General features: G+C 41.4%; 60 protein-coding genes and 1 pseudogene (2 of these 61 running past the window's edge). 28 read left to right on the top strand and 33 right to left on the bottom strand.

Features of this window, described 5'->3' with window-relative positions; all coding sequences use genetic code 11:
- The 3 genes in view from rbtA to AC4MDD_RS10920 are tightly spaced (at most 16 nt apart) and all read left to right on the top strand, a layout consistent with a single transcriptional unit that may run on beyond the window.
- Window positions 1-1,258, top strand: the 3' portion of a protein-coding gene (gene rbtA / locus AC4MDD_RS10930; RefSeq protein WP_491881614.1) for a rhombotarget A. Its footprint begins 548 nt before the window's first position; the window shows 1,258 of its 1,806 coding nt (coding positions 549-1,806); the start codon falls outside the window, past its left edge; the stop codon is at window positions 1,256-1,258.
- 16 nt (window positions 1,259-1,274) lie between these two features.
- Window positions 1,275-1,673, top strand: coding sequence for a CSLREA domain-containing protein (locus tag AC4MDD_RS10925; protein ID WP_491881613.1), 399 nt, complete (start codon window positions 1,275-1,277; stop codon window positions 1,671-1,673).
- Window positions 1,645-3,696, top strand: coding sequence for a CSLREA domain-containing protein (locus AC4MDD_RS10920; RefSeq protein WP_491881612.1), 2,052 nt, complete (start codon window positions 1,645-1,647; stop codon window positions 3,694-3,696). The genes AC4MDD_RS10925 and AC4MDD_RS10920 overlap by 29 nt, the downstream gene beginning before the upstream one ends.
- Window positions 3,697-3,774: 78 nt before the next feature.
- Here AC4MDD_RS10920 and AC4MDD_RS10915 read toward each other — a convergent pair whose 3' ends face one another.
- The 5 genes from AC4MDD_RS10915 to AC4MDD_RS10895 form a co-directional block, all read right to left on the bottom strand.
- On the bottom strand, window positions 3,775-4,179 hold the full coding sequence (locus AC4MDD_RS10915) for a DUF3106 domain-containing protein (protein WP_491881611.1): 405 nt from the start codon (window positions 4,177-4,179) through the stop codon (window positions 3,775-3,777).
- On the bottom strand, window positions 4,169-4,486 hold the full coding sequence (locus tag AC4MDD_RS10910) for a hypothetical protein (RefSeq protein ID WP_004693889.1): 318 nt from the start codon (window positions 4,484-4,486) through the stop codon (window positions 4,169-4,171). Before AC4MDD_RS10910 ends, AC4MDD_RS10915 begins: the two co-directional genes overlap by 11 nt.
- Window positions 4,483-5,097, bottom strand: coding sequence for an RNA polymerase sigma factor (locus AC4MDD_RS10905; protein WP_004693886.1), 615 nt, complete (start codon window positions 5,095-5,097; stop codon window positions 4,483-4,485). The genes AC4MDD_RS10910 and AC4MDD_RS10905 overlap by 4 nt, the downstream gene beginning before the upstream one ends.
- Before the next feature lie 161 nt (window positions 5,098-5,258).
- A complete protein-coding gene (locus AC4MDD_RS10900; RefSeq protein ID WP_062034684.1) occupies window positions 5,259-6,035 on the bottom strand; it encodes a TrmH family RNA methyltransferase in 777 nt (258 codons plus the stop codon).
- Between the two features lie 52 nt (window positions 6,036-6,087).
- A complete protein-coding gene (locus AC4MDD_RS10895; protein WP_491881610.1) occupies window positions 6,088-7,062 on the bottom strand; it encodes a class 1 fructose-bisphosphatase in 975 nt (324 codons plus the stop codon).
- Between the two features lie 181 nt (window positions 7,063-7,243).
- Here AC4MDD_RS10895 and AC4MDD_RS10890 point away from each other — a divergent pair, with 181 nt between their 5' ends.
- Window positions 7,244-7,444, top strand: coding sequence for an NF038105 family protein (locus AC4MDD_RS10890; protein ID WP_004980614.1), 201 nt, complete (start codon window positions 7,244-7,246; stop codon window positions 7,442-7,444).
- A gap of 58 nt (window positions 7,445-7,502) precedes the next feature.
- On the opposite strand, the gene pal is transcribed toward AC4MDD_RS10890, so the two are convergent.
- From pal to AC4MDD_RS10845, 9 genes are all read right to left on the bottom strand, one after another.
- Window positions 7,503-8,072, bottom strand: a complete 570-nt coding sequence (gene pal, locus AC4MDD_RS10885; protein WP_004693879.1) for a peptidoglycan-associated lipoprotein Pal — start codon at window positions 8,070-8,072, stop codon at window positions 7,503-7,505.
- Between the two features lie 52 nt (window positions 8,073-8,124).
- Complete coding sequence (gene tolB / locus AC4MDD_RS10880; RefSeq protein ID WP_005399723.1) at window positions 8,125-9,408, bottom strand: Tol-Pal system beta propeller repeat protein TolB; 1,284 nt, start codon at window positions 9,406-9,408, stop codon at window positions 8,125-8,127.
- A 357-nt stretch (window positions 9,409-9,765) separates the two neighbouring features.
- Window positions 9,766-10,986: a cell envelope integrity protein TolA gene (gene tolA, locus AC4MDD_RS10875; RefSeq protein ID WP_491881609.1), complete on the bottom strand. Its 1,221-nt coding sequence runs from the start codon at window positions 10,984-10,986 to the stop codon at window positions 9,766-9,768.
- A 3-nt stretch (window positions 10,987-10,989) separates the two neighbouring features.
- Window positions 10,990-11,442 carry a protein TolR gene (tolR, locus tag AC4MDD_RS10870; protein WP_004693872.1) on the bottom strand — a complete coding sequence of 151 codons (453 nt, stop codon included), beginning with the start codon at window positions 11,440-11,442 and terminating at the stop codon, window positions 10,990-10,992.
- Complete coding sequence (tolQ, locus tag AC4MDD_RS10865; protein WP_004693871.1) at window positions 11,442-12,140, bottom strand: protein TolQ; 699 nt, start codon at window positions 12,138-12,140, stop codon at window positions 11,442-11,444. Before tolQ ends, tolR begins: the two co-directional genes overlap by 1 nt.
- 26 nt (window positions 12,141-12,166) lie before the next feature.
- Window positions 12,167-12,574: a tol-pal system-associated acyl-CoA thioesterase gene (gene ybgC, locus AC4MDD_RS10860; protein ID WP_004693869.1), complete on the bottom strand. Its 408-nt coding sequence runs from the start codon at window positions 12,572-12,574 to the stop codon at window positions 12,167-12,169.
- 316 nt (window positions 12,575-12,890) lie between these two features.
- Entirely contained in the window at window positions 12,891-13,898 is a 1,008-nt protein-coding gene (gene ruvB, locus AC4MDD_RS10855; RefSeq protein ID WP_114837111.1) for a Holliday junction branch migration DNA helicase RuvB, read from the bottom strand.
- 221 nt (window positions 13,899-14,119) lie between these two features.
- The gene (gene ruvA / locus AC4MDD_RS10850) at window positions 14,120-14,722 is read right to left on the bottom strand and encodes a Holliday junction branch migration protein RuvA (protein ID WP_004693861.1); all 603 of its coding nucleotides are present in this window, start codon (window positions 14,720-14,722) and stop codon (window positions 14,120-14,122) included.
- Between the two features lie 126 nt (window positions 14,723-14,848).
- Entirely contained in the window at window positions 14,849-16,189 is a 1,341-nt protein-coding gene (locus tag AC4MDD_RS10845) for a deoxyguanosinetriphosphate triphosphohydrolase (protein ID WP_491881608.1), read from the bottom strand.
- Between the two features lie 439 nt (window positions 16,190-16,628).
- On the opposite strand from AC4MDD_RS10845, the gene purL reads away from it, so the two are divergent.
- A complete protein-coding gene (gene purL / locus AC4MDD_RS10840) occupies window positions 16,629-20,465 on the top strand; it encodes a phosphoribosylformylglycinamidine synthase (protein ID WP_491881607.1) in 3,837 nt (1,278 codons plus the stop codon).
- Window positions 20,466-20,513: 48 nt separating this feature from the next.
- Here the strand turns inward: purL and AC4MDD_RS10835 are convergent, their stop codons facing one another.
- Both AC4MDD_RS10835 and AC4MDD_RS10830 read right to left on the bottom strand, forming a co-directional pair.
- Window positions 20,514-21,818, bottom strand: coding sequence for an IS4 family transposase (locus AC4MDD_RS10835; RefSeq protein WP_062032364.1), 1,305 nt, complete (start codon window positions 21,816-21,818; stop codon window positions 20,514-20,516).
- Between the two features lie 125 nt (window positions 21,819-21,943).
- A complete protein-coding gene (locus tag AC4MDD_RS10830) occupies window positions 21,944-22,906 on the bottom strand; it encodes an IS30 family transposase (RefSeq protein ID WP_491881606.1) in 963 nt (320 codons plus the stop codon).
- 251 nt (window positions 22,907-23,157) lie between these two features.
- Here AC4MDD_RS10830 and AC4MDD_RS10825 point away from each other — a divergent pair, with 251 nt between their 5' ends.
- From AC4MDD_RS10825 to AC4MDD_RS10815, 3 genes are all read left to right on the top strand, one after another.
- Window positions 23,158-23,286 (top strand): KGW motif small protein, encoded by a 129-nt coding sequence (locus AC4MDD_RS10825; RefSeq protein WP_004693854.1) that lies wholly within the window; start codon window positions 23,158-23,160, stop codon window positions 23,284-23,286.
- A 124-nt stretch (window positions 23,287-23,410) separates the two neighbouring features.
- Complete coding sequence (locus AC4MDD_RS10820) at window positions 23,411-24,181, top strand: abortive infection family protein (RefSeq protein ID WP_491881605.1); 771 nt, start codon at window positions 23,411-23,413, stop codon at window positions 24,179-24,181.
- Between the two features lie 4 nt (window positions 24,182-24,185).
- On the top strand, window positions 24,186-24,500 hold the full coding sequence (locus AC4MDD_RS10815) for an NGG1p interacting factor NIF3 (RefSeq protein WP_491881604.1): 315 nt from the start codon (window positions 24,186-24,188) through the stop codon (window positions 24,498-24,500).
- A 232-nt stretch (window positions 24,501-24,732) separates the two neighbouring features.
- On the opposite strand, the gene AC4MDD_RS10810 is transcribed toward AC4MDD_RS10815, so the two are convergent.
- Both AC4MDD_RS10810 and AC4MDD_RS10805 read right to left on the bottom strand, forming a co-directional pair.
- Window positions 24,733-25,488 (bottom strand): nitroreductase family protein, encoded by a 756-nt coding sequence (locus AC4MDD_RS10810; RefSeq protein WP_205666834.1) that lies wholly within the window; start codon window positions 25,486-25,488, stop codon window positions 24,733-24,735.
- A 104-nt stretch (window positions 25,489-25,592) separates the two neighbouring features.
- Window positions 25,593-26,393: an enoyl-CoA hydratase-related protein gene (locus AC4MDD_RS10805; protein ID WP_004693847.1), complete on the bottom strand. Its 801-nt coding sequence runs from the start codon at window positions 26,391-26,393 to the stop codon at window positions 25,593-25,595.
- A gap of 104 nt (window positions 26,394-26,497) precedes the next feature.
- On the opposite strand from AC4MDD_RS10805, the gene AC4MDD_RS10800 reads away from it, so the two are divergent.
- The gene (locus tag AC4MDD_RS10800) at window positions 26,498-27,067 is read left to right on the top strand and encodes a nicotinate-nicotinamide nucleotide adenylyltransferase (RefSeq protein ID WP_114837106.1); all 570 of its coding nucleotides are present in this window, start codon (window positions 26,498-26,500) and stop codon (window positions 27,065-27,067) included.
- A gap of 43 nt (window positions 27,068-27,110) precedes the next feature.
- Complete coding sequence (locus AC4MDD_RS10795; protein WP_491881603.1) at window positions 27,111-27,707, top strand: YceI family protein; 597 nt, start codon at window positions 27,111-27,113, stop codon at window positions 27,705-27,707.
- A 38-nt stretch (window positions 27,708-27,745) separates the two neighbouring features.
- On the opposite strand, the gene AC4MDD_RS10790 is transcribed toward AC4MDD_RS10795, so the two are convergent.
- Window positions 27,746-28,636, bottom strand: coding sequence for a LysR family transcriptional regulator ArgP (locus AC4MDD_RS10790; protein WP_491881602.1), 891 nt, complete (start codon window positions 28,634-28,636; stop codon window positions 27,746-27,748).
- Between the two features lie 120 nt (window positions 28,637-28,756).
- Between AC4MDD_RS10790 and AC4MDD_RS10785 the strand changes: the two genes are divergently transcribed.
- A complete protein-coding gene (locus AC4MDD_RS10785; protein WP_114837103.1) occupies window positions 28,757-29,356 on the top strand; it encodes a LysE/ArgO family amino acid transporter in 600 nt (199 codons plus the stop codon).
- 72 nt (window positions 29,357-29,428) lie between these two features.
- Here AC4MDD_RS10785 and AC4MDD_RS10780 read toward each other — a convergent pair whose 3' ends face one another.
- From AC4MDD_RS10780 to dapD, 6 genes are all read right to left on the bottom strand, one after another.
- Window positions 29,429-29,887, bottom strand: a complete 459-nt coding sequence (locus AC4MDD_RS10780; protein ID WP_004693838.1) for a peroxiredoxin — start codon at window positions 29,885-29,887, stop codon at window positions 29,429-29,431.
- Window positions 29,888-29,896: 9 nt separating this feature from the next.
- Window positions 29,897-30,589, bottom strand: a complete 693-nt coding sequence (locus tag AC4MDD_RS10775; protein ID WP_491881601.1) for a Dph6-related ATP pyrophosphatase — start codon at window positions 30,587-30,589, stop codon at window positions 29,897-29,899.
- Window positions 30,590-30,661: 72 nt separating this feature from the next.
- On the bottom strand, window positions 30,662-31,069 hold the full coding sequence (locus AC4MDD_RS10770) for a hypothetical protein (RefSeq protein WP_004693833.1): 408 nt from the start codon (window positions 31,067-31,069) through the stop codon (window positions 30,662-30,664).
- 16 nt (window positions 31,070-31,085) lie between these two features.
- Window positions 31,086-31,754 carry a 7-cyano-7-deazaguanine synthase QueC gene (queC, locus tag AC4MDD_RS10765; RefSeq protein ID WP_004693831.1) on the bottom strand — a complete coding sequence of 223 codons (669 nt, stop codon included), beginning with the start codon at window positions 31,752-31,754 and terminating at the stop codon, window positions 31,086-31,088.
- Window positions 31,755-31,797: 43 nt separating this feature from the next.
- Window positions 31,798-32,508, bottom strand: a complete 711-nt coding sequence (gene queE, locus AC4MDD_RS10760) for a 7-carboxy-7-deazaguanine synthase QueE (protein WP_005399705.1) — start codon at window positions 32,506-32,508, stop codon at window positions 31,798-31,800.
- Between the two features lie 95 nt (window positions 32,509-32,603).
- On the bottom strand, window positions 32,604-33,425 hold the full coding sequence (gene dapD / locus AC4MDD_RS10755) for a 2,3,4,5-tetrahydropyridine-2,6-dicarboxylate N-succinyltransferase (RefSeq protein WP_004693827.1): 822 nt from the start codon (window positions 33,423-33,425) through the stop codon (window positions 32,604-32,606).
- A gap of 301 nt (window positions 33,426-33,726) precedes the next feature.
- Between dapD and carO the strand changes: the two genes are divergently transcribed.
- Both carO and AC4MDD_RS10745 read left to right on the top strand, forming a co-directional pair.
- On the top strand, window positions 33,727-34,443 hold the full coding sequence (carO, locus tag AC4MDD_RS10750) for an ornithine uptake porin CarO (protein WP_333656106.1): 717 nt from the start codon (window positions 33,727-33,729) through the stop codon (window positions 34,441-34,443).
- Between the two features lie 128 nt (window positions 34,444-34,571).
- Window positions 34,572-35,337: pseudogene (locus AC4MDD_RS10745) on the top strand (IS5-like element ISAba31 family transposase).
- A gap of 26 nt (window positions 35,338-35,363) precedes the next feature.
- On the opposite strand, the gene AC4MDD_RS10740 reads toward AC4MDD_RS10745, so the two are convergent.
- The 7 genes from AC4MDD_RS10740 to AC4MDD_RS10710 all read right to left on the bottom strand — a co-directional run bounded on the left by AC4MDD_RS10740 (window position 35,364) and on the right by AC4MDD_RS10710 (window position 42,197).
- Entirely contained in the window at window positions 35,364-36,572 is a 1,209-nt protein-coding gene (locus tag AC4MDD_RS10740; RefSeq protein ID WP_491881600.1) for an OmpP1/FadL family transporter, read from the bottom strand.
- 119 nt (window positions 36,573-36,691) lie between these two features.
- Window positions 36,692-37,615, bottom strand: coding sequence for a CysB family HTH-type transcriptional regulator (locus AC4MDD_RS10735; protein ID WP_490737968.1), 924 nt, complete (start codon window positions 37,613-37,615; stop codon window positions 36,692-36,694).
- A gap of 57 nt (window positions 37,616-37,672) precedes the next feature.
- On the bottom strand, window positions 37,673-38,734 hold the full coding sequence (locus AC4MDD_RS10730; protein WP_004693820.1) for a sulfate/molybdate ABC transporter ATP-binding protein: 1,062 nt from the start codon (window positions 38,732-38,734) through the stop codon (window positions 37,673-37,675).
- Between the two features lie 12 nt (window positions 38,735-38,746).
- Entirely contained in the window at window positions 38,747-39,628 is an 882-nt protein-coding gene (gene cysW, locus AC4MDD_RS10725; RefSeq protein ID WP_491881599.1) for a sulfate ABC transporter permease subunit CysW, read from the bottom strand.
- Window positions 39,625-40,458, bottom strand: a complete 834-nt coding sequence (gene cysT / locus AC4MDD_RS10720; protein ID WP_004693816.1) for a sulfate ABC transporter permease subunit CysT — start codon at window positions 40,456-40,458, stop codon at window positions 39,625-39,627. The genes cysW and cysT overlap by 4 nt, the downstream gene beginning before the upstream one ends.
- A gap of 85 nt (window positions 40,459-40,543) precedes the next feature.
- Window positions 40,544-41,149 carry an alpha/beta hydrolase gene (locus AC4MDD_RS10715; protein WP_178927855.1) on the bottom strand — a complete coding sequence of 202 codons (606 nt, stop codon included), beginning with the start codon at window positions 41,147-41,149 and terminating at the stop codon, window positions 40,544-40,546.
- 37 nt (window positions 41,150-41,186) lie between these two features.
- Entirely contained in the window at window positions 41,187-42,197 is a 1,011-nt protein-coding gene (locus AC4MDD_RS10710) for a sulfate ABC transporter substrate-binding protein (protein ID WP_114837094.1), read from the bottom strand.
- 164 nt (window positions 42,198-42,361) lie between these two features.
- On the opposite strand from AC4MDD_RS10710, the gene pabC reads away from it, so the two are divergent.
- The 4 genes from pabC (at window position 42,362) to AC4MDD_RS10690 (ending at window position 45,335) form a co-directional block, all read left to right on the top strand.
- Window positions 42,362-43,174 (top strand): aminodeoxychorismate lyase, encoded by an 813-nt coding sequence (gene pabC / locus AC4MDD_RS10705; protein ID WP_491881598.1) that lies wholly within the window; start codon window positions 42,362-42,364, stop codon window positions 43,172-43,174.
- Between the two features lie 100 nt (window positions 43,175-43,274).
- Window positions 43,275-44,231: an endolytic transglycosylase MltG gene (gene mltG / locus AC4MDD_RS10700; RefSeq protein ID WP_491882612.1), complete on the top strand. Its 957-nt coding sequence runs from the start codon at window positions 43,275-43,277 to the stop codon at window positions 44,229-44,231.
- On the top strand, window positions 44,232-44,831 hold the full coding sequence (gene tmk, locus AC4MDD_RS10695) for a dTMP kinase (RefSeq protein WP_178927857.1): 600 nt from the start codon (window positions 44,232-44,234) through the stop codon (window positions 44,829-44,831).
- A gap of 87 nt (window positions 44,832-44,918) precedes the next feature.
- Window positions 44,919-45,335 (top strand): PaaI family thioesterase, encoded by a 417-nt coding sequence (locus AC4MDD_RS10690; protein WP_279043678.1) that lies wholly within the window; start codon window positions 44,919-44,921, stop codon window positions 45,333-45,335.
- Between the two features lie 45 nt (window positions 45,336-45,380).
- Here the strand turns inward: AC4MDD_RS10690 and nadB are convergent, their stop codons facing one another.
- Window positions 45,381-47,015 (bottom strand): L-aspartate oxidase, encoded by a 1,635-nt coding sequence (gene nadB, locus AC4MDD_RS10685; RefSeq protein ID WP_491881597.1) that lies wholly within the window; start codon window positions 47,013-47,015, stop codon window positions 45,381-45,383.
- A 229-nt stretch (window positions 47,016-47,244) separates the two neighbouring features.
- Between nadB and AC4MDD_RS10680 the strand changes: the two genes are divergently transcribed.
- The 11 genes from AC4MDD_RS10680 to AC4MDD_RS10630 form a co-directional block, all read left to right on the top strand.
- Complete coding sequence (locus tag AC4MDD_RS10680) at window positions 47,245-48,624, top strand: Do family serine endopeptidase (protein ID WP_491881596.1); 1,380 nt, start codon at window positions 47,245-47,247, stop codon at window positions 48,622-48,624.
- A 112-nt stretch (window positions 48,625-48,736) separates the two neighbouring features.
- On the top strand, window positions 48,737-49,213 hold the full coding sequence (locus tag AC4MDD_RS10675) for an acyl-CoA thioesterase (RefSeq protein ID WP_004693800.1): 477 nt from the start codon (window positions 48,737-48,739) through the stop codon (window positions 49,211-49,213).
- A 145-nt stretch (window positions 49,214-49,358) separates the two neighbouring features.
- The gene (gene lepA / locus AC4MDD_RS10670) at window positions 49,359-51,176 is read left to right on the top strand and encodes a translation elongation factor 4 (RefSeq protein ID WP_005399692.1); all 1,818 of its coding nucleotides are present in this window, start codon (window positions 49,359-49,361) and stop codon (window positions 51,174-51,176) included.
- Window positions 51,177-51,196: 20 nt separating this feature from the next.
- Window positions 51,197-52,024, top strand: coding sequence for a signal peptidase I (gene lepB, locus AC4MDD_RS10665; RefSeq protein ID WP_010326441.1), 828 nt, complete (start codon window positions 51,197-51,199; stop codon window positions 52,022-52,024).
- Between the two features lie 21 nt (window positions 52,025-52,045).
- A complete protein-coding gene (locus tag AC4MDD_RS10660) occupies window positions 52,046-52,420 on the top strand; it encodes a DUF4845 domain-containing protein (protein ID WP_004693667.1) in 375 nt (124 codons plus the stop codon).
- Window positions 52,392-53,084, top strand: coding sequence for a ribonuclease III (gene rnc, locus AC4MDD_RS10655; RefSeq protein WP_125280450.1), 693 nt, complete (start codon window positions 52,392-52,394; stop codon window positions 53,082-53,084). The genes AC4MDD_RS10660 and rnc overlap by 29 nt, the downstream gene beginning before the upstream one ends.
- Window positions 53,085-53,090: 6 nt before the next feature.
- Window positions 53,091-54,119, top strand: coding sequence for a GTPase Era (gene era / locus AC4MDD_RS10650; protein ID WP_004693663.1), 1,029 nt, complete (start codon window positions 53,091-53,093; stop codon window positions 54,117-54,119).
- A 35-nt stretch (window positions 54,120-54,154) separates the two neighbouring features.
- Window positions 54,155-54,352 carry an NF038104 family lipoprotein gene (locus tag AC4MDD_RS10645; RefSeq protein WP_004693662.1) on the top strand — a complete coding sequence of 66 codons (198 nt, stop codon included), beginning with the start codon at window positions 54,155-54,157 and terminating at the stop codon, window positions 54,350-54,352.
- A gap of 10 nt (window positions 54,353-54,362) precedes the next feature.
- On the top strand, window positions 54,363-55,073 hold the full coding sequence (recO, locus tag AC4MDD_RS10640) for a DNA repair protein RecO (protein WP_178927863.1): 711 nt from the start codon (window positions 54,363-54,365) through the stop codon (window positions 55,071-55,073).
- Between the two features lie 13 nt (window positions 55,074-55,086).
- Window positions 55,087-55,812, top strand: a complete 726-nt coding sequence (pdxJ, locus tag AC4MDD_RS10635) for a pyridoxine 5'-phosphate synthase (RefSeq protein ID WP_178927864.1) — start codon at window positions 55,087-55,089, stop codon at window positions 55,810-55,812.
- Between the two features lie 24 nt (window positions 55,813-55,836).
- Window positions 55,837-56,252, top strand: the 5' portion of a protein-coding gene (locus AC4MDD_RS10630) for a MiaE family protein (RefSeq protein ID WP_491881595.1). It continues 238 nt past the right edge of the window; 416 of the gene's 654 nt are visible here — the first part of the coding sequence; it begins with the start codon at window positions 55,837-55,839; its stop codon lies off the right edge, out of view.

Genomic DNA, 56,252 nt, shown 5'->3' with positions numbered 1-56,252 from the left:
GCTTGAAGATGGTACCAGTCGTAGTCTAGTCGAAATTCGCGCTACTCTGGTTGAACAAAACCAAGCGGTACAAGGTGCTATTTTGTATGGGGAGGCGCCTTCTTTTCGGATTTATAATTCAGTTTTCAAAGAAAATAAAACAACAGATGCAAGCAGTGCCAATATTTACTCTGTCAATAATGCAGCTGTTAAAGAAGATACAACCTTATCCAGTTTAGCATCACGTCTGGTCAGTAGTACCTTTGTGAAAAATACAGGTTATGTCGTCAATGTACGAGATGGCATGGCTTTGAATAACTTAACGGTGGTGGGAAACAGTAAAGGGATTTATTTCAATCCATCTACAAACTTAGCTTATCTGGCCAACAGTATCGTTTTAGGGAATGCTGAAAATACCATCACACAAAACTGTGCTGGAGATTTAAGTAAAGCAGTTCTTCAGAACAACTTAGTCACACAAAGTGACTGTGGCAGTGGTGCGAGCTATTATCCGAATGAGTTTTGGTCTGGCGCTTTGATTGCAGGCAGTGATGTGGTGGGTGAGTGTAAAACCATGTCTGCAGATGCTGACAGTTTATTGTGTCCTTATATTGTTCCCAACCAAAAATTTTTAGGCTATATCCGTCCACGCATTTTAATGAGTCAGACGCATTGGTTAGATTCCCCAATTGTGAACAAGGGTAAAGTGGTTGTAAACACAACGGATTCTTTAATTGGCTGTGAAAATTCAGATCAACGTGGTGTGAATCGAAATACGAATAATACCTTTTGTGACCGTGGAGCAATCGAAATTGAGGTCCCAACGACCATTAGCCTAATTGGTGAAGACCTGATTGCGGGGCAAGTAGCTAAACTTTCTGTTGCAGATCTGCTTGGAGATAGTGATCTACTGTCCAAAACCGAATGTGCAAGCTTGTTCAAATCGGCTAAAGCGCCAAATGGTGAAGAATGGCAACCCGGTTGTATGCGGGTGCAGCAGACGCAAACGGTATCGAAAGGTAAAGTGGTGATTAATGAGCTAGGAAATATTACTTACACGCCAAATGGAGCATGGCATGGTGCTGATATTTTCAGGTTACAGTTGGTCACAACCACAACACGCTTTGATGAGCATGTTCCGTTCATTGAAGTGAATGTACAAATTGTACAGGAACCGCAAAATCATATGGAAAGTGACAAAATTAAAACCTCTGGGGGAAGCACAGGTATTCTGAGCTTACTGGGGTTATTTGCTTTAATTTTGATGCGTCGAAAATAAAAAGAAAAGGGCGAACATGAAACACTTTAAAAAAGGACTATTGGGTGTCATGGTTGTAGCTGCTATGACATTAATGGCTGCAGAAGATAGAACAATTCTTGTCAACACATTTGATGATGAAGATAATGTGAACATGAATCAATGTTCACTCCGTGAGGCAATCAAAACAGCCAGCTTAAACAAGGCTTATGGGGGCTGTAGTGCTGGGAATACGGGTTCAGGTCAAACCGATTATATTCAGTTAGAAGCTGGGACGTATAAACTGAGTAAGGAAATTGTTCCCGAGTCTAAAGTGGTGGTTTTTGGGAAAAGCCCTTATTTAGATCGTGAGAAAAATCCCATCACTTTTAAGTATCCTGCCCTAGGTGAATTGACTTCACGGATTGATGGGGGGGGGAAAGTCACGTTTATTTAATACCATTACCAAGACCAGTTTGACGCTAGAGAATGTCATTTTAGAAAATGGTTATTCGGTAGATGAAGGCGGTGCTTTATTGGTCGGTGGAGCATTAACCTTAAATAATGCACAAATTCTAAACTCAAAGTCAGATAAAAAAGGTGGAGCACTCTATCTTGTTGGTCCTGGTGAGCATCAGGTGACTGTAAATAATAGTGTATTACAAGGCAACCAAGCGACTGTGGGTAGTGTTCTTGCAATGCAATGCTATGCAGGGCTGTTGGATGTAAAAACCAATATAGAGTTTGGAGCGAATAGTATTATTTCGAATGGTCAGATATCGAATCTAAATACATTCGATTTTTGTGGTAACCCAAAAGTTGCTATGGCGAATAATACGATCGCAAAAAATACAGTAAATTCGACAAATGGAAGCATTATTTATGCCGTCAATACTCGAGATCATAATCTGAGTCTTGAAAGTAATTTCTTATTGTCAAATAACACTATTGTAGAAAACAGTGCAGCGAGCGTTTTGGATTATGACGATTTCGGTACGAAGTCGTTGTATTACAATGTACTTGCATATAATGGAAACACATCATGCCGCTATGTCGGTTCTCAGACACTATCCGACAAATATGATGCAGGTGTGACAGCAGGTTACAATGCGTTTGATACGGTGAACAGTCAGTGTGAACTGGCAGCAAGTGCACGAATACTCGATGGTACGACAGATACTAATATTGATGTGAAAAATGTGGCTATAGGGAGTCTACTCAGTTCCTTAACTTCGCCATCGAAATATAATTTATTCCGCCCAATGTATTTCCCGAAAGTGAATAGTGGTGGAGTTGATTTACTCGATACCAACAGTAAATTGAGCTGTAATGATAGTGACCAGCGTGGTCTAGACCGTATCGTCGATGGAACATTGATGTTAGCACCTGCGGAAGCCAACAGTTGCGATATTGGGTCGGTTGAATTACGTCGTTTAGCGGCAGCGGATATTGCTGATTTGAAAAATACCTCGCAGGCAGAGCGTTTGCAAGTGTATGAAAATACTATTAAGGAATTAGAAGAATTAATCGCCAATAAAAACACCAATCCAGACTTTTTGATCGAGTTTAATGAAGAGTTAAAGCGTTATAAAGAGCTTTTAGCGGCAACTAAACTACATCAAAAATATCGGGCAATTTATGTCGATCCCTTCCAGTTTGTCTTGCAAGATGAGGCCGTGGTCAACACTGCTGATGGAACGTCGGCTTTAAAAGAAATGAACACTGAGAATTATACCATTACGGAAACTCAGGTCTTAGGTGTAGGTGTGCTCAGCGCCAAAGATGGTGTGCTGGATACCTCAAAACTCAGAGCGGATCCAACTTTACGCTGTGAGTGGAAGGATGATTTAAAACAAATCATGATTTATCGCACCGATGGTAAGCCTACAACCAGCACAGAATATGTCTATTGCCAATATAGTGTGAAGAGTAAGGCTACGCAGGCAACCTCTTCGGGGATTTTAAAAGCGGAGTTTAGCAATATACAACCGATTGCCAAAACGGATGAATACACCCTGAATTATGGTGGCACTTTAAAGCTCAATGTAAATCCACTGGCAAATGATAGTGATGATGGTGATGGGCCGATTAGTACAGTCGCGGCAGAACATCAGCGTCCAGCATTTCACCGTGATGCGAATGGAAAGGATCTTGCTATTCGTATCGTACGTCAGGATGCGGGCATTAATATTAAGCCAGATCGTACAGGTTCTTGTCCGGGGGAATATGAAAAATATGTATGTTATGGCGGAAATATTGAAGTTGAAGTCCGCAATAATTTCAGTCCATTCCCTTATGAAATTGAATATGTGATCTATGATGCAGAGGCTGAAGAGTCTAAATCTGCGATGATGTATTTTACGAACACCGCTAAAAATACCAATACGGAAGCGAGTGGCGGTGGCGGCGGCTCAATGGGTGGTCTTGGGGTGCTTGGATTATTGTCATTAGCGTGGTTTAGACAACGACGGAAAATATAAATATAGTCATAAAAAAATGCCTCACATGAGGCATTTTTTTATGGATGTTTCTAAAGTATTTATATTCAACTAGGCATCTTAATGTGTAGCAGTGTTGCTATGGATGTATTTATTGATATATTCATTTCGAATATTCACACGTTCATCTGCATCTGCTTTTTGCATACGTACACGTAAATCACGTCGTTCTTGGGTGCTCATCTGTTGCCAAGTTTCACGCATTTTTTGCTTTTCGTGCTCAGGTAGCTGAGTAAACCAGTCCATACGTTGTTGGAGGGCTGCACTTTGCGCATCAGGCAGTTCTTTCAGCGACTGGTAACGTTGAATCAACGCACGCTGTTCTTCTTCAGACAACGACTCCCATGTTTCAGACACTTGGGTATCTGCATCTTTGGAAAAAATCCAAAAACGATCAAAACCTGCAAAACTGGTTTGTAAAAAACCTAGCGTGCAAAGTGCGAAAGCGACACGTTTAGCTGCCATGTGGAACAGTGTCCTCACCTAAAACCAATAACATTTCTAAATCTTCAACCATTTGAGGTGAAAGTTTAGGAGTCGAAACCACTTGGTTATGTGGCTTTTCATCAAGGGTTACAGAGTTTGGAAGTACGACAAAGCCAGCAATAGCCGCAGCTAAAGCAAAACCAGACATTTTCCAAAGGCCATAACGTGAGGACTTTTGATCTTGAATGTCATCAAGAACATGTTGCATCACCACGGGTTTGTTTTTGTGGTGTTGCGCGAGCCCATCAAGTTTGGAGGTTACTTGCTTTAAGAAATCATCTTTCATTCGGATGATCCTCCTAGATGTGGATTCAAATGTGCGAGAGCATTGCGTAAGCCTTGAATCGCACGGTGGTAATGAGTTTTAACGCTGCCTTCAGAGCAATTCATGATTTGCGCAGTGGTTGCGGTATCAAAACCTTCCCATGCACGTAACATAAATGCTTGCTGTTGACGAACAGGAAGACCAGCAATGGCTTCTTGAATTTCATCCGCAGTGACAGCTTGACTTAAAAAGTCTGAAGGATTCAGCGCTCTTTCATCGACCACCTCATTGACTTCAAAATCGTCATCATCAAGACTAACTTTTTTAAAGAAAGAAAACGGTTGTGCTCGACGTGCTTCTTTACGACGCCAATCCTGTAATTTGTTGGTTAGAATGGTATAGAACAGGGGATACCATTCTTCCGTAGATCGATCGGAATAAGATTTGTGTAATGAAATAAAGGCTTCTTGCACCAAATCCATGGCGATACCCTGCTGGTTTTGGGTAGCACTTTCCATCATTACTAACGCACGACCAGTCACTTCTTGCATGAAGTTTTTTAGGCGAGACTCGGCGGTACTCTTAAGAGTACTAGAATCCTGCGTTTTAGACTGTTTGGGTGCTAAATCCATAGAGATGGAAAATCCTGTCATCGGATACCCACCATTATTTCCTCGATCATGTGCTTATAACGTTGGAAATAATGGTTTGGTTGACAACACAAGTAATTATTTTTTCTAGTGTAATCTATTTTTTCTGCTGAGCCGACTTTAGTTAATATAACTTAACGATTTTAAAGTCGTTGTCGTACCATTTCAAAAAAGCAGATTGAACCGGCAATGGCGACATTGAGAGATTCCTGGCCACCGGGCTGAGGGATGCTCAGTGCTTGAGCATGTGCTAAAGCAAAGTCAGAAACTCCTTGGCCTTCATTGCCTAAGATCCAGACACAAGCTTGTGTTAAATCTTTTTGATATAAACTTTCAGCCTGATGTGAGCTGGTCACATACACTGGAATTTCAAAGCGTTCGAGTACATCTTCGATGGCAACATTTTCATAGGTGTTGAGTGAGAAGTGTGCACCCATGCCTGCGCGTAATACACGTGGTGACCAGAGTGCAGCAGAACCTTTGGTACAAATAACTTGCTTAATACCCGCCGCAGCAGCAGAGCGGAGTAGTGTACCTACATTGCCTGGATCTTGAATGTTTTCCAAAATCAAGGTATCCAAGCTAAAGTCTACACTTAGGCTTGAACTTGGTAAGTCTACAACTGCCAAGAAGGGCAAAGTGGTTCCTAGTGTGCTTAGGTCACGATATAGGCTTTCAGCAATGACAAAAACAGCACCCTCATATTCATCTAGAATATCGCAAATATCAGGGTGTTCGAGTGCATTTTCAGTGGTGAAAATAGAATTGAGTTTCTTCTTTTTTTCAACCCAAGCTAAGCCTAAGTGTGTCCCTTCAAGCACAGTTTGACCTTGCTTTTTACGGTAGCTACTTTGCTCTATTAAACCGCGCAGATGTTTAATCTTTGGGTTGTCTTTTGATTCAAGAAAAACGATTGACATGGGAGAGACTCATGCGCATAACGCTTCAGATGGCTATGCGCATTTAAAAAAATTAGTTGTGGTAGCCGGTCACTAAATCGACTTCGTTTTTAGAGCCAATAATCACAGGGACACGTTGGTGTAGGTCAGTTGGTTCGATGTCTAAAATACGAACGCGCCCCGTTGTTGATGCACCGCCAGCTTGTTCAATTAGCATACTCATAGGGTTTGCTTCATACATTAAACGCAGGCGACCTGCTTTTTTCGGATCTTTGAGGTCGTATGGATACATGAAAATCCCGCTACGGCAAAGAATACGGTGAATGTCGCCCACCATACAAGCCACCCAACGCATATTGAAGTCTTTCTCACGTGGACCTGTTTTACCTGCGAGAAGTTCTTGAATATAACGTTTTACTGGGTTTTCCCAGTGGCGTTGGTTTGATGCGTTAATGGCATATTCTTTGGTATCTGCTGTCACTTGAATATTTTCAGAGGTGAGCAAGAATTGTTGAGTTTCTGGGTCAAAGGTAAAGAACACCGTACCTGCGCCGACTGTTAGTGCCAACATGGTTGATGGGCCATAAAGTACATAACCCGCAGCAACTTGCTGGTTGCCTGCTTGCATAAAGTCTTGAGCTTGTGTCACTGCATTTTTTGCAGGCAAGATTGAGAAAATAGTACCCACACACATATTGATGTCGATGTTGCTTGAACCATCAAGTGGGTCAAATAAAACTAAATATTTGCCATTTTCTTGAGCTGGCGTGAATTCATCCAATTCTTCAGACGCTAAGCCACCAACTTGTGGGTGGACTTTTAGAGCATCAATCAAATAATCATTTGAAATCACATCCAGTTTTTTCTGTTCTTCACCTTGCACGTTTTCATGCTGCGCGCTACCTAAGACACCAGCTAAAGCACCTTTTTGTAAAGCTTGATCGATGGTTTGGCAAGTAGCAGCAATGGTGCTAATCACTTGTGCCAATTCAGGCGTAAGATTTCCCGTTTGTTGTTCTAAAAATTGGGACAGATTGAGATATGACATAAGGGGGAGGACTCCACTAAAACTTGAATACGTAACAAAATCAACATTGCGCTATATTTTAGTCGAGAACGAGACAAAAGAACAATTAAACTCGACTATTTGCTGCGATTTTACCCTTGCAAGTCTTGTGGAAAGTGCTATGTTGATGGAAGGAATATCAGGTAAAAATAGGAGCACAACAATGACAACGCAAAAATTTGATGCGACTCCAACGCCGAGCGAAGGGATTAACTTAGATGATATTTCAGACGATAGCGTGAAAAAAGCGTGGCAAGATTACGAAGCAAAGGCTGAGTATAAAAAGTTCAATAAACATGACATGATTGAATCTATGCAACATGCTGAAGAATCTGATGAAAATCCCAAGCCTGAACAAGTTTAAGTCATAAAAAAGCGCTCATCGAAAGGAGCGCTTTTTTATTTCAGTTGTAATACCAGCATTATTTTAAAAGTGGTGGCACTGCTTCGTAGTTAATTTCTACGCGACGGTTTTCTTTCCATGCATTTTCGTCATGGCCTGCATTGATTGGCATTTCTTTACCGTAACTAACTGCTTCAAGCTGGTTCGGACTCACACCTGTGGTGATTAAGAAACTTTCAACCGCTTTGGCACGACGTTCACCCAATGCCATATTGTATTCACGTGTACCGCGCTCATCGGTATGACCTGTTAACGCCACACGCGAATTTGCATTTGCCATTAAGAACTGCGCATGAGCTTGTAGCGTTTGGTAATCATCATTGCTGAGGTCGCTACTGTCATAGTCAAAATGCACAACGCGTTTTGCTAAAAATGCTTTGTTGGCTTCAGTTACGCCTTTTGCCGATGCACCTGCAAGATTTTGTGCATTTAAAGCAGCATCTTCACTTAGACCTTGAGTATTGACTGTGGTTGAACCATTTGGGTTTTGACCCGCTTCAATTGTCGCAGCGGGTTTGCGGCTCGCACATCCTGTAACTACAAGAGCAGTCGCTAAGATTGGAAGGGCTAAAAGTTTGATCGATTTCATTCTTCATCTCCATGAAAATTGATGATTATTAAATGACTAGTCATTAAAAAAGTTATTTGGGTGCCCAAGCGGGTTCACGGACTTCACCTTGTTCACTTGGTAAATTCATACGGAAACGGCCATCCAGTGACATGATCGACAACAAACCACGTGAACCTTCACGCGTTGCATAGACCACCATCTGCCCATTTGGCGAGAAACTTGGTGATTCATCCAAACTGGTTGGCGTTAAAATATTGGTGACACTTGAGTTTAAATCTTGAATAGCGACTTTATAGTTACTACCACTTGGACGGTGAACCAGTGCCAGCTTTTTGCCATCGGCACTGAGCGTACCACGTGCATTGAATGCGCCACGGAAGGTCAGGCGGTTATAACTACTATTTGCCAAGTCATAACGGTAAATTTGTGCAGAACCACCACGGTCAGAAGTAAAGATAAATGACTTACCATCTGGTGCATAACGCGCTTCAGTATCAATGGCACTGTCGTTGGTCATACGTTGCAGCTGACGGGTTTCCAAGTTCATTTGGTAAATTTCTGGGTTGCCATGCATAGAAGCGGTGAACAGCATACTTTTCCCGTCTGGAGAGAAGCTTGGTGCGCCATTTAGACCCCGGAAGCTAGCAAGCTTTTCACGCGCACCTGTGGAAAGGTCTTGGACATAAATTGCAGGGCGTTTGGTTTCAAACGACACATAAGCGATTTTCTTGGCATCTGGAGTCCAAGCAGGCGATAGAATGGGGTCGCGTGACGTTAAAATTGTACGTGGTTGCTCACCATCAGTATCCGCGATTTGTAGTGTATAGCGTTGTTCCGGTGTAGCTGGATTACGTAGCACATAAGCAATACGACCGCTAAAGTCTCCTGGAATACCAGTTAATGCTTGATAAATGGCATCACTAATCATGTGTGCAGCAGAACGAACGCGTGATGCTGGAACAGTTAATAATTCATTTAAAAGATATTGTTGTTTTTGGACATCGTACAGTTGGTAATGAACCTCGTAGCTACCATTTTCAGTGGTTTTTACTGTTCCTGTAACGACATATGGAACACCTGCAGCCTGCCAGTTGGCTGCGTTCGGATTATTCATGCTGGCGGTTGCAGGCAAATTTTTTGAAGCGCTGGTAAATTTCCCTGAGCGGTTTAAATCCGTTTCAATAATAGGATAGAGACTGCTGTCATTGCTAAAAGGTACGATTGCAATTTTAGGCGCTTCTTCAGGTGCTTTTGCAATTTCTAAATGAAGCTGAGCATGCGCTTGAGTCACTAAGACTGGGCTGAAAGCAGTTAAAATGGCTAGGCTAAGAAGGTGTTTACGCGTCATTTCCATCATTCGTTATTTACTCAAACAAACGGCTTTTATTGTGGGTTTAATTGTTCTACATAATGGCATGATTTTCTAATATTAAAAGCATGAAATTATGACTGATCTGTTATAACACTGTGAAAAATGAGTAAGAATTAAGTCGTTTAAGCGTAAATGCAAAAACACATAGGTAGATATGTGTGATAAGGGAGAGTGGCGGTTTGCTTATATGGAGTGAAATATCGACTGAAATTAAAGACTTCACATCGATTACTATTGAACATGGATACAGATTAAACGTATTTAAAATAAGTTATTTGAGTATATAAAAGTACTGAGATTTAGGCTAAAAATCCCCCTGACTGTTCAGAGGGATTTGGATTATTTTGCAGTAAAGGATGAGGTAAAGCTTTGTGCTTGCCGGCGCGCTTCTGGATCTGAAGGCATTGGATAGGGTGCAGCAGAACGAACAGCTGCTTCGACGCTGGCTTTCATGTCCGGGTCACTGGAGCTCACGATCACAGAACGTACAGCGCCACTATCCGAAAGCGTGACACGTGCAGTCGCGGTTTTACCCGTTGAACCTACTGGGGTATCCCAAGCACGCTTAATTTTATTTTCAAAGTCGCGCTTAGCCGTTGAAGCAATTTGCTTTGCTTCAGCTTTCTTTTGTGCGGCTTCTTCGGCAGCTTGTTTTGCAGATGAAGCACGTGCTTCTTCAGCCGCACGCTCTTTGGCTTCGGCATCGGCTTTACGTTTGGCATCAGCGGCGACTTTGGCTCTTTCGGCATCAGCTTTGGCTTTTGCGTCAGCATTTGCCTTAGCTTTACGTTTCGCATCAGCGTCAGCTTTGATCTTCGCAGCATCTGCTCTAGCTTTAGCATCGGCATTTGCCTTGGCTTTATCGGCGTCTGCTTTGGCTTTTGCATCAGCGGCAGCCTTGGCTTTATCTGCATCTGCTTTGGCCTTTGTATCAGCGTCTTGCTTCTGCTTTTTAGCGAGATCCGCTTTCTTTTGTGCCTCTAGCTTCGCTTTTTGTACTGCCTCTGCTTTTTTCAATGCTTCTAAGTTTGCTCGGCGTTTGGCATCTGCTTCGGCTTTTGCCGCTGCATCTGTTTTGGCTTTCTCTGCATTTTTAGCTTGCTCCGCTGCACGGGCAGCAGCACGTTCTTGCTGAGCTTGTAGTTTTTCAGCTTCAGCCTTCGCTCGTGCCTCTAACTGCTTTTGCATTTCTGCTTTACGCGTTGCCGCTTCAGCAGCTTTGGCATCCGCTGCTGCTTTTTGAGTATCGACCTTTGGCACAACGGGTGTTATAGGTGGTGCAGTTGGGATCACAGGTGCAGGCTCTACAGCGGGCGGAGCAGTTTGTGTGACCTCTTTTGCTACATTTTCATGCGCTGTTTCAGTAAACTCTGTTTCTTCAAGCGTAACAGGCTTTAAGTCCTCAGGTTTGATGAGCACAGTTCTAATTTGCTTCGGTGGCTCTGGTGGTTTACTCATACCAAGATAAAGTAAGCCAACAACAGCAATCACATGGACACCAAAGGCAAATCCAAGCGCGATGGCTTTTTGTTTAAAAGGTGGCTTTTTAAAATCTTTCATAAATTACTTTAATGGCTCTGTGAGTAATCCAACTTGGCTGAGACCCGCTTCTTGTAGGCTGTTCATGAGCGACATGACTTCGCCATAAGAGCGTGACTGTTCACCTTCCACAACAACGGTTAAAGTTTTATTTTCAGCCTGAGCTTGTTGCTGTGCTTCACTTAAAATAGACGTCAATTCAGATAAAGCCAAAGGTTCAGCTGAACTATGCGTTTTATATTTAAGGAAATAGCGACCCTCTTTATCTAAGCTGACCATTGCAGGTGCATCTTTTGATTCAATGGGGTTGCCATTGGCTTGAGGAAGATCGACATTGATGCCGCTCGTAATCATGGGTGCGGTGACCATAAAAATCACTAATAATACGAGCATCACGTCAATATATGGGACGACGTTCATCTCACTTTTTAGTGGTTTTTTAATGCGCTCGAAGCGCCCTGAACGTTGAATTGCCATTAGTCATGTTCCTTAGTTTCACCCAAAGACTGACGTTGTAATAACGCAACCATTTCTTCTGCAAATAAAGCACGATCGGAGTAAACCGTTTCGCCTTTTCCGGTGTAATGGTTAAATGCCAGTACTGCAGGAATCGCTGCAAATAAACCAATCGCTGTAGCAATAAGGGCTTCAGCAATACCAGGTGCAACCGTTGCAAGGGTGACTTGATCTACGTCTGCTAAACCGATGAATGCATTCATGATGCCCCAAACGGTACCAAATAAACCAACATATGGGGCAACAGAACCAATGCTGGCCAAAGCACCTAAGCCTTGTTCAAGTTGGCTTTGGTCACGACTTAGACCGACGCGTAAAATACGTTCTGTGCCTTCAATGGTTTGTGCTGGAGCAGCATTGCGTTTTTTGAGTTTTAAAAACTCGCCTAAACCTTGATAAAAAATATCCTCAAGGCCGACACGTTTGGAGTTAAGTTGCGCATTGTTATACAGCGTGTTTAATTCAGCGCCTGACCAAAAGATTTTTTGGAAATGGTCATCGTCTGCCTGTGCTTTTTTATAACTCATGTGTAACTTGGCAATCAGATACCAGCTAAACAGCGAGGCCAAAAGTAAAGCCAGCATTACCAGTTGTACGACTGGGCTTGCTTGTAATATTAGATCTGAAACTTGAAGAGATGATTCGAGTTGAGTTGCCATAGTTACTACATGTGCCAATAATTTTTTTAGTCTTGTCCTAATTCTTTTAGAATCAGTTCGCGGATTTCATCGGGAAGTCGACGTGGTTTCATTTCTGAACTGATACATGCCAATTCGACCTCACCAGATGCAAGCATGATTTCACCACGATAAATATTTTGTTGCAACACAAATGACGTAGCCTTACACGAAACAACACTTGCTGTAACAGTAATTAAATCATCCATTAAAATTGGACGTGAATATTTCACATTAATTTTGTGTACAACGAAGTTATAGTCTTTTTGATGCCAGTAATGATCTACACCAGAAGCACGTAACCACTCAGTACGGGTACGCTCCATAAAGCGAATATGATTGGCGTGGTAAACAATGCCACCTGCATCAGTATCTTCAATATAGACACGAATGTTGAATTCAAATTTATTCGCCATGAGAGTATTCCGTTTTTCCAGTTGTACGAGTCGATTTAGATTGACTTGGCGCTTTTATATTTAAGGACAGGGTCTTAAAATTGATGCACGTCAAAGCACTAATGCGTCGCAGTTTAGCATTATGAGATTTCACTCCAATGGCACAAGATGTCAAATATTGTGATTCATGGCTGTTGCGGGAGTTAAGCGCTGTATGGCTATAAAAATATAAGGATAAGGGAATGAATGGTTGTTTTAAGCTGCTGCTTATTTTGGCTGTGGCATTTGTGTTTAGTCCGCAGAAAATAAGGGAGAGTAACTCTCCCTCTAAAATTATTTATTTGTCTTTCGGTTCCGGCGGTGTCATACCAAACTGCAAATACGCCATATTGGTGGCAATACGACCACGGGCTGTCCGCATGACATAACCTTGTTGAATTAAATACGGTTCAATCACGTCCTCTAATGTACCTGAGTCTTCAGCCATCGCTGCTGCCAAAGCTTCTACACCACCAGGGCCGCCATCAAAACGTTCAAGTAACATACTCAAATAACGGCGGTCTAAAGTGTCTAAACCATCTTTATCGACATTCAGCATATCGAGTGCACGCTGAGCCATATCTTGTGTCACTTCACCAGTACCTTTGACTTGCGCATAGTCACGGACTCGACGCAATAAACGGTTGGCAATACGTGGTGTGCCGCGCGAACGACGTGCAATTTCTGCTGAACCTTCACGCGTAATAGGCACATCCATCAAATTGGCTGAACGAGTCACAATATGCGTCAAGTCAGTGACTGAATAGAACTCAAGGCGTTGCACAATACCAAAACGGTCACGTAAAGGAGAGGTGAGGAGTCCAGCACGTGTGGTTGCGGCAACTAAAGTAAAAGGAGGTAAGTCGAGCTTAATTGAACGCGCCGCAGGACCTTCACCAATCATAATGTCGAGTTGGTAGTCTTCCATGGCAGGATAAAGAATTTCTTCAATCACTGGTGAAAGGCGGTGGATTTCATCGATGAACAGCACATCACCTTCTTCAAGGTTGGTCAGCATGGCTGCCAAGTCTCCAGCACGTTCTAGTACAGGGCCTGAAGTCGACTTTAAGTTTCCACCCATTTCACGCGCAATAATATTGGCAAGTGTGGTTTTACCTAGTCCCGGAGGACCAAAAATTAAGGTGTGATCGAGTGCTTCACCACGACCACGGGCTGCGCCAATAAAGATTTCCATTTGTTCACGAACCACGGGCTGACCGATGTAGTCATCGAGTGAGGTCGGGCGGATAGCGCGGTCGATATGATCTTCGGGTTTTTCGGAACCACCGATGAGACGGTCTTGCATATAGTTAAATCAATCTCTGGCTGAACTTTCGAGGCACAGCCTCAAATTATGATTTGTGTTTAGGTACCATTGTGTAGGCATTGCCTTACTTTTGAAAGATCAAAAGTAACAAAAATCTTGTGTTGGATTGAGGATATGTCCTTATATCCCAATCCAACATGGCGCGACATCCATGTCGCCTTCGTGTATCCAATTTAGGTGTATTGGTGTGTCTATTTGAATTATTTATTCATGGATTTGAGAGCAGCACGGATGATGTCACTTGCTTCAGTAAAATCACCTTTTGCAGCATTGACCAATTTCTGTGCTTCTAGAGGTTTGTAACCTAAAGACTGCAATGCAGCTTCGGCTTCTGCAACGGCAGAGTTGCCTGTGAACTGGATTTGTTCAACGGTTGAGTTGCTTGGCGCTGTGCCTGAAGACATCGCTTTAAAACGATCACGTAGCTCAATCATCAAACGTTCAGCGGTTTTTTTACCCACGCCCGGTACTTTAACCAGGGTATTGATATCTTCATGTTCAACCGTATGAATGAGCATATCGACACTGAGTGTGGAAAGAATACCTAAAGCCATTTTAGGGCCGACACCGTTGACCTTTAACAGCGTGCGGAAAATGATTTTTTCTTGCTGGTGCAGGAAGCCATAAAGCAGTTGAGCATCCTCACGTACTGCAAGGTGCGTCCATAAGGTAATTTTTTGGCCTTTTTGTAGTTGGCAGAAGGTTGTCAGTGGTGTATCAATTTCATAACCAACACCATTTACATTTAAAAGTACGGTGGGTGCTTCTAGTGCGAAGACTTCACCAATAAGACATCCGATCATGTTGTGTGATTCACTTTTTTATCAATGGTTGCATAGTAGTGAGCATTGCGCAGAAAGGCAAAAGACTCACGGAAAATTGAGTTCGGATTGATGGCTTTATCATTAAACTGGATGTTGATGACTTATTTAAATCAATCCTGCCTTATTGCCTTGTAACTCTTGAGACAAGTTATACGCTTGGTGGTCTGAAAACTTAGAAATAATATCTAAGACTTGCATGATATTTTCATAATGGTTACTGCCAAAGTGCGCACCAGAACGACATAAAATCGCCATTAAGCGTTGTTCTTTAAAGCTCAATGTTTTATGTGGTGTAGTGAGCGGAATAAAGGCATCTAAAATGTTTTGTAAGCTTTGATGGGCAATAATTTCCAAACCCGCTTTTAGTGGGTGTTCAAATATTTTATCGCGTGCTAGATCCTTCGCGCGGTTAATGCCTAACTCAATATCAGCAGCACAGTATTGCAGTAAGCTGCCAGCCAGTTGTCCGCTTAAAATTTCAAAATGGTGCTTAGCAAAAGCCGATGTGACTTCTTCAACCAGACGTTTCATTACTCGTCCACGCAGGGCCGCAATTTTTTGCTGCCATGTGGTATCTGGCATTGACAGTTCAGTTGGTGCGCTATATTCACCAAGCAAGCTTAAAAAAATCGGTTCGACTTCTTCATAAGACAACATATTTAAAATAATGCCATCTTCAAGATCAATCAGGGCGTAGCAAATATCATCTGCTGCTTCAAGCAAATAAGTCAGCGGATGACGACAATAATGGTATTCACCTAGTTGAATCAGTCCGAGTTGCTCTGCAATTTGTTGCAGGATTTCTTTTTCTGCCTGATAGCAACCAAATTTGGCACGTTTACTGGCAGGAGTATTACCTTGTGATTCGATGGTTTTAGACAGCCACGGATATTTTAAGTAAGCCCCAAGTGTCGCATAGGTCAGACGCATGCCACCATCATTAGGATGGTAGTCAATTTTAGTCAGTAAGCGTAGACCTTGGGCATTACCTTCAAATTGACGCACATCGGCTTGTTCTTCTGGGGAAAGTTTCTCTAAAAAGTTTCCATGTGATGCATCGTCAAACCATTCACGAATGGCATATTCACCCGCATGACCAAACGGTGGGTTCCCAATATCATGTGCTAAACAAGCCGCTTGAATAATGGCTCCAACATCGGCAGGAGAAATCCACATTGGTAGTTCGTCCTTGATCTTTTCCGCTGCGAGCATGCCAAGAGAGCGTCCAATGCAGGAGACTTCGAGCGAATGCGTTAAACGAGTATGAATGCCATCGTGTTGAGTCAGAGGATGGACTTGGGTTTTTCGGTTCAGTTGGCGAAAGCTTTGAGAAAAAATAATTCGGTCATAATCTTTGTGAAATGGACTACGTGCCAATTCGGTATTTTGTTTTTTACTTCCAATACGAACTGTTGAGAGCAGTTCCAACCAACGCATTTGCATCATTTATCGTTATTCAGTAAGTCATTGGCTTCATCATGCCAAAAAAGTGTGACGAGCTCTAGAGGGCTGCGACATAAGTTGTCTTTTAATTTATGCAGTATTAAATTTTCATCAATAGGGCATCTTAAAGCAGTCATGTTTGATCTCAAGGAGACTAGCGACTTCGTCATTTGCAGCTTAAATATCAATTGAAAATGGTTTTTAGAACTGAATCAAAGCCTACTAAAAGTCGGGCATCTTTGAAACTTATCCCTTAAAACATTTGTTACTAATCATGTTTGATTTTTAAAGTCAAAGTAAATTGATCTTTTAAAACAAAGAAATCTCACTTTTTTAAGTCGTAGACGACTAGCTGATTTTGGCAATACACAGTAGAATATGCGCTCTCTTCAAGTCACATTGAGGTAGGTTGTCTAGACCTGCCCGTGGAGCCAAAAACAGCATGTTTATCGTTGCCGGTGCACCTGCACACTCTTCTTTTAAGCAAACACAACTTTTAACACGTCTATCGTCTATCAGTTCTGTTCAATCAATAGAAAGCCAATGGGTTTACCTTTTCGACCAAGCGCTCGACGAGCAACAACAGCAATCTGCTTTGCAGCTATTAAATGATGGCGCAACCTTCCAAGTTCGCGAAGCGACAAGTGATGAAGTTCAAGTCCTTGTGACGCCACGTGTAGGTACAATCTCGCCGTGGTCATCAAAGGCAACGGATATTTTTGCCAACTGTAATACCCCGATACACCGCTTAGAACGCGGTGTTTTGTTTACTTTAAAAGGTATTTCTGAAGTATCGGATGCAGTAAAACAAGTTTTACATGACCGTATGACTGAAAGTGTGTTCAATCAAATTGAAGACGCGGCTGCATTGTTTTCTGAAACTGCACCAAAGCCTTTAAATGCAATCGACATTTTAGGTCAGGGTAAAGACGCTTTAGTAAAAGCAAACTCTGAGTTTGGTTTTGCACTCTCTGATGAAGAAATTGATTATTTAGTTGCTGCTTTTAACAAGCTCGGTCGTAATCCGCACGATATTGAACTAATGATGTTTGCTCAGGCAAACTCAGAGCACTGTCGTCATAAAATCTTTGGTTCTGAATGGACAATTGATGGTGAAAAACAACCATTGTCATTATTCCAAATGATTAAAAACACTTATAAAGAATCACCGACAGACGTATTGTCAGCATATAAAGACAATGCTTCGGTGATTGTTGGTTTTGATACTCAGCGTTTCTATCCGAAGAAAGATGAAGCGACTGGTCACCACGTTTATAAATACAAGAGCCAAGCCGCTCACATCCTGATGAAAGTGGAAACGCATAACCACCCAACAGCGATTGCGCCATTTGCGGGTGCTGCGACAGGTTCAGGCGGTGAAATTCGTGATGAAGGCGCAACAGGCCGCGGCGGTAAGCCAAAAGCAGGTTTAACAGGTTTTACTGTTTCTAACTTGAATATTCCGGGCTTTGAACAGCCTTGGGAAGAAAACTACGGCAAGCCGTCACGTATGGCATCTCCGCTGCAAATTATGATTGAAGGCCCATTGGGCGGTGCTGCGTTTAACAACGAATTCGGTCGTCCTGCTTTAAATGGTTACTTCCGTACATTTGAACAAAATGTAAATGGCGACGTAAAAGGCTTCCATAAGCCAATTATGATTGCCGGCGGTTACGGTAACATCCGTCCTGACCACGTTGAAAAAGATGCAATCCAACCAGGCGATCTTTTAATTGTACTTGGCGGTCCTGCAATGCTGATCGGTCTAGGCGGTGGTGCTGCGTCTTCTGTAGACAGCGGTAAGTTGGGTGAAAACCTAGACTTCGCTTCGGTACAGCGTGAAAACCCAGAAATGGAACGCCGTTGCCAAGAAGTCATCGATGCCTGCTGGCGCATGGAAGACCATAACCCAATTGTGTCTGTGCATGACGTAGGTGCGGGCGGTATCTCAAATGCAATGCCTGAGTTGGTGAATGACCACGAACTGGGTGCGATTCTTGATTTACGTAAGATTCCTTCGCTTGAGCCAGGCATGTCTCCAATGGAGATCTGGTCAAACGAAGCGCAAGAGCGTTATGTGTTGGCGATTCGTCCAAGTTCTTTAGAATTATTTGAATCATTATGTGCACGTGAACGTTGTCCGTTTGCCGTTTTAGGTGAAGCAACAGAAGCGCGTCAATTGACGGTGAACGATCCATTGTTTGATAACAAAGCCGTGGATATGCCAATGCAAGTCATGCTAGGTGGCACACCTCGTATGAGCCGTTCGTATGAAACGATTGAACGTCAAGGCGACGACTTTAATGCATCTAAAGTTACAGATTTGAAAGATGCGATTTACCGTGTACTTAAAAACCCAACGGTTGCATCGAAATCATTCCTGATCACCATTGGTGACCGTTCAATTACAGGTATGGTTGCACGTGATCAGTTTGTAGGTCGTTGGCAGGTTCCTGTTGCAGATGCAGCAGTAACCACAACAAGCTTACAAGGCTATACAGGTGAAGCCATGGCGATGGGTGAACGTCCACCTGTTGCCTTGTTAAATCCTGCGGCATCTGCACGTTTATCGGTTGCAGAGTCGATTTCAAATATTATGTCTGCAAAAATCGACCAGATCAGTGACATTAAATTGTCTGCAAACTGGATGGCGGCGGCAGGGCAAAAAGGTGAAGACCAAGCTTTATTCGAAGGTGTAAAAGCCATTGGTATGGAAATGTGTCCTGCACTCGGTATTGCAATTCCAGTGGGTAAAGACTCATTGTCAATGCGTACGACTTGGAATGATGAAGGCGAAGACAAATCGGTGACTTCACCGATGTCAGGAGTCATCACAGCCTTTGCACCAGTGACGGATGTGCGTAAAACCTTAACGCCTGAATTGAAAAATGAAGAATCAGTATTGGTGCGTATTGATCTTTCTAAAGGTCAGTTCCGTCTAGGTGGTTCGATCCTTGCTCAGGTTTATAAAGCGATTGGTTCAGTGACACCTGATGTGGATAGTTTTGACGACTTCAAAGCATTCTTTGCATTGGTTCAAGACTGGAACAACCGCGGTTTAATTAAGGCTTACCACGACATTGGTGATGGTGGTTTACTTGCAACTGTTGCAGAAATGATGTTTGCAGCACGTCTCGGTGTGGCTTTAGAAGATCAATCAACTGAAAGTCTATTTGCAGAAGAAATTGGTGCAGTGCTTCAAATCAGCGCGTCTGATTGGGCAACACTTGCAGAAGAAGTTGCGGCATCTACATTACGCGATGCAATTGCGGTCATTGGTACGGTAAACAACACCGATCAATTGACTGTAAATGGCTTAGTGCTTGAACGTGCAGACTTGCAAGTGGCGTGGACTGAAGTATCACATCAGATCCAACGTCTACGTGATAACGTGGAAACAGCGGATCAAGAATTTGCATTGATCACGGACAAATCACATGCAGGTATTATTGCAAAACCTACATTTGATTTGAATGAGCCAATCGAAGCGCCGTACATCAATGAACGCCGTCCAAACATGGTGATCTTACGTGAACAAGGCGTAAACGGTCATGTTGAAATGGCTGCGGCATTCGACAAAGTTGGTTTCAACACTGTAGACGTACACATGAGCGACTTGCTTGCAGGTCGTATCAGCCTAGATGACTTTGAAGGTCTTGTAGCATGTGGTGGTTTCTCTTACGGTGACGTAATGGGCGCTGGTGGTGGCTGGGCGAAATCAGTTTTATTCAACCCGAAACTTCGTGACCAATTTGAAAAATTCTTCAATCGTGACGAAACGTTCTCTCTTGGTATTTGTAACGGCTGTCAAATGTTGTCGCAATTGGCTCCACTGATTCCGGGTGCTGAAGCTTGGCCGCGTTTCCACCGCAACACTTCTGAGATGTTTGAAGCGCGTGCGGTAAACGTTCGTGTTGAAAAATCGAACTCTGTATTGCTAGAAGGTATGGAAGGTTCAATCTTGCCTATCGCAGTTGCACATGGTGAAGGTCGTGTGGTGACAAGCGCGGATAACTTGGCTGCATTAAATGCAGGTAATCAAGTGATCTTGCGTTATGTCGATAGCCAAGGGAACCCAACTCAACACTATCCAATGAACCCGAATGGTTCACCAGAAGCGATTTCAGGTGTCACATCGAAAGATGGTCGTGCAACAATTATGATGCCGCACCCTGAACGTAACTTCCGTGCTGTACAGCATTCTTGGAAGCCTGAAGAGTGGACGGAAGATGGTGCATGGTTACGTATGTTCCGTAATGCACGTAAGTTCATTGGTTAATCTGAAGTCTGGGTTTTGAAAAGCCACCTTCGGGTTAATGCCAGTCAGTTAAGAAATTGACTGGCATTTTCTTGGATATTTTTGTGCTTTAATTTTCACTACTCGCGGACATTGCCTTTGCCTTTTTTCAGGTAATACAAATATTTTAGATTGTTCAAATAATTGCGCTAAATGTTTGGGTAGGTTTCCTGCTGATTCTAAAGGTGTGTGCCTTAAGATATTGATAATACTCATAGATGCAACATGGAAACTGATCCTTAAAGGACTCACCTTTGCATGTTCAGCGATAAACCTCATCTGTCTTCTTAAGATATTATATGCAATAAATACCCCCCACAATTCTTGATAGACCAAATCAGGTTGTTTGCTTCTTAAAATCCTTGCATCCTGTAAATCACTTTTAATTTCCCGATAACACATTTCTATTTCCCAACGCTGGATATAAAGCATTGCAAGGTCTTTGAATGGATAAACTTTAGAATCTGTTAATGATGTAATGTAACGTCTTATTTTTCCTGCATATTCAACTTCAATTAAACGTGCTTCCCAATAGTCACCCAATGACGGATTTATCTTTTTTGCTCTTGCTGAAACAGGCATTTTGATCTGAAAGTCATGGGCCGCATTATGATGAATCACTTCATAACGCAGGTTGTCCTTTGCTCGCATCAACCAATGACTCTCTTCTGCCTGAGATTGCCAGCTCACTAAAAAATCAGCAGAGAAGTAAGCACGATCAAATAGGGTAATACTGCGAACTGGTGCTTTTAATTGACTGGCTAAGGTTAATTCACCTTGATCCATACTGCCCATTTGGGCATCAATCATTTCATGGGTATTGGTATTCACCAGGCAAGTCGCTCTAACTTGTGGGTAAGGTGCAGCTGCTGTTTTGCCTTTGGATGAACCAAAGTGCTTAAAGTTTTCTTCTGTATGAGGCATAGACCAAACCACACCATCTACAGCACAAACGCATAGACCGTGAAAGTTGCTATATTGTTGTTGTGAGTCTTTAAACCATGCCTGACTTAATGTCGAAAATAAAGCACTCATGGGTTCTAAGCCTAAGCGTTGTCTTGCTTGTACGGATGCACTCGGTACACAGTATTCTGCCGTACCGAAAACAAGTTGCAATTGTTGAACCACATACCAAATCGGTTGATTTCGAAATAGAGCAAGTCCGATTACCAGCCAAACAACATGTTCAGCAGGCAGTTTTCTTTTTCGAATTGATGCTTTACCTGTTTGGTCTAAGCAATCTTCAATCCAGTTTAAATCAATCAATTCACTGAATTGTGAAAGTGAAGGTAAGGTTTGTTTTAATGTTAAATCTAGATTCTGAGATAAATTCATAAAAAAAGAGCGTATTTACATACGCTCTTTTTACAGCATTTTAACTTTTTTTGCTTAACTGACTGGCATTACACCTTCGGGTGGCTTTTTTATTGAATCGTTTTTTATTTTTTTAATTGGCGGATTCAAGCGGCAAGTGCAACAGTATAAAAACCAGCCATAACTTCACTCGGTGTATGCCAACCTAGTGTTTTTCTAGGACGATGGTTGAGTGCAAATTCTATCTGCTCTATTTGTTCGTTTGACACGTCATCAAACGATGACGATTTTGGCAGATATTGCCGGATTAAACCATTCGTATTTTCATTTCTAGCTCGCTGAATAGACTTGTAAGGATCAGCAAAATACGTATCTATGCCAGCATCAGTAATTCTTTTGTGTTCGGAAAATTCCTTGCCATTATCAAATGTCACACTATAAGCATGGCTCATCTGTAAACGATCTAATGCACAAGTAATCGTTTGAGAGGATGCTCTCGTTGACCCTAAATGAACAATATGTACGTACAGGCTCTTTCGATCAACGAGAGTCAATAAAGCACCTTTATGATGTTTACCAATCACCGTGTCACCTTCGAAATCTCCTAAACGTTGTCGTTGATCAATGACCTGGTGTCGGCAGTGAATACTTGTTTTATCAATGATTTGACCCCTACGATCCGTGTTTTTGTAACCGCGTTTTCGATATTTCTTCTGATGCCTTAAATGTAGATGAAGTTTACCGCCTTTTGATTTATCTTGATAAATGTACTGGTAAATCCACTCATGTGAAGGTACATCCAGCCAACCGCGTTGTGTTAAAGCACCTGAAATTTGTTCGGGTGACCAGTCCAAACCAATCAAATAATCAATATAAGCGAAGGCAAATGCTGTCATTGATGATGAAGGACGGTACCGTCTTTGACTTGCAAATTTAGCTGCCTGTTGAGCTCTATATCCACGTTGCCCAGTATTTCTTTTTAATTCACGGTAGATGGTTGATCGTGAACGTCCTAATTCCCGAGCAAGGGTAGCGATTGAACTTTTACTTTTCAAAGTAGCATAAATTTCGTATCTTTCATCTTGAGAAAGTTGGGTGTATTTCTTCATTGTGTGCTTTCCAATTGCGAGTTGAAAAAGTCTAATGATTCTATGAATACACCTAACTTTTTCAACTAATTACAAATGTGTTGCACTTGGGATTTGAATCTGCGATTCTCCCGCTGAAGTTGGTTTAGATTTTGCTTTTATATTTATGTAAAAGTGATATTGTGTAATAAATGCACAAATATCATGCAAAATAGAAGAAAGATGGATCACTAAACAATTTCAGTATCAACACTCATGTATGAGGTGATGACATGATTAAAACAGTTACATACGAAGCAGTAGATAAGTCTGCATTGCGTAAAAAAGGATGGAAGTTGTTTGCTGTGATTTTGAGCTTGCAATTGATCTTTTTGATTTTGGGTTATGCATTGCAGATGTGATTTTTGAAAGTTAAAGAACCAACGAAAGGTGGATTTTTATTGATGATAAGATATTCAAAAATATTTATGGCTTTATTTTTATATACTTATAAAATATTTAAAGTTTGAATATTTAAGATTAAAAATGACAGATTTAATAAAAACAGTTTCATTATTACAAGAGTTAATCATCTCTAGAGTCTTAGACAAATTAGAGCAAGGCTCTGACGAAGCATTTATTCAATTGAGAAATGAGCTGATTAAAATTAATAATCTAAAACCTTATCTTCCAACATTAGTGAAAAATTCTAGATCTTTAGATCAGGCGAATGACTATTTAAAAAATACTTTTAATGGTTATGAGGAATGTAAACAACATATCTATGATGATTTTAATGAATTGTTCGATGTCTTGGAAAGTTTAGATACAACTCCATTAGACCATCTAGTGATGAATAAAATTGAAGGTTTAAGTTCTGATTACATTCATCAAATATGGGGTAAAACTTTAGAAAGACGAAGTACAGATCCCGAAGGGGCAATTACGTTGTCGAGAACATTATTGGAATCTACTTGTAAGCATATATTGGATGACTTCAATGTTGATTATGGAAATAGTCCTGATATTAATCATTTGTACCGTCTATTAAACAAAAAGTTGAACCTATCTCCATCACAACATACAGAGCAAACTTTTAAGCAGATTTTGGGCGGTTGTAGTTCTATTGTTGAGGGATTAGGTGCATTAAGAAATAAAGTTGGTGATGCACATGGACAAGGGCAGAAGAATTTTAAACCATCTTCGAGACATGCAGAATTAGCAGTGAATTTAGCAGGAACCATGTCGGTGTTTCTTTTCTCAACTTGGGATATAAGAGCCGAGTCCGAAAAATTATCAAATTCTCATAAAGAGTAGTTCCATGCTCAAACTTATTTACTATGTTCCCGAATCACATCTTGAATCTACCAAACTTGCGATTTTTGAAGCAGGGGCAGGTGGTATAGGAAACTATGAACACTGTGCATGGCAGGTCTTAGGTACAGGCCAGTTTAAACCTGTAAAAGGAGCAAATCCGTTTATAGGTGCATTGGACGCTTTGGAGAAAATTCCAGAGTGGCGGGTAGAAACCATTGTTCCAGAGGAAAAAGCTTCTGCTGTGGCAAAGGCTTTAACATTAAGCCATCCCTATGAAGAACCTGCTTTTGAGTTTATTCAGATGGTCGATGTTCTTTAATGGTGAATCTAAAAATATATTTGAGACACGTTAACGGCATTCGCAACTATTTGAGGCAGGACTTAATTGATCAGATAAAGTTTCTGCGACTAAATAGATAAACGACGGAATAGAACGAGTTTTGCGAATGACAATGGTTTTGCCTACTTTTCCCGAAAGAAAAGTAGGTCGAACCGAAGGTTAATCCTGAAATTAAAACTTTAATGAAAGGATTCCATTGAGAAAACTAATATTAAACCTTCTGAATAAATAACTCACGATCAAAACGATACTGCGGGAAAAACACCCCATCTTCTGCACGCTCACCTGCACCAATCACCATCACAGGGTATTGCTGATCATTCAGATTTAACAGTTTACGCACCAAAGGCTCATCAAAACCTTCCATCATACAACTATCGAAACCATAGGCACGTAAAGCTAGCACTAGGTTCTCACAAGCTAAAGCTGTAGTTTTACTTGCCCAAAGTTTTGCATCGGCTTGATTAAATGCAGTTACTGGCAGTTGTTTGTCTAAGCTACGTGCAATTTTGAAAGCCACTTTCTTAAAGTTACCCAGTGCATTTAAGTAACCTGTCTTATAGTTATAAGGAATGAATTTATAATATTTCTGTACAGCCGCAGGCGCTTCAGGAAAAGGGAACTCTGTAATATTGCGTTTTGCCATTTCATCATTACGGTCTGTACGCGCGACACATACGATCAGTTCTGACGCCGTTTTAGCTGCCAGCTGGTTTAGGCAAGCTTTGACCAGCTGTTTTTTCTTAGTCGGATTCTGCACCACATAAAAAGTCCAAGGCTGTAAGTTAGATGAATTGGGCGCAAGTAGGGCCAAATCTAAACAGTCATCAAGCACATCAGCTGGAATTTCTTTCTTGGTAAATTTGCGAACCGAACGGCGGCTTTGGATGACTTTTTTAAAATTTTCGACATCGATGTCTTGTGGAGCAGGCTCAAAGTAACGCTTTTTTTCTGTAGTGTTCGACATAAGTAGTTTTTCCGAATGGGTTCTTAAATATGTTGGGACGGAAAATAAAAAAACCACTGTGTAATATGAAACACAGTGGTTTTTAGTGATTCAACGATCAAGGATTAGTTGAACTGGGTGAAATCAGGTTTACGCTTTTGCATAAATGCTGATACGGCTTCCATCATTTCTGGAGAGCCGACACGATCCATGAAAATTTCAGCTTCATGATCAATCCAAGCCACAATTTCATTTACATTGTGCTTCATCAACGCTTTAGACTGCACTAAAGAGGCTAAAGGTAAAGCAGACAACTGTGCCGCTTTTTTAGCTGCTGCTGCATACACATCATCTTCAATACTGTTGACAAGGTTTGCAGCAACTGCAGTTGCACTGTCAAACTTCTGAGCGGTCAGCAGTAATTCAGCAGCTTTATGATAACCCGCTTGTTCTACCAATAATTTGCTTGAAGCACCTTCTGGAGATAAACCAAGGCTAACAAATGGAATCTGGAATAGAGCAGTGTTGTCGCTATAAACCAAGTCACAATGTAACAGGATCGTTACCCCAATACCAATCGCCACACCACGTACAGCCGCAATCAACGGTTTAGAAAATTTTGCGGCAGATTTAAGTAAAATAAATGGAGGGCCTTCAGCCGCAGGTGCTTGACCTTTTTGCGCTGCAGATTTCATAAAATCTTGCATGTCGTTGCCTGCGGTAAAGTCCGCGTCTTCACCACGTAGAATGACAGCACGAACGCTATTGTCTAGATCTGCTTCATCTAAAGCTTTTGCGATCCATAAATAAAGTTCGCCATACAACGCATTCTTTGCTTCAGGACGGTGAATGGCTAATGTCAGTACGCCATTGTCTAATTTTGCATTCAAATGTTGATGAGGTTGTTGAATACAGCTCAGTGTCATCGTACTATCCTTGCTAGAAAGTTTGGTTTAATTTTATGGGCTCATTATGTCGCATAATTTTATGATCGACACAACTGACCAGTTCATAAAAAAGTAAAAGATTTATGCCATATACATTTGATTATCTCGTATTCATTGGTCGCTTCCAGCCATTTCACTTGGCACATATGCAAACCATCAAGATTGCTTTAGAGCAAAGTGAAAATGTCATTTTGGCTTTAGGCTCTGCGCAAAATGAACGAAATACGAAAAATCCATTTTTAGCATCTGAACGTGAAGAAATGATTTTATCGAACTTTTCAGAAGCACATCAAAAACGGATTCACTTTGTACATGTAATTGATGTTTATAATGATGTTAAATGGGTGCAATTGGTAAAAAAATTAGTGAATCATGTAGTCACACCTGAGGCGAAGGTTGGACTGATTGGCCATTTTAAAGATGATTCCTCGTATTATTTACAGCTTTTTCCTGAGTGGCAAATGGTTGAGCTCGATAGCTTACAAGACGCGATGTCTGCAACACCTGTTCGTGAGGCTTATTATCGAGGCGATATTTTAGAGCAGGCGTTTCCATTGGGGACCAGTGAGTTTTTACATAAATTCCAACAAAGTGAAATATATAAACAGTTACAACACAAATTTTTAACTCAGGACCCATCCAATTTAGACTAAGGTTCTCAGTCGAATAAAAATATTTCGACGAGGATCGAGTTCAATGGATAGAAAACAACAGACGAAACAGATTGCAAGTCATACGGTCATTAAAACTGCTTTGCTGATTGCAGGTGTTACATTTGCATTCAGTACTCAAGTACAGGCTCAGTCATGGACATTGACACCTCAGAGTAATGTAGGTTTTGAAATTAAATCCTTGGGTGTAACCGTTGTAAGAGCTAAATTTAATCGGGTGCAATCCAGCATGCAGTTTGATGCTAAAGCACCACAGCATGCTTCAACGAATTTTGTCATGGATGTAAATAGCCTAAGCTTGAGTAAACCTTCACTGAAAAATATGATTTTGGGTGAAGATTTGTTTTATGCATCCAAGTACAAAACCGCTAACTTTAAAAGTACCAGTTTTAAAGATTTGGGTGGCGGTCAATATAATATTGCCGGAAACTTAACACTTCGCGGCATCACCAAGCCTGTTAGCTTTAGCACGACCTTAAAACCAAGTGCTAATAATGCTAATCTGCTAGATGTTCAGTCCTCAGCCGTGATTAACCGAAGTGACTTTGGCATGAAAAAAGCCATTGGAGGTGTAGGCGAAAAAGTGAATATTCAACTGTCAGGGCAGTGGAAAGTGCAATAGAGGCTCCATGATCTCAAAGACCTATATTCAGGTCTTGTTTAATTCATCGCTGCGTGAGCCTGTTCAATTAAGAGATCTGTCAGCACATTTAACTGCACCGACTGCTGTTTCCAATGATGCCAATACAAAGGCAAATCGATATTGAGTTGAGGATCCACCTCAACCAATGAGCCATCCGCCAAACGCGGTTTGGCTTGGTAATAGGGTAACCAACCGTAACCGAGTCCCATCGTAACCGCATCAAAAAATGCGCTGGAAGACGGAATAAAGTGATGTGGATATTGAGTTGGATTGAGGCCAAACTTTTGTTGAATATACGCTGTATGGAGTTGATCTTTTGCGTTAAAGATCAGTGCAGGAGCTGCACGTAGAGACTCTCGGTTTACACCTTGGTCAAACCATTGCTGCGCAAAAGTTGGCGTGGCGACAAAACGATAGTTCATATTGCCAATGTATTCGGCTATGCAACCTTTCATGGCTTGTGATTCATCTGTCACACAGGCATTCACCAAACCAGCTTCAAGTAAGTGATGGGTTTGTGATTGGTCATCAACCTGAAAGTGCACCACAATCTTTTTTTCAATTAATGTTGATTGTAGCAAGGGCAAAAGCCATGTCGCTAAGGAGTCGGCATTGGTTGCAATGTTGATTTGATAAAAAGCAGAGGTGTTCATATGACCTGTGAGGTTCTGAATGAAACTTTGCTCTAACAGTCGGCTATGTTGCAAATAATGTAGCAGCGATTGACCTGCTTGTGTCGGGCGGCAAGGTCTTTCCCGCACAATCAGTAAATGCCCCAAACTTTTTTCTAGGCTTTGTACGCGTAAAGTGATGGCAGAAGCAGTAATGCATAGGCGTTCAGCAGCAAGGTCAAAACTTCCTGTTTCTGCCACTGCTAAAAATGCGTCGCACTGTTTATGGTTCAGCATATATTGAGGCTCACTTTAAACTAAAAATATTTTAGTTATATTGATATTTTCTAAATAATACTTAATTTAACTAAAAATGAAAGATAATCCTGACATCATCAATTAATTTGAAAAGTCAAAATGTTAAGTACATATGTACAAGGGCTTGCAGTCGGGATGAGCCTCATTATTGCCATTGGGGCTCAAAATGCATTTGTGCTAAAACAGGGGCTTAAAAAGCAGTTTGTTTTTTGGGTATGTTTTGTCTGTGCATTGTCGGATTCTATTCTAATTGTCTTAGGCGTTTCGGGTTTTTCAAAAGTGCTTCAGCACTATCCTGAAATTATTCAGTTTGCCAAATGGGCAGGGGCACTTTTCCTGTTTTGTTATGGATTCCAACATGCACTGCGGGCATTCAAATCACAGCAGGGCTTGGAGGCAAGTCCCATTGAAAAGCATCAACTAGTGAATATTGTTTTGCTGTGTTTGGCGCTGACTTGGCTTAATCCGCATGTGTATTTAGATACGGTTATTTTACTGGGTTCAATTTCAACACAGTTTGAGCAACCTGCGTACTTTGCTCTAGGAGCAGTGTGTGCGTCTTGGTTGTTTTTCTTTGCTTTGGGCTATGGGGCTCGTGTGCTTATCCCTATTTTTGCAAATCCGAAAGCGTGGAATGTGCTAGATGCGATCATTGCTCTGGTGATGTGGGGAATCGCCATTTCACTGCTTGTGAAATAAAAGCGTGTGCAAAAAAACTATAAATTAAAAAATCACAAAAAAACAAAGCCCGCATCTGCGGGCTTATATGCATTAAGCTTGTAATGCTTTTAAGTCTTCTAAAACTTGTTCAGCATGTCCCGCAGCTTTTACCTTACGATACTCTTTAACCAACTTACCGTTATGGAAAATAAAAGTTGAGCGCTCAATACCCATCACTTTTTTACCATACATATTTTTTTCTTTAATCACATCAAAGTGTTTACACAGTACTTCTTCTTTGTCGCTAATTAAATTAATGGTTAAAGCCTGCTTTTCTGTAAAATTCTGGTGCGCTTTAACCGAGTCACGTGAAACACCAATGATTGTGGTTTGTAGGGCATCGAACTGATCTTTTAAACATGAAAAACCAACGGCTTGAGTTGTGCAACCAGGCGTTGAATCTTTCGGGTAAAAATACACAATCAGCCACTCAGTCGGCACTTCAGTTAAGTTCACTTCACCCGTTGTGGCTGGAAAGTTCTGATTTGGAAGTTGGATGGTATCAGTCATGTTCTATCCTTAAATATCGCGTTGTTCTAATTCAAGTGGTAAAAAGGCATAATTTTCGTGATACAGAATATCACCTTTAACGACTGAAAGTGGATGTTTGAAAATTGGGCCATCAATCACCGTAGTGTGGAATTCACCCGCTTCACCACAAGGGTCAATACCTCTTGCAACCAGTTCATTGACATATTCAAGACTAAGCACTTGACCTAAGTCTTCAACTGTCATGCCTAAGTTTAAGTTGACCGTAACTATGAGGCTTTGAAAACCAAGCTGAATAAGCTCATGCACAATGTCTGAACGTGGACGTTGCCACAATGGCATACATAAGCTGAGCTTACTTTTGTCACACACAGATTGATTCCATTCGGCATGTGCCTTTAAATCAATATCACCTGTAACTAAGCTTTCTGCTCCAAGAGCTTGAGCTTTTCGTAACAGTTGAATGAACTGGTTTTCATAGTCTTGCCACGTCGCAGAGGCAGTGTAGATGGGAAGTCCAATTGCTTTGGCCTGTGCATGAATAATATCGAGGGACATCCCATGTGAGCGCGATTTCAGACCTTGCTCTTCTAACATGACGATTAATGCAACAGGTTTACCCATTTGCATAGCTTGGTATAAAGCAAGGCTGCTGTCTTTTCCACCACTATATGACGCAACAAATTTGCGATTTTGGGCGCGTGTATTCCATTGGGTGAGCATATTTTCAGATTCTATCTATTTTGAACATATAAAAAAGCCTGCATAGAGCAGGCTTTATTCACATTCAGTGAATTATTTTTTCGGAGCAGCTTTCATTGCTTCTTCAGTTAAAGATTTTAATTTACCTGTTAACTGTGGACCGAAACATGTTTGCAAGTCTTTATTTTGCTTTTGTACAAAAGCTAAAGTAGATGGGCTTTTCTTTTGGTTGATCGCACTTTGGATTTCCCATTTTTGTGCATTGGTCAACTTACCATCAGCTTCAACTGCACAAGTACAGTATTTGCTTACTTCTGCTGCGCTAAGCTTTTTGCTTTTTGCAGTTTCTTCTTTACAAACATTAATTAATGCCGATTTTACATTGCTGCTTTTATACGCTTCTTGTAATTTGTTCGATTCAGCAGCATTTGAAGCTGTAGCGAACAATGCAGCTGCAGACACCAATGTAGAAAGCAAAATGTTTGATTTTAAATTTTTCATAAACTGTACCTTGTCGTTACGGTATATAACGCGTTGGGTCTGTTACGCCAGCATCTGCAAAACCTTCTTTACGAAGACGGCAGCTGTCGCATTTCCCACAAGCACGTCCTTGGTCATCTGCTTGGTAGCAAGACACCGTTTGACTATAGTCTACGCCATGTTCTATACCTAAGCGAATAATATTTGCTTTGGATAAATGTAACAGAGGTGTTTCAAATTTAAGAGGTTTTCCTTCAACGCCAACCTTGGTTGCAAGGCGAGCCATGTTGGCAAATGCCTCAATAAATTCAGGTCGACAGTCAGGATACCCTGAATAATCAACAGCATTAATACCAATCACAATGGCTTCGGCATCTAAAACTTCTGCTGCTGCTAGGGCATAAGATAAGAAAATCGTGTTACGTGCTGGAACATAAGTTACAGGAATACCGACTTGTTCATGATCTGGAACATCAATGCTATGGTCTGTTAACGCAGAACCGCCCAAATTACCTAAATCGATATTAATGACACGATGTTCTACGCCTGCTTTTTTTGTCAGTTCGCGTGCGGCATCGAGTTCAGTGGTAGAGCGTTGACCATACATAAAGCTCAGCGCTGTACAGTCATACTGTGCTTGCGCCCATGCTAAACAAGTTGTTGAGTCTAAACCGCCAGATAACAAAACTATGGCACGAGGGCGCATACAAATTTCTCCAAATATAAATTAAAGATGAATAGGCAATGTATTAGCGACCAGTTTCGTCATTCCAAAGCAACTTGTGGAGTTGGAGTTGGAAGCAAACAGGGAGATGGTCTTCTAATATCCATTGCGCTAAGTCACGTGCAAGTTGAGGTAAACGAGCAGCACCTTTCTCAACGGCAAAAGCAGGAGAGAACCATACTGTGCTGACTTTTTCATTAAGTTTATAGTCTTCAACTTGCTGTTTTGACCACTCATAATCCTCACGGTTACAAATTACAAATTTGATTTGGTCGTGCTGGGTTAAATGGTCGAGATTCGAAAGCAAATTTCGTGCAACTTCGCCTGAAGTTGGAGTTTTCAAATCTAATACTTTTGAAACACGTGGATCAACCTTAGACACATCTAAAGCACCACTGGTTTCTAAAGAAACTTCACAGCCAAGGTCAGCAAGACGTTGCATTAAAGGCAACGCATTGGGCTGTGCAAGGGGTTCACCACCTGTCACGCAGACATAAGGGGTTTTAAAATCAAGCGTGGTTTGAATAATCTGATCTAAAGATTGGCGTTCGCCACCTTCAAACGAGTAGGTCGTATCGCAGTATGTACAACGTAGTGGACAACCCGTTAAACGAATAAAAACTGTTGGCAGTCCTGAGGTGTTGGCTTCTCCTTGCAAAGAATAAAAGATCTCCGTGATACGTAGACCCGCAGAAGGATCAGAAACAGGGATAGCAGAAGATCGAAGCGTATTCATAGCAAAATTAAACCACAGGTTAGAAAAACAAAAATCTCTACGGCTAGTCTTAACCGTAGAGATGAGGAACTTGAGTTCCGCACGACAACTAAAAATTATTCGTCGCGTAGTAAATCGTTCAAGCTCGTTTTAGAACGTGTTTGTGCATCTACTTTTTTCACGATGATTGCAGCATACAGACTATAAGTACCACATTTAGAAGGTAAGCTACCTGCAACTACAACAGAACCTGCTGGTACACGGCCGTAGTGAATTTCGCCAGTTGCACGGTCAAAAATCTTAGTCGATTGACCAATGAACACGCCCATAGAAATTACAGAACCTTCTTCTACGATCACGCCTTCTACGATTTCAGAACGTGCACCGATGAAGCAGTTGTCTTCAATAATCGTTGGGTTTGCTTGAAGTGGCTCAAGAACACCACCAATACCTACACCACCAGATAAGTGAACGTTTTTACCAATTTGAGCACATGAACCCACAGTTGCCCATGTGTCAACCATGGTGCCTTCGTCAACATATGCACCAATGTTCACATAAGAAGGCATTAACACCACATTTTTCGCTTGGAAAGAACCTTTACGGGCAACCGCAGGAGGAACAACACGTACGCCAGCCGCTTTAAACTGTTCTTCAGTCCAACCTGTAAATTTGGTATCTACTTTGTCGTAGAATTGAAGGTCACATGACTCAATTGGTTTGTTGTCATTTAGTTTGAATGATAAAAGCACGGCTTTTTTCACCCATTGATGAACAACCCACTCACCATCAATTTTTTCAGCAACACGTAATGTCCCGTTATCTAAACCAGCAATGACTTCCTCAACTGCTGCACGAACTTCAGCAGGACAGTCCGCTGCTGTAAAATTCGCACGGTCTTCAAACGCTTGTTCAATAATTGTTGAAAGCTGAGACATGATCTTCCTTCCAGAAAAAAATTTTCCTGATTTTACACTATATTGTGCAGAGAATAGATGAAAAAACAGCATAGGATCGGAAATAATAATTAATGATTGGATATAAGGCGTTTAAGGCCAGTTTAACTAGAAGATTAAGTAAAGAATTGTGATTTAAAACAACAAGAAAGTATAAAATGTATCAAAAAATAACAAAAACAACCTAAATTTAGAATAAAAAACAGTCAAGAGGTGTTTTATGATGGGCTCATCAAAAAATTGTAAATGATGTAAAAAAATCTTTGCTTGGAGGAGAAAAAACATGAAATCATTACGTTTAGTTGCAATCGCAGCAGCAATGTCGGCGGTCGCAGGTACAGCTTTTGCTGATGATGCAGTCGTAAAAGATGGTTATGCTTTTGACCAAAATAAATTAATTCCTACTGGTGTTCGTGCTGAAGTCGGTACAACAGGTTATGGTGGCGCTTTGTTGTGGACAGCTAACCCATATGTGGGTTTAGCGTTAGGTTACAACGGTGGTGACATTTCGTGGTCGGATGATGTGGAAGTTGACGATGTAAATTATGATGTCGATATGGATAACAATCTGACTTATTTAAATGCAGAAATTCGTCCATGGGGTGCAAGTACTAACAAATGGGCGCAGGCTGCATATATTGCCGCAGGTGTTGGTTATGTTGATCAACAATATGGTCTACAAGCCCGTAATGATGGTGGAACGATCAAAGTTGATGGGAAAGACACAGGCTTAAGCCAATTAAGCTATGACCTTGACTATAGCAATAATATCTCACCATATTTAGGTCTTGGTTATTCACCTCGAATTAACCAAAACTGGGGTGTCTTTGGTGAAGTCGGTGCATACTATACAGGCAACCCAACAGTATCGAACATAAAATATCAAGGTGGTGACAATGTTGATGCAGCTTTAGTGGCAGAGCACATCAATGAAGTGCGTAACGATGATAAATATGAGTGGATGCCAGTTGCAAAATTGGGTGTAAGTTACCACTGGTAATTAACACATAAAAAAACGAGCTTCGGCTCGTTTTTTTATGTCTGACTTTAGGGTGTGTTGACACTTTTAGCTTAAAAAAATAGCGAAGTAGTAAAATCAAATCGCCAAACCCAATTTTACTATTCGCTATGCCTCGTACCATGCTGACAGATCAACACTGGCAAAAGTTGAAAGTTATTCTGCGTAATTTATCCATTCACCACAACTCAAATTTACGCAATTTTATTGAAGCTATTCTCTATAGAATTAGAACAGGCTGTCCGTGGCGAGATATTCCTTGTTGTTTTGGTCATTCAAACTCTATTTTCAAACGTTTTAATCGTTGGTCAAGCAGCGGTAAGTTACTTAGATTATTCAAATTATTAGCCTCATGCCCCGATATGGAGTGGATTTTTATTGATGGCTCTCATGTACGTGCTCATCAACATTCTGCCGGCATAGCGAATCAATCTATTTCTAAAAGTGTAGGAGGAAACTCCTCAAAAATACATTTGATTGTTGATGCACATGGCAATCCTATTGATTTCATGATTACCGATGGAACCACACATGATGTTAAAGTTGCACCTGATTTAATATCAACATTAGATTTAAAAGAGACAAAAGTGGTATGTGCAGATAAAGGCTATGATTCAGAACCACTGCGTGAACAGATCAGGAAAACAGGCACTAAAGCGAATATACCAAAGAAAACAAATAGCCAATCGAACAATGACCATATGGACTGGTATTTATATAAAATCAGGCATTTAGTTGAAAATATGTTTTGTAGATTAAAGCAATTTAGAGGAATAGCTACTCGATATGACAAGCTCAAAAGAAATTATCAAAGTTCTGTTGCTTTAGCCTGTATATTTTTATGGCTACCTTTATAGGGTTAATTATGAACAGTAAGTGTCAACAGACCCTAGCTAAATTCTTTAAAAATGATGGGTAAATTTGAGTCCTAAGATCCATGCATCATTATCATTCAGCGCTGAAAGTCCTGTAATGTTTGCCAGTGGATTTGAGTCGGAAGATGTTTTGGACTTCTTAAAACGCAAATAATATAGACCAGCCGCAATATCAAACTCAGTGTTATATGTGTACATGCTGCCTAGCCCAACACCTTGGTACCCATCACTTGGGTTAAGGGTGGATGCAGGATTATTAATCCCAGAGTCCCAGAGCAGTTCCATAGTACTCAGCCACTTTTTGTTCCATACGTGTGCTAAGCCGAGTTTTGCAGACCATTGATCTTCATTGTACTGAATGAGCTTGATATCTTTGGCTTCTGGATACAACATAGCTGCATAATCGATCACGGCTTTAAATTTGGGTGGTTGAATGACAAAATCTTGCCAATTCACCCAGCGTAACGTCCCATACAAGATATTTTGATAAGGGAGTCCTGTCATGAAATCAAAATTTATCGATTGTGGTGTCTTCACTTCCATCACATTGGGTGTAACTACGCCGACTTCGATAGATTCTGTTGTGGTGATTTCATGTTTAATCGCTGAGCGATAAGTCAAAGATGTTCTAAAATAATATTCAGGGATTTGATAACTAATACCTGCTAACCAGCCCAAGCTTTCATCTTGTTTAAACTCGGCATCATAGCCATCAAACACAGAATAGGCCTGACCTTTCGCTTTTAAAGAGCCTGCAAAGCTTTGATAGCTGAAACCACCATAGATTTCCCATTGTGGGTTGAATTGGTAGCCTAAAAGCGAGCTGAGATTATGACTTTCAAAGTCGATATCGGCAGATTCAACTTCATGACTTTCACCATAAATCTTTGGGCGATAGTGATAATCGATGTCTACAGCAAAAGGCTGGTCATAAATGACAGCAAATTTAAACTGAGGGTTAAGTTGTAGTTTTAGTGCAGCTCCCAGCATTACTTGTTCATTGCTTAAATTGCCTGTTGAAAAGTCATTTATGCCAAACTGTTGTAGTATCTCTGTATGTTGAACTTGGCCAGAAACATTTGGATCAATATAAGCCAGAGAAACTTCTGCATAATTTCCACGTTCAAAAAAGGGTTGTATTGTTTGACCTGACAGTTCAAAAGCAGCAGCAAAACTTGATCCCGACGAATAGAAACATAAACAAAGTAATGGAGAGCCCAACAGATTTTTATTCACTGTTATTGCTCACTAGTATTTTTATCATTTGAACAAATAATACACCATACCCATTTAAAGTATATGGTTTTAAAAATAAAAAAAGAGACTCTGGGGTCTCTTTTTAGAATAAAAGCCTTTTAGTCTTCAGGATAAGCTACTCTTTTAAGCGCTTTAATGTCTGCATCTGGTGAGCACAACGAGATAAATTCATAGCCATAGCCACGTAGGAGGTGACCTTTACGCACTGCAATCCATGTTGTATTGAGACCAAAAATATCAGTTGGAATTTGTTTTAAACGATAGTCACGTTCAACGTCATAGGCCACATTATTGACAATACCGACGCCCATATTGAGTTCAACATAGGTTTTAATCACGTCGGCATCTAAAGCAGACATTACGATGTCGACATCCACACCTGCATCTTCAAAGGCTTTGTCAATTTTTGAACGTCCAGTGAAACCGCCGTGATAGGTAATCAGTGGATATTCCGCCAAGTCTACAATACTAATATTTTGCTTGCTCGCCAGAGGGTGGCTTTGCGGGGTAATAATGCTGTGTTGCCAATTATAGAACGGTACACTAGCAAGATTGTCCTCAGTGGTCAGTGACTCAGTTGCAATACCAATATCAGCCTCACCTTGCAGAAGCATTTCGGTAATTTCAACTGGGCTGGCTTGTTGTAAAATAAGATGAACTTTTGGAAACTCTTTTTTAAATTGATTAACAATTGGCGGTAGCACATAACGCGCTTGGGTATGTGTAGTTGCAATCGTCAAAGTGCCTTCATCGACACGGTTAAAATCATCTGCAAGACGTTTAATATTGTCTGCGTCGACCAACATACGTTCAACAATACCCAGTAGTGCTTGACCTGGTTCAGTTAAACCCAGTAAGCGTTTCCCTTTACGAATAAAAAGCTGTACGCCTAATTCATCTTCTAGGTCTTTGATGTGCTTACTGACGCCTGACTGAGAGGTATACAGTGCAGCAGAGGCTTCGGTGAGGTTGAAGTTTTGTCTCACCGTTTCTCGAATAATTCTGAGTTGTTGAAAGTTCATAGTCTTGGATCTCTTTTATGATGAATGAGGCATTCAACATGCCCCATTCAATTGGTCTTAAGCCGCAGGTTTTGCAAATAAATGCAAGTTTGATGGGCTTAACCATACCGTTTGATTAGGTCTAAATTGGTGTAATTTTGCTTCTTCAGAAGTCAGTGAGATTTCAATCAGTTTGCCTTGGCGATCATGGAGTTCTGCAACCACTTTGCCCGCGATCCATAATTCTCGTACGAACGTTGCTTGGATGGCGTTGTCTTGCGGTTGTGCATGAATACGTAATTCATCTGGACGGGCAAAGGCAATCACGTCACCCGAAGGCGCATTGCGTAAAGAGTCTAATTGAATGCGGTCTTCACCAATTTGGATCGTACCTGCGTTATTTTGACCTTCGAAACGGTTCGCTTGACCTAAGAAGTCAAACACAAACGGCGTTGCAGGCTTTTCATAAACCTCGCGGGGTGATCCAATTTGCTCGACGTTCCCTTTATTCATCACAATGATTTGATCCGCGACTTCTAAAGCTTCTTCTTGGTCATGCGTTACAAAGATTGAGGTGATATGAAGTTCATCATGCAAAGTACGTAACCAACGACGGAGCTCTTTACGTACTTTTGCATCCAAAGCACCAAAAGGCTCATCTAGTAACAGTACGCGTGGTTCAACCGCCAAAGCACGTGCCAGTGCAATACGTTGACGCTGACCGCCAGAAAGTTGAGCTGGGTAACGATCTGCCAAGAACCCCAATTGGACTAAGTCCAGCAAACGTGTGACACGTTTTTTAATTTCAGCTTCAGATGGGCGTGTTGCACGTGGGCGAACGCGGAGACCAAAAGCGATATTGTCAAATACGGTCATATGGCGAAACAAGGCATAGTGCTGAAATACAAAACCAACTTCACGCTCACGTACGTGTACATTGGTTGCATCTTCACCTTCTAAGATGACTTGACCGCCATCTGCGGACTCAAGCCCTGCAATAATACGAAGCAGAGTGGTTTTACCACAGCCTGATGGGCCAAGTAATGCAACCAATTGACCATCAGGAAAATCGAGAGAAATGTTATTCAGCGCATGGAACGCACCAAAGTGTTTTTCAATGTTTTTAACTTGAATACTCATGACGTCATTCCTTTAAACTGTTGAATCATTATGTTTGTTTTGCTTTTCTTGGCGAAGCTCAACCCATGTTTTTAAAACAAGAGTCACAATCGCTAAAAGCGCCAAGAGTGAAGACACAGCAAAAGCCGCACTGAAGGTATATTCGTTATAGAGAATTTCGACATGCAGAGGCAAGGTATTGGTTTCACCACGAATATGACCTGAAACGACCGATACCGCACCAAATTCACCCATTGCACGTGCATTACACAGAATGACTCCGTAAATTAAACCCCATTTAATATTGGGTAGGGTTACTTTCCAGAAGGTTTGCCAGCCTGATGCACCCAGCACAATAGCAGCTTCTTCTTCTTCCGTACCTTGGGCTTCCATGAGAGGAATAAGTTCACGTGCAACAAAAGGAACGGTGATAAAGATTGTTGCTAATACAATGGCAGGAACGGCATACAGAATTTTGATGTCGTTATCCATGAGCCAACTACCGAACCAACCTTGCGTACCAAAAATCAGTACCAGCATTAAACCCGCGATAACAGGGGATACTGAAAATGGCATATCAATAATTGTGGTTAAGATGGATTTACCACGGAAGTTAAATTTGGCCACACACCAAGCTGCTGCAACACCAAATATCACATTTAGTGGAACTGCAATCACCGCGGTTAATAAAGTGAGTTTGACTGCGGATAGCGTGTCAGGATGAACCAAGGCTTGTGCATAGACGCCAACCCCTTGTTTAAAGGCCTCAACGAACACCAAAATCAGCGGTAAGATCAAACAGCTCAAAAAGAACAGCAGAGCAATCGTAATCAGGGTGTAGCGAACCCAAGTTGGCTCACGTGTCGCATCACGCGATTGTAGCTTTTCGGCAAGTGCATTACTATTGATATTCATCGTGCTGTTCTCCCTGTACGACGGCTTGCCCATGCTTGTAACAAGTTAATCAGGAATAAAATGGCAAAAGACAGCACCAACATGACGACTGCAATCGTGGTTGCACCCGCATAGTCATATTCTTCTAAGCGTGAAATAATCATGAGCGGCGCAATTTCTGTTTTAAACGGTTGGTTCCCTGCAATAAAGATCACTGAACCGTATTCACCGACGCCACGAGCAAAGGCAAGTGCAAAACCGGTGATGAGTGCTGGAAATAAAATCGGCAAAATCACTTTGGTCACAATCTGTAGACGGTTAGCACCTAATGCTGATGCTGCTTCTTCTAACTCTGTTTCCAAGTCACTGAGAACAGGTTGCACAGTCCGCACTACAAAAGGAATACCAATAAAAATCAGTGCCAATGTAATACCAATTGGGGTATAGGCCACTTGAATTCCTAAAGGCTCAAGATACTGACCGATCCAACCTGTAGGGGCATAAAGCGAAGTGAGTGCAATACCTGCAACAGCGGTGGGTAAGGCAAATGGTAAGTCGACCAAGGCATCTACAATGCGTTTACCCGGAAAACGGTAACGAACTAAACACCATGCTAGAAGTAGACCAAAAACCACATTAATAAACGCGGCGATCAGGGCTGTACTAAAACTGAGTTGCAAAGATTTTAAAATACGTTCTGAACTTAAAATTTCCCATAAACCATCCCAACCAATGCCTAAAGATTTAATAAAAACAGCGGACAATGGAATAAGAACGATTAATGACAAATATGCTAGGGTAAAGCCTAGAGAAAGACCAAATCCTGGCAGCACTCGGGATCGCTGCGACATGATTACTCCTCAAAGAGAGAAAGCTGACCTAAAAAGAGTCAGCTCAAATAAAACTGAATTTCGGCACAAGTATCATTTGTAGCGTTTAAATTGCAAATTTAAATAAATACTTGCTTTCATTGTAAAAACTAATGTTTTTTAGCACACTTTCTGAAATCAAAAAATCATAAATTTCAGGGAATGGCCCAAAACCTGACGCAACATTAATATGTCCGACTTGCCCCAAGTTCTTAGGCCTAATTTTCCATGCTTTTGCCAGTTGCAGTGCATCTTGAAAATTGAGCCAAGGATCATTTTCACTGATGATCATTTGGGTAGGAACTTGTAGCTTGAGTTGGTGGAAATATTGTTGATAGTCATTTTGGCTATCACGAGCAAAACCAGCATCACCAAAGCGAGCAGGGTTGGCCGGTGCAACCAGAACTAAATTTTTGATTTTTTGATTTAGTTCAGGATGCTGTGCTAAAGCAGCGACTGTCGTTAAACAGCCAAAGCTATGCGCCACAATTTGAATCGGTTCCTGAATGGATTGAACTGTTTTGACAAATTTCTCAATCCACTCATGGAGTACGGGTTTATTCCAATCTTGCTGCTGTACACGAGAGCATGACTTGAGCTGACGTTGTAACCACGATTGCCAGTGGTCATGTTCACTTCCACCCACGCCCGGTACAATTACAGTATGAATCATGTCGATGCTCCCTTACAGCTATTTACTGGACTCGGTTTTATTTCGTCGTATTGGCTTTCACAATTTGGTCAAACACACCACCATTTTCAAAGTGCTGTTTTTGTACCTTGGTCCAACCGCCAAATTCTTTATCAATGGTCACCAACTTCAACGGTTTGAATGTGGCTGCATATTTTTTCAAGACAGTTGCATTACGTGGGCGATAGAAGTTTTTCGCCGCAATTTCCTGTCCAGCAGGTGAATATAAATAGTTGAGATATGCTTTCGCCAGATTCAGATTGCCGTCTTTTTCCGCATTTTTTTCAACAATGGCAACGGGTGGTTCTGCCAAAATAGATAGCGAAGGCGTCACGATTTCAAACTTACCCGGTTGTTCACGAATTGCTAAGTGCGCTTCGTTTTCCCATGCTAAGAGAACATCACCGATACCGCGTTCAGCAAAAGTTGTGGTTGCGCCACGTGCACCTGAATCCAGTACTTTGGTATTTTTATAAATTTTACGCACGAATTCTTGTGCTTTTGCATCGTTACCCGCAGGTTGATGTTTCGCCCAAGCCCAAGCTGCTAAGTAGTTCCAGCGTGCACCACCTGATGTTTTTGGATTTGGTGTAATAATGCCAACACCCGGCTTAACGAGGTCACCCCAGTCTTTAATGCCTTGAGGGTTACCTTTACGGACGAGGAACACGATAGTTGAAGTATATGGTGTCGAGTTATTGGGTAATTTCTTTTGCCAGTTGGTCGGTAAAAGTTTTGCTTTTTCAGCAATCACATCGATATCTGCTGCAAGTGCAAGGGTCACTACATCCGCACCTAAACCATCAATCACTGAACGAGCTTGTTTACCTGAGCCGCCGTGAGACTGTTTAAAGTTGATGTCTTGTCCTGTGCGTTGTTTCCAATAAGCGCCAAACTGTTTGTTGACGTCTTCATAGAGTTCGCGTGTTGGATCATACGACACGTTAAGGAAATCTTTTGCTGCAACACCAAAAGATGTGACTGAAACTAGCGCCGCTAGTACCCCAATTTTTAACTTAGATAAGCTCATGTGAGACCTCAAATTTTAAACGTTTTTAAACATGAGGCAAGAATACTGCGAGTCTTATTGCTAAAAAAATAATAAAAAATGAATTTTATATGAATAAAAAAGAAAAAGAGTTCTGCTTAGAATTCATTAAACTAAAGCAGAAAATTATTTCAGGGTAGATTGGCATGCATTGCTATAAAAATGCACAGGAAATCAAACAAATAGAATTATTAGATCGCGCATTTCACTATGGAGATGGTTGTTTTAGTACAGCGCGTATCCGTGATGGTGTGATCGAACTAGAGCCTCTACACATAGCACGCTTGAAATTGGCCTGTGAAAGACTGCTGTTGTCAGCAGATTTAGCCTTTATTCAGCACAGCATCGTGCAATTTAAACAAACCCATGCACAGTTAAACGGCACTCTGAAAATTATTATTAGTCGGGGTGAAGGGCAGCGCGGTTATAGTTTGCCCACACATCCTGCTGACGTTTGGGTGTTTTTCTATCCGAAAGCATCAGAGGCTTTGACATACAGCGAAATTGATTCAGGGGTACTGCAACATGCGATTGGGCTGAATATGCCGCAAATGGTGGGTGTGAAAAGCTTAAACCGTTTAGAACAAGTTTTACTTAAGCATGAGGCGGAACAACATGGCTGGTTGGAAGCTTTGGTCACAGATGTGCAAGGTTCTGTCGTTGAAGGTGTGAGCAGTAATTGTTTCATTCTGCTAAATGATCGATGGATTAGTCCCGAACTTCGTTATAATGGCGTACATGGTGTCATGCGTGCCGAAATATTGGCACGGATGCAGCAACAAGGAATGAGCTGTGAGCTGAGAATGATTGATATGGAAGAAATTCCACGCTTTCAAAGTTTATTTTTCTGCAATGCCTTGAGTCCTATGAAAATAGCCAAAAGTCTGAATCATCAGCATTTAGATGTTCAGCCGTGTATAGATTTGTTCCATCGTCTTCAACTTAATCAGATGCAGTAGTATGTCCGCAGCCAAAACCAAATCGAAAAAGAAAACGCAACCACCCCAACGCAAAGTGAAAGGGTTGTTATTGATTGCTGTGAGCATCATTGTTTTATTGATGATTGTACTGTGGTCGAGTTTATTTAAATCCTATCCTGTCGAAGGTAAAAAGCAGTTATTGGCAATTAACTCTGGCGATACCTATTCCGGTTTTATTGACCGCTTAGCCAAAGAAGACATGGCTAGTTTTCCTATTATTTTAAAGCTTTACCAAAAAATATTTATTCATGACACCTTGAAAGCCGGTGTTTATGAAGTGCGTGAAGGTATGAGTATTCGCCAAGTTTTGGATATGATTTCCAATGTCGATAATACCGAGATGAATCGTATATTGGTGATTGAGGGGACGACCTTTAAACAGTTGATCGAGGCGTTGAAAAAGGATGCGTTGGTTAAAAAGGAAGTTTCCAATTTACCCATGGATCAGCTTTTAAAAGCCTTAGATATTCCTTATACGCATGCTGAAGGGCTTTTTGCCCCCGATACTTACTTCTTCGCCAAAGGGGAGTCAGACAAAAAAATCTTAATGGATTTATACAAACGCCAAATGAAAGCTTTAGATGAAGCTTGGGCAAACCGTGCGGCAAATTTGCCGTATAAAGATAAATACGAAGCCTTGATCATGGCCTCTATCATTGAAAAAGAAACCAATGTTGACCGCGAACTGGAGCAAGTTTCAGGTGTGTTTGCGCGTCGTCTTCAACTCGGCATGCGTTTGCAAACGGACCCAACGGTGATTTATGGCATGGGCGATAAATATACAGGCAATATTACCCGCCAAGACTTGCGTACTCCAACAGCCTATAATACTTATACCATCAATGGTTTACCTCCTACGCCAATTGCTTTACCAAGTAAAAAAGCCATTGAAGCTACCATGCACCCAGATAACAGCAAAAACATCTACTTTGTTGCAACGGGCAATGGTGGGCACACATTTAGTGAGACTTTAGAGCAGCACAACCAAGCTGTAAAAGAATATCTCAGCGTTTTAAAAACCAAGAAGGATGAATAGATGTTTATTAGTTTTGAGGGCACAGAAGGTGTCGGTAAAACCACACTGATTCGCAAAATTTATGAGCATCTAGAACAACAAGGTCAGCAGGTTGTTTTAACGCGTGAGCCAGGTGGTACACCGATGGCTGAGCAAATTCGTTCGCTACTATTGTCTGTCAATCATGAAGAGTCGATGTCGAATGATACTGAACTGCTACTGATGTACGCGGCTCGCGCACAGCATTTACAACAAGTGATCATGCCTGCTTTAACGGAATATAAAACTGTATTGTGTGACCGTTTTACCGATGCCAGCTTTGCTTATCAATGTGCAGGACGTGGTTTAAGCCAGTCGAAGCTGCAACTGCTGAATGAAAATTTTGTCAGCCATATGCCAAATATTACATTTTGGCTCGATGCCCCGATTGAGACAGGCATGTCTCGTGCGCGGGAACGGGGAGCTTTGGACCGTTTTGAACAAGAAAAAGTCACTTTCTTTGAAAAAGTCAGAGCAGGTTATCAGCAGTTATGGGAACAATATCCTGAGCGGGTCAAGCGCTTGGATGCAACCCAGTCACCAGAACAGGTTTTTGCACAAGCGTTGCAATATTTAAACTAAAAATATGCCTGAAATGTTATTTCAGACTGTAGTAAAATACATTTTTCTTTTATAGTCAGTGACAAAGGACTGTATGTTGAAGGAAAAATGAAAAGTAACTTAACTGAGATTGTGGCTTTTTTAGAAAAGGAATTTCCGCAAAGTTTAGAAAAATGTCATATCGAATCTGTCACTGAGCGCGCAGCAACAGTCGTGTATCAGGTCGATGAGCGCGATTTGCGACCGGGTGGAACGGTTTCAGGCCCAACCATGATGACTCTTGCAGACTATGCATTGTATATCGCCATTTTAGGGGAAATTGGGCTGGTCGGTTTAACCGTGACCACCAATTTATCGGTCAACTTTCTAAGTAAACCTGCAGCCTCTACAAATATCCGCGGTGAATGTAAGTTAATGAAAGTTGGCAAAGCATTGGTGGTTGGGGATGTGTGGTTGTATTCAGTGGGTAAGGATGAACCCATTGCACATGTGGTGGGAACTTATTCTATTCCACGCAAATCCTAAAAAATGTCTGAATAAAAAAGCCTGACGAATCAGGCTTTTTTTAAATTAGTTATTCACTAAAGGGGTTTCAACTTTAAAATTGAAAGGGGTGAGTACGGTTTTACGCAGTTCATTCGACAGTTCAGGGTAATCTAAAGTGTAGTGTAAACCACGTGATTCTTTACGCTCCATGGCGCAGCGCACGATCATTTCAGAGACTAAAACCAAATTGCGCAGTTCAATCAGATTTTTGCTGACTTGGTAATCTTGGTAATACTCGGTAATTTCCCGCTTCAACATTTCAATACGGTGTAGCGCACGTTCAAGACGTTTCGTAGTACGCACAATGCCGACGTAGTTCCACATGGTTTGACGGAGTTCATCCCAGTTTTGCAAAATCACCACATCTTCATCAGGATTCATCACTTGTGAGTCATCCCAAGACGGGGCAGTTGGGGATTGGTAATTTGAATCAAAACTTTTTTCGATGTGTTCTGCTGCACTCATGCCATACACAAAACACTCTAACAGGGAGTTACTGGCCATACGGTTAGCGCCATGCAAACCTGTGTACGAAGTTTCCCCAATCGCATAGAGACCTGCAATGTCAGTTTGACTGTGTTCATCAACCACCACACCGCCACAGGTATAGTGCGCAGCAGGAACAACAGGAATCATTTCCTTGGTAATGTCGATGCCGAGTTCGAGTAAGCGTGCATACAAGGTCGGAAAATGTTCTTTAATGAAACTTTCGGGCTTATGGCTAATGTCGAGCCATACGTGACGAATTCCTAAGCGTTTGATTTCATAGTCAATCGCTCGCGCCACAATGTCACGTGGGGCAAGTTCTGCGCGTTCATCAAAGCGCAACATAAAGCGTTCGCCATCGGGTAAACGTAAATAAGCACCTTCACCACGCATTGCTTCAGTGATAAGGAAAGAGCGCGCTTGCGGGTGGTATAAACAGGTTGGGTGGAATTGGTTAAACTCCATATTGGCCACGCGGCAACCCGCACGAAACGCCATGGCAATACCATCGCCCGTTGCAATGTCTGGGTTCGAGGTATACAGATAGGCTTTCATGGCACCGCCACACGCCAGCGCGGTAAAAGGGGCTAAAAAGGTATGTACTTTTTCAGTCTTTTCATCGAGCGCATAGAGTCCTAATGCACGATTTTGTTCTTCCAAGCCCAGTTTTTGAGAGGTAATTAAATCGATGGCGATGTAATTCTCAAAAATGGTGATGTTATCTTTTTCAATCGCACGTTCCACTAAGGTAGTTGAAATGGCACGACCTGTAGCATCTGCGGCATGAATAATACGGCGTTGAGAGTGTCCACCTTCACGTGTTAGGTGCAACTGTTCTTGATCATCAAGGGTAAACTGCACGCCGTGTTTCAGTAGAAAATCAACAGAAGGTTTACCGCCTTCAACGGTTTGCTTTACGGCTTCGGTCTCACACAAGTGAGCGCCCGCAATCATGGTGTCATCAATGTGCTGTTCGATGGAATCCGTTTCATCTAAAACAGCGGCAACGCCACCTTGTGCGTAGAAGGTACTTGCATCGGTCAGGTTTGATTTTGCAAGAACAGCAATATTGAAATGTTGAGGCAACGATAAGGCTAAGCTCAGGCCTGCACCGCCACTTCCCACAATAATCACATCAAAATGATGTGTTGTGTTTAAATTAGACATGTCCATCAGCTAATTTGGAAAAAGTTCGCTAATGACAGCGCTTTTTTCACGAAAAGGCAAGGGTAAAATCTCTACAATTGATGGGAAATATAAATAAAGAACGTATTTTTTAAGCAAAGTTTAAGCACTTGTTTATACAAACATAATAGAACATATTATTACCCAAGATAGACAAAGATTATGCTAGAAACGCTAATACATAAATTGATAACAAACATATAGGTCAATACTTGATATGAAAAGTCGCGCGATACAAACTGGTTTTTTTGCTGTTGCATGCACAATGGCTGCGGTACAAACACAAGCAGCACCTGTTGATTTCTCAAACTTGGTTGAGCAAGTCAGCCCTGCTGTAGTGAGTGTAAATGTGGTTAAAAAGATGACTCAAGAAGAGTTACTGCAGCAGCAAATACCTGAGATTTTGAAGCGTTTTTTTGGTAATCAAGTCATTATTCCGCAGCAGCAAGCGCCGCAAGAAAAAACGGCTTATGGCAGCGCATTTTTTATTAGTAAAGATGGGTATTTACTGACAAACCACCACGTCGTAGAAGATGCATCGAAAGTCACGATTATGTTTAATGACCGTCGTGAACTGGATGCGACTGTAGTAGGTAGTGATGAACGAACTGATGTGGCCTTGCTTAAGGTGAATGGTACGAATTTTCCATCACTGCGTGCAGGCAATGTTGATCAACTGCGTGTAGGCGAACCTGTGCTTGCGATCGGTTCACCGTTTGGTTTTGATTACTCGGCTTCAGCAGGAATCGTGAGTGCGAAAATGCGTAATATGATGGGGGAGACATCGGTACCTTTCATTCAAACCGATGTGGCTCTCAATCCAGGAAACTCAGGCGGTCCGTTATTCAACCAACAGGGTGAAGTGGTTGGAGTGAACTCGCGTATTTTCAGTGGTACGGGCGGTTATATGGGGCTATCTTTCTCGATTCCAATTGATGTCGCAATGGATATTGCTGATCAACTTAAGAAAACAGGTAAAGTTACGCGCTCTTATTTAGGTTTCAATCTACAAGATCTAGACCGCAATTTGGCAGAGTCTTATAATTTGCCAAAACCTGAAGGTTCATTGATTACCAATGTTCAGCCAAATTCACCTGCGCAGAAAGCTGGGCTAAAAGCAGGCGATATTATTTTAAAATTCAATGGAACGCCGATTTCACGTACCTCTGAGTTATTGAACTATTTAAATCGTACCATGCCAAATCAAACGGTACAGCTTGAAGTGCTGCGTGATGATAAAAAGCGGAATATATCGGCAACATTAACTACCGCACCAGATGATACACCTGCAAAATCAGATACAGTTACACAAAGTAAAGGGTCTGTCTTAGGTATTGCTATCCGAAATTTAGCACCTGCTGAATTGTCACAGCTCAATGTGAAAGGTGGTGTGTTAATTCAAGAAGTGAAACGTGGCGGTGCAGCAGCACAGTCAGGCATGGCGGCTGGTGATGTGGTCACTCACATTAATAATAAAGTCGTAAAAGACACCAATGATTTTGTCCAAGCGGCATCTGAATTGAAAAAAGGTCAGGTTGCCCGCGTTGGAATCATCCGACAAGGCACACCAGCCATTTTAGGGATGCGCATCCAATAAGCGAAAAAAAACCACTCTTCGGAGTGGTTTTTTATTTTTTGCAATTTGATGATGTCTGTTATTTGCGTACACTGCCATCTTCATAAGGATATTTAGATTAAATAGAGTGTTTATGAGTAGTATTTTTGACTTAAGACTTCAGGTACAAGCAGAACATATCGACCAGTTAGGCCATGTGAATAACGTGGTTTATATGCATTGGATGCAGGATGTTGCAACAGCACATATTGATGCACTGGGTTTAGGCTTAAAAGAATATATCGAGTTAAAACATGCCATGGTTGCGGTTGAGCATCATGTACAGTACCGAAAAGCTGCATTTAAAGAGGATGAAATAATCTTACGCACATGGTTTGACGATATAAACGCATTATATTCATCGCGCCAATATGTGTTTTATAGACCCAAAGACAATAGCATTTTATTTGTTGCTCAAACTAAGTGGGCTTGCGTAGAGATTGAAACAGGACGCGCGAAACGTATGTCACCTAGTTTTACCCAAGCTTACCAACCGCTTGCAAAAGATGTGAATGCCTTAGATTTTTCAATGGATTATTCAAAAAGCCCAGTGAAAAGCGAAAACATGTAAAAAAGCGTCAGAGTTGTGAAAAGGAAGCGTATTAATATGGATACTTTAAAAAAACCATCTGTTATAATCCTTCGCAATTTCTATTCGGCTTTTGTTGTGCATCGAAATTTGTCTGCATAACGCTTTATTTTGTTCAAGGTAGCCCATGGCGCAAGCTAAAAAATCTGTTGATATTAAAAATATCCGTAATTTCAGTATTATTGCTCACATTGACCACGGGAAGTCAACGCTCGCTGACCGCTTTATTCAAACCTGTGGTGGTTTGCAAGATCGTGAAATGCAAGCACAAGTACTTGACTCCATGGAACTTGAACGTGAGCGTGGTATTACCATTAAAGCTGCGTCGGTTACTTTGTATTACACCCATCCAAATGGCCAAGAGTATCAATTGAACTTTATTGATACACCAGGCCACGTCGACTTTTCATATGAAGTGTCACGCTCATTGGCGGCTTGTGAAGGTGCATTGTTGGTTGTAGATGCAGCACAAGGCGTGGAAGCACAGTCAGTTGCGAACTGTTACACCGCAATTGAGCAAGGTCTCGAAGTCCTTCCTGTATTGAATAAAATTGATTTACCACAGGCTGAACCTGAACGTGTGATTCAAGAAATTGAAGACATTATTGGTATTGAAGCAACTGAAGCGCCAACCTGTTCGGCAAAAACAGGTCTTGGGATTGATAGCGTTTTAGAAACCCTTGTTAATGTCATTCCTGCACCTACTGGTGATCGTAATGCGCCATTACAAGCTTTAATTATCGACTCTTGGTTTGATAACTACTTAGGCGTGGTTTCTTTGGTACGTGTGAAAGAAGGTCGTGTGCGTAAGGGCGACAAGATGTTGATGAAATCAACAGGCCAAACGCACATCATTACTTCTGTGGGTATTTTCAATCCTAAGCATACTGAGACAGACATCCTTGAAGCGGGTGAAGTTGGTTTCGTAATTGCAGGGATTAAAGACATTTTTGGTGCGCCAGTCGGTGATACGATTACCCTTGCCAACACACCAGAAGTCAAAACCTTACCGGGCTTTAAAAAAGTGAAGCCGCAGGTTTATGCAGGTTTGTTCCCAATTGATTCAAGTGAATTTGAACCGTTCCGTGAAGCTTTGCATAAACTTCAGATCAATGACTCGGCATTATTTTTTGAACCTGAAAGCTCAGATGCTTTAGGTTTTGGCTTCCGTTGTGGCTTCTTAGGCATGCTACACATGGAAATCGTACAAGAGCGTTTAGAGCGTGAGTATGATTTAGACCTCATTTCATCTGCACCGACTGTGATTTATGAAGCGGTGATGAAGAATGGTGAGACGATTTATATCGATAGCCCATCTAAAATGCCAGATGGTTCAACAGTCGAAGACTTACGTGAGCCGATTGCTGAGTGCCATATCCTTGTACCGCAAGAGTATTTGGGTAATGTGATGACTTTGTGTGTAGAGCGCCGTGGTGTTCAAAAAGACATGAAGTTTATGGCGAACCAAGTTTCGATCACCTTTGAAATTCCAATGGCGGAAGTGGTGATGGACTTCTTTGATAAATTGAAGTCGTGTTCACGTGGTTTTGCATCGCTTGATTATAACTTTGTACGTTTTGAAAGTTCATCATTGGTAAAAGTCGATGTTCTAATCAATGGCGATAAAGTCGATGCCTTGGCAATGATTTGTCACCGTCAAGATGCCCGTCACCGAGGTATTGCATTGGTTGAAAAAATGAAAGATTTGATTCCACGTCAAATGTTTGATGTGGCAATTCAAGCGGCCATTGGCGCACAAATTATTGCTCGTTCAACCGTAAAGGCAATGCGTAAAAACGTATTGGCGAAATGTTATGGTGGTGACGTTTCTCGTAAGAAGAAACTGCTATCGAAGCAAAAAGAAGGTAAGAAACGCATGAAGCAAGTGGGAAGTGTAGAAATCCCACAAGAAGCGTTCTTGGCTGTGTTGAAAGTAGAAAGATAAAAAGGTAGGAATATAAGCCCATGGATTTTGATTTTAATTTGATACTTGTTCCTGTCACACTGATTTTCTTTTTGGTGTGGTTGCTCGATAAGTTTGTATTTAAACAACGAGCGACAAAAGGCAAGGGGAATGAAAATTTTGTCATTACTTGGGCTTATGATTTTTGGCCAGTCCTTGCGATTGTTCTATGCTTACGTTCATTCTTTTATGAACCTTTTAATATTCCTTCCGACTCGATGGTCCCGACTTTAGAAACTGGTGACTTCATCTTGGTCAATAAGTTTGACTATGGTGTTCGCCTGCCGATTGTGAATAAAAAAGTGATTGATGTGGGTGAGCCTGAGCGTGGTGATGTGATTGTCTTCCGTTATCCACCGCAACCGACGATCAGCTATATCAAACGTGTGGTTGGTATTCCTGGCGATCACATTGTTTTTGATCATGGCCAATTAACCATTAATGGTCAAAAAATTGCTAAAGTGCCTGTAGAGTTTAGCCGTGAAAAAGACCGTTTAGATACGCCTACTTCGATATATCATAAAGAAACCATTGGCAAGCATACCTTTACCATGCGTGAGTTAGAGGGTGTCAATGTTGCACGCCAAGCACCGTATATTAACTTTGTAGAAAATGGTAAATACTCTGCTGAAAATGGTTTATATTGGGAAGTGAAAGTAAAAGAAGGTGAGTACTTTGCGATGGGGGATAATCGCGACCAAAGTGCTGACAGTCGTTTCTGGGGAATGGTTCCTGAACAGAACCTAACGGGTCGTGCATTTTATATTTGGATGCATAAAGAACCTGGCTTTAAGTTGCCGTCATTTAACCGTAACGGTAGCATTGACTAATATCGATTCGGAAAATAAAAAATGCGCAAGAATCAACAAGGGGCATCTTATATCGCCATTTTATTTGCAATCATGGGGTTTGCATTTATGGCGAAAGTGGCAATTGCAGTTTGGGCTCCTTATTTTGATGATCGGATGATCAATAGCCAAATTGAGGAAGTATTTCAAAGCAGCCCGAAAAATATTCAGCCCGCGGAGTTTGAGAGTCAGCTTTCAAAGCGTTTGGATATGAATGGTATTCGTGATGTGAAGATTAAAGAAATTATGCAAGTCACCAATACCGAAGGGTTGCAGGTGAAAAAGGAGTATGAGGTAAGAAAACCATTCTTGCTGAATATAGATTTAGTATTAAAGTTCGAGAAAAGTTTTGATCAAAGCTCAGTCCAAGCTAAGTGAAGCCCGCTTAGCGAGCCGTATCGGTTATCAGTTCAAACAACCTGAATTACTTCAGCTTGCACTGACTCACCGATCGGTGAGCCACAAATACAACTATGAGCGCCTAGAGTTTCTAGGCGATTCTTTGTTAGGGATGATTATTGCGAATTATCTCTATAAAGCTTATCCAACTGAGAACGAAGGTCGTTTGACGCGTATGCGTGCAACCTTGGTTCGTCAGGAAGCTTTAGGTAAAATTGCAAATGATTTAAAACTGAGCCAGTCACTCATTTTAAGTACAGGCGAGTTAAAATCAGGTGGACATCATCGCGAGTCCATCCTTGCGGATACGGTTGAATCGATTATTGGTGCAATCTATGTGGATTGTAGTGATTTAACGGTGTTGGAGCCGATTGTGTTAAAATGGTACGAGCCATATTTAGACCATATCGAGCCAACCGATCAACTTAAAGATCCTAAATCTCGTTTACAAGAATATCTTCAGGCACGAAAAAAAGCTCTCCCAGTTTATGATGTGGTCGATATTCAAGGTGATGCACCCAATCAGCATTTCAGAGTGGAATGTAAAGTGGATGGATTGTCTATTGTAAATGGTGAGGGCACCAGTCGCCGTTTTGCTGAACAAGCTGCGGCGGCGGATATTTTAAAACTTTTGGAGCAGTAATCTGCCATGTCAAATTCTTCCGATCACATCGATGCTGATCACGAGTCGCAAAGCGACAGTAATGATTTAATTAGCCAGTTTTTTAGCGAACAAGGCACAGAAATTCCAACGGATTTTCGTAGCGGCTTTGTGGCAATTGTCGGCCGTCCAAACGTGGGCAAGTCTACATTGATGAACCATTTGTTGGGTCAAAAATTATCGATTACTTCACGTAAACCACAAACCACACGTCATAAAATTGTGGGAATTGATTCACGTGCAAAATCTCAAGCGGTATTTGTTGATACACCAGGGATGCATAAAAAAGAAGTACGCGCCATCAATAAAATGATGAACCGTGCTGCGTCTTCTGCATTGCGTGATGTCAACTTGGTATTGTTTGTTCTAGATGCAGACAAGTGGACTCAAAACGATGAGCTTGTTTTAGAAAAACTCAAAAATGCTGAGATGCCTGTGATTCTTGTGATTAATAAAATTGATACACTTGAAAATAAAAACCATGCATTACCTTTAATTCAAGAACGTGCAAAATTAATGAATTTTGCTGAGATTGTTCCTGTTTCTGCACTACGTGGTGCAAACTTAGACCATCTGCGCGATACCATTGAAAAATATTTACCTTTCCAGCCACCGATGTATTCATTGGATCAATTGACAGATCGTTCTGAACGTTTCTTGGCATCAGAAATTATCCGTGAAAAGATTATGCGTCAGTTGGGTGAAGAGCTACCTTATGATTTAACCGTACAAATTGAGTCGTTTAAGACTGAAGAAGCAACGGTAAATGAAAAAACAGGTCGTCCAAAACCAGCATGTACGTATATTGATGCAACGATTTTTGTAGACCGTCCAGGCCAGAAAGCAATTGTGATTGGTGAAAAAGGCGCTAAGCTTAAGAAAATTGGTATGGATGCCCGTATCGATATGGAAAAAATGTTTGAACAAAAGATCATGTTGACACTTTGGGTTAAAGTGAAAGGCGGTTGGTCTGATGATGAACGTGCATTGAAAAGCTTAGGTTATAGCGATATCTAAGTTTTAAGAAAACAAATTTTTATAGGGATGGTGTTATGGTCAAAGTGTTCGCAGTAATGGCTTGTATGTTGTTTTTGCAAGGTTGTATACACAAGATCGTCACCGTTCCTGTAAAGATTGCGTATAAAACCACAAAAGGCGTGGTGAAAGGAACCGCAGCGGTGGTTGGTGCTGTTATCCCAGATGGGGATGATGAAGACAGTGAACAGAATGATAAAGATAAAAAAGATTAGTTAATTCCTCATGCGCAATGAAGTACTGCATGGTTATTTAATTCACCACAGAAAATACCGTGAACGTAGTCATATTGTGCATTTATTTACCCAAGAGCATGGGCGAGTTGATGGCATTCTAAGACAAACCCCGCCGCCACAATATCAGCCGATTTGTTTACAAGCTTCGGGTAAATCTGAACTCAAAAATTTTACAAAACTTGAAATTGTCAATCAGCCGATTTTTTTCTTCGGGGATGCTTTTTTTTCAGGTTTTTATCTCAATGAGATTCTGCTCAGACTATGTCCACTTGAAGTACAGATGGAGCAAAGTTTTGCTCAATATGCACATACGCTAACGCAATTACAACAACTGGCGCAGCAAGCAGATCCCAATCAATTTTTAAAACAAATTCTAAGACAGTTTGAGCACGAACTACTGGAAGATTTGGGTTATGCCTTAGATTTTTCGACTGATGCCAATCAACTAGAAATTCAATCATCACTCAACTATATATTCCAGCTGAATGAAGGCTTTATTCCTACTGCACAAGCTTCGCGAGCGACCTTAAATGGACAGCAAATTTTAAGCATGTGCCAATATGAAAAGGGTAGGGATTTTGGTTTGGAACAGTTACAATTGCTGACCAAGTTGTATCGACAAATGATCAGTTCATTGTTGGGCGATCGCCCCTTAAAAAGTCGTCAGTTGTGGATTCAGAACACTCAAACTCAATCGTAATTAGGAAATGAATATGGCTGCATTACTTGGTGTAAATATTGACCACGTGGCAACTTTACGACAAGCGCGTGGAACGTCTTATCCTGATCCAGTCAATGCAGCGCTGATCTGTGAGCAAGCAGGGGCGGAAGGGATTACCTTGCATTTACGTGAAGACCGTCGTCATATTCAAGATGATGACGTGCGTCGTATGCGTCCAGCGCTTAAAACGCGTATGAATTTGGAACTTGCAGTTACAGATGAAATGATTGCATTTGCCAAAGAAATTAAACCGCACCATGTATGTTTTGTTCCTGAAAAACGCCAAGAAGTGACGACTGAAGGTGGTTTGGATGTGGTTGGACATTTTGACGATGTCAAAGCGGCAACTCAAGCCTTGTCCGAGATTGGCTGTGATGTGTCATTGTTTATTGATGCTGACTTTGCACAAATTGATGCAGCAGTTGCTTGTGGTGCACCAACCATTGAAATTCATACAGGCGCTTATGCTGATGCAGAAACACCTGAAGCTCAACAACATGAGCTTGAACGTATTGTTAAAGGTGCTGAATATGCAGTATCAAAAGGTTTAGTGGTGAATGCTGGGCATGGGCTCAACCTTGAAAATGTAACGCCAATTGCGCAAATTCCACAGATCCACGAATTAAACATCGGCCATTCCCTAATTGCGGATGCTATTTTTGTGGGCTTGGAACAAGCTGTGCGTGAAATGAAAGCAGTGATTAAAGCTGCACGTTAATTTTAAAGTTTTTAAGATTTGAATATGTCGAATATCAATTATGATGAACTCATGAAGCCCGTCATGGACTTCTTGGGTTGTGAAACACCTAAAGCTTGGTTGACTGAAGCACTGAATAATCTTGATGTGCTGATGCAAGACCATGCGAATTGTGAGAAGAAAGCAGCAGGTACAGCGATGAACCTGATGTTTCGTTATAGCTTTTTTACCGATTTGCAGGTCAAGCTTGCGCAACTGGTTCGTGAAGAAATGCTGCATTATGAGCAAGTGCTTGAATTTATGAAAAAGCGCGGGCTAGAGTGGAGCAATCTGAGTGCAGGTCGCTATGCGGGTGGTTTACGTAAAGAAGTGCGGACTTATGAGCCTGAGGCTTTAATTGATATTTTAATCATTGGTGCCTTTGTAGAAGCACGTTCATGTGAGCGTTTCTACGCGTTAGC

It is taken from the genome of Acinetobacter sp. CAU_H_29a_1, assembly GCF_058599505.1.
The sequence above is the reverse complement of the archived record's forward strand: the minus strand, read 5'-3'. Positions and strand labels throughout refer to the sequence as shown.

What these genes read in the sequence shown, in the direction of transcription:
- AC4MDD_RS10925 (WP_491881613.1), top strand. Translation starts at nt 1,275, where the DNA reads ATGAAACACTTTAAAAAAGGACTATTGGGTGTCATGGTTGTAGCTGCT.
- AC4MDD_RS10920 (WP_491881612.1), top strand. Translation starts at nt 1,645, where the DNA reads ATGGGGGGGGGAAAGTCACGTTTATTTAATACCATTACCAAGACCAGT.
- AC4MDD_RS10915 (WP_491881611.1), bottom strand. Translation starts at nt 4,179, where the DNA reads ATGGCAGCTAAACGTGTCGCTTTCGCACTTTGCACGCTAGGTTTTTTA.
- AC4MDD_RS10910 (WP_004693889.1), bottom strand. Translation starts at nt 4,486, where the DNA reads ATGAAAGATGATTTCTTAAAGCAAGTAACCTCCAAACTTGATGGGCTC.
- AC4MDD_RS10905 (WP_004693886.1), bottom strand. Translation starts at nt 5,097, where the DNA reads ATGGATTTAGCACCCAAACAGTCTAAAACGCAGGATTCTAGTACTCTT.
- AC4MDD_RS10900 (WP_062034684.1), bottom strand. Translation starts at nt 6,035, where the DNA reads ATGTCAATCGTTTTTCTTGAATCAAAAGACAACCCAAAGATTAAACAT.
- AC4MDD_RS10895 (WP_491881610.1), bottom strand. Translation starts at nt 7,062, where the DNA reads ATGTCATATCTCAATCTGTCCCAATTTTTAGAACAACAAACGGGAAAT.
- AC4MDD_RS10890 (WP_004980614.1), top strand. Translation starts at nt 7,244, where the DNA reads ATGACAACGCAAAAATTTGATGCGACTCCAACGCCGAGCGAAGGGATT.
- pal (WP_004693879.1), bottom strand. Translation starts at nt 8,072, where the DNA reads ATGAAATCGATCAAACTTTTAGCCCTTCCAATCTTAGCGACTGCTCTT.
- tolB (WP_005399723.1), bottom strand. Translation starts at nt 9,408, where the DNA reads ATGGAAATGACGCGTAAACACCTTCTTAGCCTAGCCATTTTAACTGCT.
- tolA (WP_491881609.1), bottom strand. Translation starts at nt 10,986, where the DNA reads ATGAAAGATTTTAAAAAGCCACCTTTTAAACAAAAAGCCATCGCGCTT.
- tolR (WP_004693872.1), bottom strand. Translation starts at nt 11,442, where the DNA reads ATGGCAATTCAACGTTCAGGGCGCTTCGAGCGCATTAAAAAACCACTA.
- tolQ (WP_004693871.1), bottom strand. Translation starts at nt 12,140, where the DNA reads ATGGCAACTCAACTCGAATCATCTCTTCAAGTTTCAGATCTAATATTA.
- ybgC (WP_004693869.1), bottom strand. Translation starts at nt 12,574, where the DNA reads ATGGCGAATAAATTTGAATTCAACATTCGTGTCTATATTGAAGATACT.
- ruvB (WP_114837111.1), bottom strand. Translation starts at nt 13,898, where the DNA reads ATGCAAGACCGTCTCATCGGTGGTTCCGAAAAACCCGAAGATCATATC.
- ruvA (WP_004693861.1), bottom strand. Translation starts at nt 14,722, where the DNA reads ATGATCGGATGTCTTATTGGTGAAGTCTTCGCACTAGAAGCACCCACC.
- AC4MDD_RS10845 (WP_491881608.1), bottom strand. Translation starts at nt 16,189, where the DNA reads ATGATGCAAATGCGTTGGTTGGAACTGCTCTCAACAGTTCGTATTGGA.
- purL (WP_491881607.1), top strand. Translation starts at nt 16,629, where the DNA reads ATGTTTATCGTTGCCGGTGCACCTGCACACTCTTCTTTTAAGCAAACA.
- AC4MDD_RS10835 (WP_062032364.1), bottom strand. Translation starts at nt 21,818, where the DNA reads ATGAATTTATCTCAGAATCTAGATTTAACATTAAAACAAACCTTACCT.
- AC4MDD_RS10830 (WP_491881606.1), bottom strand. Translation starts at nt 22,906, where the DNA reads ATGAAGAAATACACCCAACTTTCTCAAGATGAAAGATACGAAATTTAT.
- AC4MDD_RS10825 (WP_004693854.1), top strand. Translation starts at nt 23,158, where the DNA reads ATGATTAAAACAGTTACATACGAAGCAGTAGATAAGTCTGCATTGCGT.
- AC4MDD_RS10820 (WP_491881605.1), top strand. Translation starts at nt 23,411, where the DNA reads ATGACAGATTTAATAAAAACAGTTTCATTATTACAAGAGTTAATCATC.
- AC4MDD_RS10815 (WP_491881604.1), top strand. Translation starts at nt 24,186, where the DNA reads ATGCTCAAACTTATTTACTATGTTCCCGAATCACATCTTGAATCTACC.
- AC4MDD_RS10810 (WP_205666834.1), bottom strand. Translation starts at nt 25,488, where the DNA reads ATGTCGAACACTACAGAAAAAAAGCGTTACTTTGAGCCTGCTCCACAA.
- AC4MDD_RS10805 (WP_004693847.1), bottom strand. Translation starts at nt 26,393, where the DNA reads ATGACACTGAGCTGTATTCAACAACCTCATCAACATTTGAATGCAAAA.
- AC4MDD_RS10800 (WP_114837106.1), top strand. Translation starts at nt 26,498, where the DNA reads ATGCCATATACATTTGATTATCTCGTATTCATTGGTCGCTTCCAGCCA.
- AC4MDD_RS10795 (WP_491881603.1), top strand. Translation starts at nt 27,111, where the DNA reads ATGGATAGAAAACAACAGACGAAACAGATTGCAAGTCATACGGTCATT.
- AC4MDD_RS10790 (WP_491881602.1), bottom strand. Translation starts at nt 28,636, where the DNA reads ATGCTGAACCATAAACAGTGCGACGCATTTTTAGCAGTGGCAGAAACA.
- AC4MDD_RS10785 (WP_114837103.1), top strand. Translation starts at nt 28,757, where the DNA reads ATGTTAAGTACATATGTACAAGGGCTTGCAGTCGGGATGAGCCTCATT.
- AC4MDD_RS10780 (WP_004693838.1), bottom strand. Translation starts at nt 29,887, where the DNA reads ATGACTGATACCATCCAACTTCCAAATCAGAACTTTCCAGCCACAACG.
- AC4MDD_RS10775 (WP_491881601.1), bottom strand. Translation starts at nt 30,589, where the DNA reads ATGCTCACCCAATGGAATACACGCGCCCAAAATCGCAAATTTGTTGCG.
- AC4MDD_RS10770 (WP_004693833.1), bottom strand. Translation starts at nt 31,069, where the DNA reads ATGAAAAATTTAAAATCAAACATTTTGCTTTCTACATTGGTGTCTGCA.
- queC (WP_004693831.1), bottom strand. Translation starts at nt 31,754, where the DNA reads ATGCGCCCTCGTGCCATAGTTTTGTTATCTGGCGGTTTAGACTCAACA.
- queE (WP_005399705.1), bottom strand. Translation starts at nt 32,508, where the DNA reads ATGAATACGCTTCGATCTTCTGCTATCCCTGTTTCTGATCCTTCTGCG.
- dapD (WP_004693827.1), bottom strand. Translation starts at nt 33,425, where the DNA reads ATGTCTCAGCTTTCAACAATTATTGAACAAGCGTTTGAAGACCGTGCG.
- carO (WP_333656106.1), top strand. Translation starts at nt 33,727, where the DNA reads ATGAAATCATTACGTTTAGTTGCAATCGCAGCAGCAATGTCGGCGGTC.
- AC4MDD_RS10735 (WP_490737968.1), bottom strand. Translation starts at nt 37,615, where the DNA reads ATGAACTTTCAACAACTCAGAATTATTCGAGAAACGGTGAGACAAAAC.
- AC4MDD_RS10730 (WP_004693820.1), bottom strand. Translation starts at nt 38,734, where the DNA reads ATGAGTATTCAAGTTAAAAACATTGAAAAACACTTTGGTGCGTTCCAT.
- cysW (WP_491881599.1), bottom strand. Translation starts at nt 39,628, where the DNA reads ATGAATATCAATAGTAATGCACTTGCCGAAAAGCTACAATCGCGTGAT.
- cysT (WP_004693816.1), bottom strand. Translation starts at nt 40,458, where the DNA reads ATGTCGCAGCGATCCCGAGTGCTGCCAGGATTTGGTCTTTCTCTAGGC.
- AC4MDD_RS10715 (WP_178927855.1), bottom strand. Translation starts at nt 41,149, where the DNA reads ATGATTCATACTGTAATTGTACCGGGCGTGGGTGGAAGTGAACATGAC.
- AC4MDD_RS10710 (WP_114837094.1), bottom strand. Translation starts at nt 42,197, where the DNA reads ATGAGCTTATCTAAGTTAAAAATTGGGGTACTAGCGGCGCTAGTTTCA.
- pabC (WP_491881598.1), top strand. Translation starts at nt 42,362, where the DNA reads ATGCATTGCTATAAAAATGCACAGGAAATCAAACAAATAGAATTATTA.
- mltG (WP_491882612.1), top strand. Translation starts at nt 43,275, where the DNA reads ATGATTGTACTGTGGTCGAGTTTATTTAAATCCTATCCTGTCGAAGGT.
- tmk (WP_178927857.1), top strand. Translation starts at nt 44,232, where the DNA reads ATGTTTATTAGTTTTGAGGGCACAGAAGGTGTCGGTAAAACCACACTG.
- AC4MDD_RS10690 (WP_279043678.1), top strand. Translation starts at nt 44,919, where the DNA reads ATGAAAAGTAACTTAACTGAGATTGTGGCTTTTTTAGAAAAGGAATTT.
- nadB (WP_491881597.1), bottom strand. Translation starts at nt 47,015, where the DNA reads ATGGACATGTCTAATTTAAACACAACACATCATTTTGATGTGATTATT.
- AC4MDD_RS10680 (WP_491881596.1), top strand. Translation starts at nt 47,245, where the DNA reads ATGAAAAGTCGCGCGATACAAACTGGTTTTTTTGCTGTTGCATGCACA.
- AC4MDD_RS10675 (WP_004693800.1), top strand. Translation starts at nt 48,737, where the DNA reads ATGAGTAGTATTTTTGACTTAAGACTTCAGGTACAAGCAGAACATATC.
- lepA (WP_005399692.1), top strand. Translation starts at nt 49,359, where the DNA reads ATGGCGCAAGCTAAAAAATCTGTTGATATTAAAAATATCCGTAATTTC.
- lepB (WP_010326441.1), top strand. Translation starts at nt 51,197, where the DNA reads ATGGATTTTGATTTTAATTTGATACTTGTTCCTGTCACACTGATTTTC.
- AC4MDD_RS10660 (WP_004693667.1), top strand. Translation starts at nt 52,046, where the DNA reads ATGCGCAAGAATCAACAAGGGGCATCTTATATCGCCATTTTATTTGCA.
- era (WP_004693663.1), top strand. Translation starts at nt 53,091, where the DNA reads ATGTCAAATTCTTCCGATCACATCGATGCTGATCACGAGTCGCAAAGC.
- AC4MDD_RS10645 (WP_004693662.1), top strand. Translation starts at nt 54,155, where the DNA reads ATGGTCAAAGTGTTCGCAGTAATGGCTTGTATGTTGTTTTTGCAAGGT.
- recO (WP_178927863.1), top strand. Translation starts at nt 54,363, where the DNA reads ATGCGCAATGAAGTACTGCATGGTTATTTAATTCACCACAGAAAATAC.
- pdxJ (WP_178927864.1), top strand. Translation starts at nt 55,087, where the DNA reads ATGGCTGCATTACTTGGTGTAAATATTGACCACGTGGCAACTTTACGA.